Here is a 57671-nt window from a genome sequence, read left to right on the forward strand (position 1 = left end):
TTTCATGTGTATTCTTCTTTTGTATACGCTCCCAATATGAAAATTAAATTTGGTGACATAGTTTGTTAAAAGGTATGATGTATAAGGATTGTCGTTTAATGTCGATAAGTCGATATTCGACATATAATCGCTGATAAATGTTAAGAATCGGTCGATATAATTTGAAAATCGCCGATAAAATGAAAGAATCGCTGATATATTTGAATTATCGCCGAGATAATTTTATGTACTAATTTCAGCTTCTACAAGATTAAAATTGCATGTTACGTTATTCCATATAATTAAACAAAATACGGAGAAAAACAATCATTTTCACTATATTTTGTTATAAATTTGAATAATATTAATTAATACGATCCATTATAAGAGATTTTAGTTGAATACATACTATATGGTGTGTAAAATCTAAGCAAGTAGCAGTTTAAATATAAATTCGAGGTGAATGCATGCTAGATTTTAAGCAGTTAGAAACTTGTTTAAAAGACAAGAGATTTGTAGATGGATTACAGGAAATAAATAATGAAATTGCATATATAAAAGAAACGAATACTTTATCCTATGTGAAGAATTGGCTGGCCAATATTCCTTCGCATAAGGAGCTCGATATATTAATTCGCCTTACTGATGAAGGGCTTATGCACCAATACAGTTCATTCCTCATTCGTTACGCTTATAAAAAATTCCCAAATATGAGAACGCTCTCTTTATATTGTGATGAGTTAATTGATGAGCGGAAAATTCTTGAAGCAGAGCAGTTGTTAAAATCTTCTTTAGAAGAGTTAAGTAAAGAAGAAATAGATGCAGATTTCTTAGCGAAAACATACTTTACGTTAGTACGATGTCTTTTAGAAATGAAACGAAACGAAGAAGCGTTAATGTATATGCAAAAAGCAGAGGAGTACAGTACACGCGCAGTGTTTGATAAATGGGGCTACGTTTATATGCATACAGGTGAATGGGAGAAAGCGGAAGAACAATTTATTGCTGGCATGCAGCATGAAGATTGTGAAGAGTTATCTACCTATTTATTATCACAATTGTATGCGAATAAAGGAGAACAAAAACGCGCGATACAGTTAATCGATGATGCAATTGTAAAATTCCCACAAGTACCATATTTTCATTTTGAGAAGATAAAGTATTTATTAGATTTAGAGCAATATGAAGAGATGTTAGCGGTAATAGATAACATAAATACTCAGCTGCCGTATCATGCCTATAATACTTACTTTGTACATTTACGTGCAGAAGCACTGTACAAAATGAATAAATTTGCAGATTTACAAAAACTATTAAAAGAAGAAAAGAGTTTAAAAGAATCTTTATATCATAATTTAGAAAAAAATCCGGATGGAAAAAAGGTTCACTTGCCGATAGTTCCTATTGTACAAAAGGATAATTATTGTGTTCCGACAAGTTTAGAGATGATGTTGCGTATATGGGGAGAGAAACGTACACAAGATGAAATAGCAGAGTTTATTTTTGATATGACAGGTTCGAAGTTTTCAGATACTGTTTCTTATTTAGAAGAATTAGGTTATGAATATCGTTATTTTAAAGGGAATGAAGAGAATTATAAGAGACTGATTGACGAAGGAATTCCTGTTTTATTAAGTATAGATATTGAGCATGCTTCACACGTACAAGTTCTATCTGGATATGATGATACATTGCGAGCTTTCTATGTTCAAGATCCAAACTTTATAGAACCAGTTCTTGTGGAATATAGTAAATTACAAGAAAAATATCGTTATACAGGCTGTTTAGCAATCACGTTTGTTCCGAAAGAAAAGAAGGAGCAACTAGCGTTTCTAAGTGAAGAAGAAAATCGTTATTTTAAATCTATTTTTTCTCTTACGGATCATTTAGATGAACATGACAAAGAGGGGATTAGTAACTTAGTACAATTTTTAAAAGAAACGAGTGATAATCCAAATACGTGGTTATATACGATAAAGCACTTAGATGTTGAAGTAGATAAAGAATTTATTTTATATTGTATCGATAAGTTAATGGAAAAGTTTCCGAACTCGGACTTTGTTAAATTGCATGGTGCACAGTGTTTTATTCGTCTTCAAGAAGTAGAGAAAGCGGAGCAAATGCTGACAAGCGTTGAGAAGAAAAATAATCGTGCTTTATATCATTTAATAAACGGAAGATATGCTTTTGAACAGGAAAGTTATCTAGAAGCGATTTCAAGCTTTCGTTTATCGTTACAATTAGACGCAGATCAGCCTATTGCTTGGAGTTTTCTCGCTTTATCCTATATGTATATTGATCAATCTGAAAAAGCATTGCAATACTCTCAAGTTGCGTTAGAGCGTAGTCCTGAAAGGTTCACTTTAACAAATCACGGTTTAATATTAATAGATTTAGAAAGATATGAAGAAGCATATGAAATCTTTAATGACTTGTTAAAAGAGTATAAATATGAAGCGCATGTATGGTATGAACGAGCGAGATGTGCACATCAACTAGGGAAATTATATTTAGCAATAAAAGGGCTTAAAGTAGCGATTCATTTGGATAGTAATGCACCTTACATTTATACGAAACTTTCGGAAATATACGAATCTGATTTGAAGGATGAGGAAAGTGCGAAAGAAATTTTATTAAAGGGTATTGAGAATTGTGATGATAAAGCACCTCTTTACGTAAAATTAGGTGATTATCATTTTCAAAATGATAGCTTGGAAGAAGCAGAAGTATTGTATAATCGTGCTTTAGAAGAAAATGATGAGGATGTTTATTCTCACTTCGGATTTACACAAGTTTATATGGCAAGAGAACAATATAAGGAAGCAAAAGAATATATACTTGGTCTTGAGAAGCAAATTGAAAAGAGCCAAGATTTCCTCATGAATGCAGGAATGGTTTTATGGGATGCTGAAATTGAACTTGGTGGAAATGAAGAAGGGTTTAAAGTAGCGCTATCTAAGTTAGAAAATGGTATAAAGAAAAGTGATTATAATGTAGCAAGTGCGTTAGATGAATATGTGAATCGAATTAAAGGAACGGAATTTGTACAACGAGGTATAGCATTTTTAAGAACGTTACACAAAGAAAGAAATGAAGTAAGTGAGTACGGTTGTTATGCAGGTATTTTATATGAATCTATTGGACAGTACGGCCAAGCGATGAAAAGATATAATAAGGCGATAGAACAAATGGAAACGGCATTACCGTATTACCGAATTGGCGAAACACTTATGGCATTAGGGCAATTGACGGAAGCAAAGCAGGCGTATGAAACATGTTTAGAGCTTGATGGGAATTTCGTAGGTGTACATTTACAGCTTGCGGAAATATACGAAAAAGAAGAAAACCGTTCTAAAGAACAAAGTCATATGGTTCAGGCGATGAAAGAAGAGCCGTTGCATATTAATATGGAATATTTGGCACAGCTTTCAGTAGATATGAATCTTCAGGAAGAATTGCTGACTGAACTAGAACAATTAGCGGACGAAGTACCTGAAATATGGCGTTTAGATGCGATTGCATATGTGTACGGAGCGATGAATGAAACAGATAAAGAACAAGCACAGATTGAATACGCGCTACAATTAGATGGTGAGCATATAGAAGTACTATATCATTATGCAAAAGTATTAGTGAAAAAAAGAAATGTAAAAGCAATTGAAGTTGCAATGAAAGTAATACAAAAAGATTTTGATAATGAACGTATATTTGATGTTTATGTAAAAGCAGTAGAGCAACATAAAAAATTGTCTAACATACGAGATTTTCTTCATACATTAAAGGTGAAAAAAGCAGAAAGAAGTACAGCATTCATGTATGCTGCAGCTGCGGTTACGGAAATATGGATTGAACGCCAGCTGCATGAACAGCCGAAACGATCTATCATTACGAGAGCTTTTTATCGTATGAAAAATCGTGCGAAAGAAATTTCAATGGTTACTATGATAATTGATTTATATGAAATCTCTTTAAAGTTAAATCCGAAAAATAGTATGGCAGCACAGCGATTTGCGCTATTTTATGAGAATGTAGAGATGAATAAAGAAGCAATAGAGATTCTACACACGTCACTAGAAAATAAATGGGATTATGACGTAGCGAAGCAACTTGCAAATCTTTTCGTTGAGTGCGAGGAAGAAGATATGTTAAGAGATGCTTTGGAATTAACGAAACAAATGGTTCGAGAACTACCAGATGATTATGATACTCTTCTTCTGCAAGCACAAGTATTCTTTAAAGCAGGGGAAGAAAGAAAAGCAGAAAAGATTATCTTACAATTAACAGAGCAAACACCGTTTGTAAGTAGAGCATTTCTTGCTTTAGGAGAAATATATCAAAGTCAAGAAAGGTTTGAAGAGGCAATTCATGTATTAGAAAATGCTTCTATACATCATCCAAATGAAACAGCAATTCTTCTTTCTTTAGCATCTTCATATCATGGTGCCGGCCAAACGATAAAGGCAGAAAAAATAACTAATGAAGTATTAATAATTGACGCGAGTGATTTGTTAGCAAGATATGATCGAGCTTGTTATTTAGCACAGTTAAATAGAAATGAAGAGGCGAAGGAAGAGCTTGAATTTGTCCTTCGTGAGGATGAATCGGGATTCTTTGCTGAACTTATTGAGTATGATGAAAATTTAGCAGCATTGCGAGAATTTGAAAAGTAATTGTATAAGAATAGGGAAAAAAGATAAGGATATATTTTGAATTAGTTGACAATTAGTTGCTAAATGGCATAAAATAACTTTTAACAAAGTATACAAATCTGAAGACGAGAAAGAGTAAAATAGTGAGCTGTTCTCCAGAGAGCCGGTATATTGCTGAAAGCCGGTGTGCAGACGTTATTTGAAAATCATCTCCGAGGAGCCGAGGCTGAAAGTAAGTAAGCCCGGACGGATGTCTACCGTTACAAAGAACACGTATGATAGTACGTTGCTAAGTGCTATTAGTGAAAAAGCTAATAGAATTAGGGTGGTATCGCGGGTAAACCCGTCCCTACTTTATAGGGACGGGTTTTTTGTGTGCTTTAAAATATTCAAAGGAGTGATTGTATATGGAAAAAGTAGATGTAAAAGAATCAGCTGTAGGAAGAGAAATGCGAATTCGCAAACAGTGGAACGAACAAAATATTTTCGAACAATCAATTCAGAATCGAGAAGGCGCACAGTCTTTCGTATTTTATGAAGGACCACCAACGGCGAACGGACTACCGCATGTAGGTCATGCACTTGGACGAACAATTAAAGACTTAGTAGCAAGATATAAAACGATGGCTGGTTATAAAGTGTTAAGAAAAGCAGGATGGGATACACATGGTTTACCTGTAGAATTAGGCGTTGAGAAGCAACTTGGTATTTCTGGTAAACATGAGATCGAAGAATATGGCATTGAACCATTTATTCAAAAGTGTAAAGAGAGTGTTTTCACATATGAGAAGCAGTGGCGCGAATTCACTGAAAGTATTGGTTATTGGGTAGATATGGATGATCCATATGTAACTTTAAAGAATCCATATATCGAAAGTGTATGGCATATTTTGGGGACAATCCATGAAAAAGGATTGTTATATAAAGGACATAGAGTTTCACCATACTGCCCAAGCTGCCAAACCTCATTGAGCTCACATGAGGTTGCACAAGGGTATAAAACAGTAAAAGATTTAAGTGCAACTGTGAAGTTTAAAGTGAAAGATAGTGAAAATGAGTATTTCTTAGGTTGGACAACGACACCTTGGACACTTCCAGCAAACGTTGCGCTTGCTGTCCATCCAAATATAGAATACGTTAAAGCAAAACAAGAAAGTCATGTATACATTGTTGCGAAAGAACGTGTACAAGAAGTATTAAAAGAGAACTATGAAGTATTATCTGTTCATAAAGGCGAAGAATTATTAAACACATCTTATACAGCGCCATTTCCGATGAAAGAAGTTACAAATGGTTACCGCGTTATTGCAGCAGATTTTGTAACGGGAGATAGTGGTACAGGACTTGTTCATATTGCTCCAGCATATGGAGAGGACGATTATAGAGTTGTCCAAAGTGAAGGATTGTCATTCTTGCACGTTGTAGATGAAAAAGGTGAGTATACAGAGGCAGTACCATTTTTGAAAGGGAAATTTGTAAAAGATTGTGACGTGGATATCGTTCGTTATTTAGCGAAGGAAGGTTTACTGTATCATAAAGAAAAATATGAACATAGCTATCCGCATTGCTGGCGTTGTGATTCACCACTACTTTATTATGCAGGAGAAAGTTGGTTAATCCGAACAACTGCAATTAAAGATACATTTTTACAAAATAATGATTCTGTTACTTGGTATCCGGATCATATGAAACATGGACGTTTTGGTAAGTTTTTAGAAAATATGGTAGATTGGAATATTAGCCGAAATAGATATTGGGGAACGCCATTGAATGTATGGGAATGTGAAAGTTGTGATCATCAGTTCGCACCGAAAAGCATTGCCGAATTAAGAAAGCATAGTACGAAAGAAACACTAGAAGATTTGGAATTGCATAAGCCTTATGTAGATGAAGTGCAAGTCTGCTGCGGGAAATGCGGAGGCACAATGAATCGTACACCAGAAGTGATTGATGTTTGGTTTGATAGTGGTTCTATGCCATTTGCACAATATCATTACCCATTTGAAAATAAAGAGTTATTTGAAGAGCAGTTTCCAGCGGATGTTATTGCCGAAGGAATTGATCAAACACGCGGCTGGTTTTATAGTTTATTAGCAGTATCAGCACTATATACAGGAAAAGTACCGTATAAACGAGTGTTATCACTAGGGCATGTTTTAGATGAAGAAGGGCAGAAAATGTCTAAAAGCAAAGGAAATGCACTAGATCCAGTTGATTTAGTAGATAAATTTGGTGCAGATGCGCTAAGATGGGCTTTACTTGTTGATAGTGCCCCGTGGAATGCGAAGCGTTTTTCTGAAAGAACAGTACTGGAAGCGAAATCTAAATTTGTAGATACATTAGTGAATGTGTATAGCTTCTACGTTTTATATGCAAATTTAGATGAGTATAATCCGAAAGAAACGTATGATGTAAAGCTTACGAAATTAGACGAATGGGTATTATCAAGATTGCATAGTACAACGAAAAAAGTGAGAACTGCACTTGATGATTATCAATTTACGAATGCAGCTCGTGAAATTGCAGCACTTGTAGATGAAGTGAGTAACTGGTATGTAAGACGCTCACGTAATCGTTTCTGGGAATCTGGTATGAACGCTGAGAAAGCAGCTGCGTATGAGACACTTCATGAAGTGCTTGTAACAATTAGTAAATTAATTGCACCATTTACACCGTTTGTTGCGGAAGACATTCATCTGAATTTAGAAGGAAGAAGCGTTCATTTAGCCGATTATCCAGTTGTAAATGAATCACTACTTCAACCGAAATTAGAAGCGGAAATGGATGCTGTTTTACAAGTTGTTGAACTTGGAAGAAGTAACCGTAATCAGCATTCTTTAAAAGTAAAACAGCCGCTAGCAGAACTTGTATTACTTGAGCATAACGAGAATGATATGGATTGGGAATCTTATCGTGATATCGTTATGGATGAGTTAAATGTAAAAGCGTTCCATGTTGAACTCGATGAAACAAAATACACATCATATCAATTGAAGCTTAATTTTAAAACAGCGGGGCCAAAATTCGGTAAAAATGTGAATGCAGTGAATGGTTGGCTAAAACAATTATCACAAGAAGAAGTACAAAACTTTGTATCAACAGGAAGAGCAGTTTACGAAGCAACACTAGGAGAAGAAGTAGTTGTAACTGCTGACGATGTGTTAGTTGAGAAAGTTGCAAAATCAGGATTCTCTAATACGACTAACGGACAATATACAGTTATGTTAGATACGAATGTAACGGAAGAATTGTTACAAGAAGGAGTAGCGCGTGAATTCATTCGTGCGGTTCAAGAATATCGTAAACAGTTGAATTTACCAGTTAATTTACGAGTCGATATTATTCTTGATACAGAAGAAGAACTACAGCGAACGTTAACGAACCATAAAGATTTATTGGAAGAAAACTTACTCGTTAAACAATTTACATTTGGTAACTTAACGAACGAAGACGATGAACTTTCTTTAGGTGAAACAAAACTTAGAATTAAATTAAGTGCAGCTAATTAAAGAAAAAAGGAAGTTGGAATGATTCCAACTTCCTTTTTTGTATGATTAGAATTTATTTGACTATACATTCGATAGGACCACTAGCAATTGTCTTTTTTCATAGCGTACCGAACACAATACCGTAGAAATATATTTCTACAGTATTGTGTTCAATTCATACATAAATATTGAGAAAATTTCACTTACTCTAAATGGAAAGGTAATAGAAGTGTTCATAGAGAATTACTCGTAGATTCAATTTTTATCCATCCGTTTTGCGGGGAATGATTGCCTAGTGGTAATGGGATAAGGTTGAGCTACTTTATTAGGGGGAGTGGTTCTATGTTTAATAAAAAAATGGTGGCAATGGCAATGACTGTGCCGTTAGTAATGGGGACAATTTCTACGGTTTCGGCATTGGAAAAACAACAGCAAGTAAAGTTAGAAGCTTATTCACCGCAGAAAAAAGCAACTGAATATTTAAAAGAAAATGCTGCGCAGTATGGATTGAAAACAGATCTTTCAGACTTGCAATATATTTCTACAACAGAAACATCAGTAGCTTCATATGTTAGGTTCCAACAAGTTGTTAATGGTGCACCTGTATTTTCAAAACAAATAACAGTTACGCTTAACGGAGAGGGAAAGGGAGTACTCGCTGTTTCTGATTATCAGCCTGTTACAGGTGTGAAGGAAGTAACGACAAAAATTAGTGAAAAAGATGCAATACAAAAATCAATGGCGTATGTTGGAGAAGCAAGTGAGCAAAATTTATGGGCTCCTACAGATAAAGAATTCGGATATATTGTTGAAGAAGGAATTGCTCGTCCAGTATATAAAGTTGTAGTCCATTCTAATAATCCATTTGGTGCGTGGGAAACATTTATTGATGCAGAAAATGGAAAGTTAATTAAAAAAGTTGATATAAACCGAAAAGTAGAAGGAACAGGAAAAGTATTTTTACCTAACCCTGTCGTATCAAGCGGGAGTTTAGTGGGATTAAAAGATAATAATGATGCAGATTCTACAGCGCTAACGAACCAATTAAAAACTGTTACTTTAAAAGGCTTAGATGGGACAGGTTTTTTAATTGGAGAGTATGTAACGATTTCTTCAAAAGCGAGAACAAAATCTACAAACTTACAATTCAACTATACACGTGCAAATGATAGCTTTGAAGATGTAATGTCATATTATCATATTGATACATTGCAACGTTATATTCAAAGTCTAGGGTTTAAAAATATTAATAATCGTTCGATTAAAGTGAATGTGAATGGAACAACAGCTGATAACTCATTCTATTCACCGACAACGAAAGCTTTAACATTTGGTACTGGCGGTGTTGATGATGCAGAAGATGCTGGAATTATCGCACATGAATACGGACATTCGATCCAAGATAACCAAGTTCCTGGCTTTGGTAGTTCAACAGAAGGCGGAGCGATGGGAGAAGGATTTGGTGACTTCTTAGGTGCTACGTATGAAGATGCTGTATCGACTACTGGATATGGAAAAGCATGTGTTGGAGAGTGGGATGCGGCAGCTTACTCTAGTTCAGATCCAACGTGCTTACGCCGATTAGATACGAATAAAGTGTATCCGAAAGATATAAAAAATCAAGTACATGCTGACGGTGAAATTTGGTCACAAGGTCAATACGAAATGGCACAAGCTTTTGGCCGTGATGTAGCAACAAAAATCATTTTACAATCACACTGGTCATTAACACCAAACTCTAAATTCAGTGATGGAGCGAAAGCGATTAAGCAAGCGGATGCTCTTTTATATGGCGGACAACATGCTGCTGATATCGATCGCATTTGGGCAGCGAGAGGCATTAGTACGAATTAATATAAAAAGTCGTGGCATTTATAAGCCACGACTTTTTAATTTGCTTAAGAGCTGGTACTAGTAAGTAAAGCTATATCAATGATAGTGTGAATATATCCGTATCCCATTTACTTTTTAGCTTCTTTAAAAACAAAATGCTCTTTAAATTTTCTAGATTCAACTTTTTGACCATTTCGCATCGATCGGAATGGGTGTTCTTGCCATGTAATAATAACATCAACTTCATCTGCTTTTGTAGCAACGGGTAAATTAGCGTGTTCAAATCCAGTTTTTCCACTTGCCAAACGACTTTCCTTTAGGGAAAAGAGTTCATATTTCGTTTTCTTATTTGGTTCGTTGCGGAATACTTCGACATTTACATTATATACTTCACTATTCCCGACATTCTTTACTGAAAAATGATATGTTTGAAATTCCTCTTTTTTAGCTTGAAGCATATTCTTGTTTGTTTTTTTCGGTTTATCAATATTCACTTGCCATTGATCAGAGTTTTGAGAGATTGGTAAAGATTTTGGTGAATAGGCATACGTTTCGTTTACTACAATTAAGCAAAACAAAAGGAGAAAGAAACTAATTGCTTTTTGCATATACACACCTCGCTTTAAAATTTTTATTAATATGCGTAAATGAATTAGTTTTTATGTAAAAATTGGAAAAATATGAAAGGTGTAATTTTGGATTTAATACATAAGAATATGTATTACAAAATTAACTTTTCACACTTTAGAAGAAGTTAGGAGTTATAAAACCAGAATGTTTCAAAAAAAGCTTGCGTTTTATAAGGTAAGGAGTTAGAATACTCTGTAAATATAAAAAGTGATGATCAGGAAAAGTACATGGTGCAAAGGTCTACAGAGAGCAGCCGGTTGCTGGGAAGGTTGCGATACCGCATGATGGAAAGACACCTGTGAGTGTTGCTTTGAACGTGATTATTAGTAAAAGCAAACGGTACCTACCGTTATCAGGGCTAAGATGGTCAGTATGACAATTTGGGTGGTACCGCGGAAAAAATCCGTCCCTATTTATAGGGGCGGATTTTTGTATTCTTTGAAAGGGGGTGAGTGACCGTGGATGATGACGATGACAACAATAACGTAAATAAATATAAAATTACTGGAGGGAAAAATAATGGATTCAATAATGAAGCGTTCACTCACAAAAGAATGTACAAAGCAAAGTGGAAAGGTTGTATTACTTCAAGGATGGGTAAAAAAGATTCGACATCTTGGAAATGTTAGTTTTTTATTATTACGGGACAGAACAGGAGTAATTCAATGTGTATTAGAAAATGAATTGGCTGGATATAAAGTTGATGTAGAAAGTATCGTCCATGTAATTGGTGAAATAGTCGAGACGTCGAAAACAGAATTAGGTGTTGAAGTACTTGCTCATGAAGTGAAAGTAATAAACGGTGCAGAACCACTTCCATTTGAAATAAATAAAAAGAAGTTACAAGTTGGCTTAGATCAATTACTTAATGAGCGGGTACTCTCATTAAGACATGAGCGAACTGCAGCGATTTTTAAAGTAAAATCTACACTCGTTCAGAGCTTTAGTGAAGTTCTAATAGAGAACGATTTCACACGAATATTTACTCCAAAAATTGTTTCGCAAGGGGCAGAAGGAGGAGCGAATGTTTTTAAGCTTCCATACTTCCAAAGAGAAGCTTATTTAGCACAATCACCACAGTTCTATAAGCAAATGATGGTGGCTGGGGGACTAGAACGAGTTTTTGAAATTGCACCTGTATATAGAGCGGAACACCATAATTCTTCCCGTCATTTGAATGAATATATATCGTTAGACGTAGAGCTTGGATTTATTCATGATTTTTATGAAGTGATGCAACTAGAAACGGATGTTTTACGATATATGTTTCAACAAGTAGCAAAAAAATGTGAAAAAGAACTACAACTATTACAAATAGAAGTACCTGTTATTACTGAAATACCGAAAATCACATTGTTAGAAGCACAAGAAATTTTGAAAAGTAAGTATCGTAAAGAATCTCCTGTAGAGGATTTAGATACAGAGGGTGAGAAGTTACTAGGGAAATATGTGAAGGAAATATATAATAGTGAATTTGTTTTCATTACACATTATCCGAAAGAAGCGAGACCGATGTATACGATGCCGAATAAAGAGAATCCATCTATTACTGATTCGTTTGACTTATTATATAAAGGGTTAGAAATAACGTCAGGGGCACAGCGGATTCATAATCATGAAATGTTACTCGCTTCGTTTAAAGAAAAAGGATTACATCCAGAGAAATTTCAATCTTATTTAAATACATTTCGATATGGTTGTCCACCACATGGAGGTTTCGGAATTGGGTTAGAAAGGGTTGTATATAAACTTTTAGAATTAACAAATGTACGAGAGGCTAGTGCTTTTCCGAGAGATTGTACTCGTCTTATACCGTAAAAAGAATCTTCGCGATTGTCGCGAAGATTCTTTTTTTATAGTTCGTTTGAAAAGGTGAAAATATAGACTATTTCTTTTGCTAATAAGCTTAGTAAAAGTCAGTTGAAATATGAACCATTTCGACAAAAAAATCAATATATCCCTTGACAGTTACAAATATAACAGATATACTTCATAGTAATTTCAAAAGAAAATATATTCTAAATATTAAAATGTGTTGAATAGGAGTAGTAAGGTCATGTATTTGTACAGAGAGCTATGGGTTGGTGCGACATAGTCAAATGACATCCTGAACTCGCCTAGGAGCAGTAAGGTGGAACGGAATCACATTCTTAGTAAATCTTAACGGTTAACCTTCGATATTAGGTTTGTAATCAAACGATTACTACTAAGGTGGATTCATAATGGAATCAATAAGGGTGGTACCGCGTTAAGTAAATGGCTTAGCGTCTCTTTATATAGAGATGCTAGGCCATTTTTTTATTATATGGAAGAAGAAATGGAGGGTTTATTTGAATAGGTTTATAAAATTTATTTATTTATATAAAAAGATTTAATTAGGAGGAAAATGAGATGAAACAGACGGAGCAATGGACTTCGAAATTAGGTTTTATAATGGCGGCAGCCGGATCAGCAATTGGACTTGGTGCGATATGGAAGTTCCCTTATATCGCTGGGAAGAGTGGGGGAGGAGCGTTCTTTTTAATATTTATATTATTTACTGTTTTAATTGGACTACCGCTACTTATAGCTGAATTTATGATTGGACGCAGTACGCAGAAACAAGCAGTTGGAGCATTTAAAAGCATCGCACCAAATACAGGATGGCATTGGATTGGACGCCTTGGTGTTGGAACTTGTTTTATACTACTTTCGTTTTATAGTGTTGTAGGTGGATGGGTATTAATTTATTTATTCAGAGGAATAACTGGACAACTGATTACTCCAGGACAAAATTACGGTACATTATTTACTGAAACAATTGGGAATCCTGCTTGGGCTATTATGGGACATTTCGCTTTTATGTTCATTACGATATGGGTTGTATCAAAGGGTGTACAAAACGGAATTGAAAAAGCAAGTAAATATATGTTGCCAGCATTGTTCGTTTTATTTGTCGCTCTTATTATTCGTTCGTTAACACTTGATGATGCAATGAAAGGTGTGAAGTTTTTCTTACAACCAGATTTCTCAAAGATTACTTCGGAAAGTATTTTGTTCGCAATGGGGCAATCATTCTTTGCAATTAGTATCGGGATTTCAATTATGGTTACGTATAGTTCCTATTTAAATAAAAAAGAAAGTTTACCAAAATCAGCAATAACAATTGTTGGATTAAATTTATTTGTTTCATTATTTGCAGGTCTTGCTATTTTTCCAGCCGTATTTTCATTAGGAATGGAGCCAACAGAAGGACCTGGATTACTGTTTATCGTATTACCATCTGTATTTAGTCAAATCCCATTCGGTGGATTTTTCTTAACAGTATTTCTTGCACTATTTACATTTGCGACATTAACATCAGCATTTTCTCTACTAGAAACTGTTGTTTCAGCATTAGCAAATGGTGAACAAGAAAGAAGAACGAAATTATCATGGATAATCGGCTTCTACATTTTCTTAGTAGGTATACCATCTGCGTTATCATTTGGAGTATGGAGTGATATTACGATTTTTGGAAAGAATATTTTTGATGCAGTAGACTTTTTATCTAGTAATATATTAATGCCACTTGGAGCACTATTTATTAGTATTTTCGTTTCATTCAAAATGGAGAAGAAGGTACTAGAAGCAGAGTTTTTTGTAGGTGGAAATTATGGAAAGAAAGTATTTACTTGTTGGGTATTTTTACTTCGATTTGTAGCACCGCTCGCAATCATTATCGTCTTTTTAAATGTAATAGGGATTATTTAACAATAAATGTTATAATATTCAGTAAAAAAGAAGATGGTGATGTTTATGGCGAATTTGATAGAAACAGGAGAGTATATGAATATTAGAGGGAAAAAGCTATACGTTGAAACACATGGAAATCCTAAAAATAAGCCAGTCTTATACTTGCATGGTGGACCAGGAGAGAGTTGTTATGATTTTTCATTTCATCAAGCGGAACGTTTAAAAGATTCTCTATATGTAATTATGATAGATCAAAGAGGTGTTGGTCGTTCAGAAGAAATTACTGAAGACGAAGCTTTTGGATTAAATGATTTGATTGAAGACTGTGAGGAATTAAAAAAAGTATTACAAATTGAGAAGTGGTCTATAATTGGACATTCTTTCGGTGGATATGTAGCATTGCTTTATGCGTCGATATATCCAAGTTCAATAGAGAAAATAATATTTGAAGGACCAACTTTTGATTTTGCATTAACAAGTAGAGCTTTGTTGCAAAAGACAGGGCATTTATTAAAAAAGTATGGAAAAGAAGAAGTAGCAAAAGAGTGCTTTGCTTATTCATCTAGCGATGCTAGTTCAGAAGAGTTGTTAGAAGCTTATATTAGATTAAGCGCTGAATTAGAAGAAAAAAGAATGGAGATTTACAATAATAAGGAAGATAGGACAGATGAGAGTTTATACAGTGATGAAGAGTGGGAAATATTTTCAAATCGCTCCAAAATGCACTTTGATAGATTAAAATTAGAGGGAGCATGTCATACATCATTATTATCAAAAATAAAAGATGTACAAAATCTAATGTTATTAATTGTAGGAAAACATGATGTAGTAACGTGTGAAGAACAAATTAAAACATTTAATAAAGATGCCCGAAACGGCAAGTATATCGTATTTGAAGAGAGCGGCCATTCACCTCATTATGAGGAAGCAGATAGATTTGCAGAAACAGTCATACATTTTTTGAAATGAAGAAAAGGGTGCTTCTATAAATGAGAGGCACCCTTTCTAAATTTCTGAATATGTGATTGTGATGTTAGGCCACTTACTTTGCCAATTCTTTTTTATAACTCTGTTTTTGTACATATGTAATCGTTCTTTCGATTCAAGAAAGTGAGCTGTTGGTTTCACTTGTAAGGAAAGGACATCTTCAATACCACATGGGGCTGTTAAGATAACGTTGTTTAGTTCATCAAGTGTAACTCCTAAAGCCGTTGCTGTTTCAGGGAATTTAGAAATAGCATTAACAGAAGAAGAATATGGTGGCATATTATTCACTACATGCATACGAGCTTGATTTTTTACAGACCAAGGGATAGTAGCATCAATATTCATTAATTTCGTTTCTAATGATTGTTCGTATATCTCATCTTGATGTAGACTATCATAATAAATCACATCAACATCAGGCATAGCCGTTTTCGCTTCATAGTCATGTAAAGTATCCCAAATTTTAGAACGAACAAATCCGGCACAAATCCACCAATCAGGTAGCTCTAGTGATTTTGCCATTTGTAATACATTCATCATCCATTCGTCGTTTTCTATTAAGCGAATTATATCTTTCTCTGTTTTGATCTTCATTGATAAATTCACCTTTCTAGTAAATTAATGCATCAGTTCAATAATCCATAAAATCCAGTAAGCACCTGGTACAAATAGCAGTTGTGCTAATAATGTGCCGAGAAGTCTAGAAATCATTAGCCAACCATACATTTTACTCATAGATTCAGCACCGCTTTCTGATTGTAGAGCACGTTCTGTTAAAAGAGCAATGCGTGGATCGAGTAATACAGTTAATAAAATAGTGGCGAAACCATTTACAAGGCCAGAAGCTGTACTTGCATTTGTTGCATAATCTGGATTTAAAAAAGAAGCGTAAAGGGCTGAAAGTACCCCTGCTGTATAAATAGCAGTAGCAAACATGTTAATAAGCATAATACGCTTTGGAATACCACCGATACGCAGTCTATGAATCATTTCTAACTTTGGAAAGCGGACATATTTTTTTGTGTACTTTAATTTTTGAATGTTATTCGTTTTCATCATTCGAATGAAAGAACCGTCTGTTTCAAAGTTTTGAATGACATATCCAAATAGTTTTGTCAAAGTTGGATACAGTATAATCGCAAGCAATGTACCGATAGAAGCAGATAATAGTACAAGACGTATAATATGCTCTAAATCAATAGAAGGATCTAGTTTTGCTTCGTCCACAATCCCGCCAAGTAAAAAGGCTTGTAGTAAGTTTGACGTTCTTGAAATGAGTAATACGATTCCTACGACGGATAATGCGACAGCAATCTTCTTTAAACGAACCCCCGCTAATCGAATACTATAAGAGCTTGTTTCAACTGCGTGAATCACAATTGTGAAAGCCATTATAAAAATTAACGTAATTGACATTTGTTTCACCAGTTTCTATTAAAATAATTGTAACTTTTTTACTTTATCATATCTATCGTATTTTGTAACTGAAAGTATGTGACATATGGAAATTGATTTTTCGAAAAATAGATAATGATAGTATAATAGGGAGAAGTGGAAGAGATGTTAGCACTTATTTATACCGTAAATTAAGTGGAGGAATGAAGCATGTATAAAACATTTCTATTTGATTTAGATGGAACTTTAACGGATCCGAAAGAAGGGATTGTAAACTCGGTTTTATATGCATTAAAAAAAGTAGGAATTGAAGAAGTACATATAAGTGAGCTAGATTCATTTATAGGTCCTCCTATTCAGCAATCATTCATAGAGAGATATAATATGAGTGAAGGAGAGGTTGAGCGTGCTGTTTTTTACTTCCGTGAGTATTTAAAGCAGCGTGGATTGTTTGAAAATAATGTATACGAGGGGATTCTGAAGCTCTTGCAACAATTAAAAAGTTCAGGGAATCGCATATTCGTAGCAACTTCAAAGCCCACTGTATTTGCGAAACAAGTTATAGAGCATTTTCAATTAACGAATTATTTCGAAGACATCATTGGAAGTAATTTAGATGGTACGAGAATAAAAAAAGAAGAAATAATTGCTCATATTTTACAAACACATGAAGAACTAAATAAAGAAGAAATGATAATGATTGGTGATAGAAAGCACGATATAATAGGTGCAAATCAGAATGGAATTGCTTCAATTGGTGTTTTATATGGCTATGGCTGTGAAAAAGAACTGACTGAAGTTAGTGCGACCTACATAGTGAAAGATGTTGAAGAACTGTATCATTTTTGTGTAGAGAAAAATTTAATACAGCAGTAAATATAGATTCTAGCAATCCCTTTATAACGTATGACGATGAATTCGTTTCTGTTTAAAGGGATTTTTCATATGTAATCGAATAATTATAATTAGACATTTTTAGCATAAAAATTTGTATGAATAAGAGGAGGGATGTCAGAATTAAAAGGTTATTAGAAATTTATCAATAAAATTTAGAATATTCTGTTTAATGGAGGGGTAAAATTGGAGTTAGTTATTATATTATTAGCACTAAGTTTACTTATGTTCGTAGCATACAGAGGTTTTTCTGTTATTTTATTCGCGCCGATATTTGCATTATTTGCAGTATTTTTGACAGAACCTAGTTATGTATTACCTTTCTTTTCTAATATCTTTATGGAGAAAATGGTTGGATTTATAAAATTATATTTTCCTGTGTTTTTATTAGGAGCAATATTTGGAAAAGTAGTGGAAATGTCAGGAATTGCAGATTCTATCGCAAAAACAATTATTGAGTTAGTTGGTGAAAAACGTACTATATTAGCGATTGTATTAATGGGGGCTATTTTAACGTATAGTGGTGTTAGTGTGTATGTAGTAGTGTTTGCTGTTTATCCGTTCGCAGCTAAGTTGTTTCGACAAGCTAATATTCCAAAGCGTTTAATCCCTGGAACGATTGTTCTTGGAGCAGTAACGTTTACAATGGATGCGCTGCCTGGATCACCACAAATTCAAAATGTAATACCTACAACATTTTTTAAAACGGATATTTATGCTGCACCGATACTTGGGATTGTAGGAGCAATTTTTGTTCTTACATTAGGTTTACTATATTTAGAGAGTAGACGTAAGAAGGCAAAAGCAGCAGGTGAAGGATATTTTGGTTTTAATGATGGAAATACTGAAATGGCAGCATCTTTGCAAGTAGAACAAAAAAATATGCCATTAATTAATAACATTGAAATCACAAGAGCACAACAACTTATTGCATTTATACCACTGATTTTAGTAGGTGTAATGAATAAAGTGTTTACTATTATGATACCGAAGTGGTATCCAAGCGGTTTTGATTTTTCTGCAATTGGTATGAAAGCATTTGGAAAAGTAGAATTAAGTGCAGTAGTAGGAATTTGGTCTGTAGAATTGGCACTTATTATAGGGATCTTAACAACGTTATTATTATATTGGAATCGAGTAGTAACAGGTTTCCAAGCTGGATTGAATACAAGTATTGGTGGAGCGCTACTTGCAACGATGAATACAGGAGCTGAGTTTGGATTCGGTGGTGTCATTGCAGCACTTCCAGGCTTCGCAATTATGAGAGATGGAATCTCTGCTACTTTCACAAATCCGTTAGTGAATGGTGCAGTAACGACGAATATTTTAGCTGGAATTACAGGCTCGGCATCAGGAGGAATGGGAATAGTATTAAGCGCAATGGGAGATAAATTTATTGCAGCGGCCAATCAATTTGATATTCCATTAGAAGTTATGCACCGTATCGTATCAATGGCATCAGGAGGAATGGATACACTACCACATAACGGGGCTATTATTACTATTCTTACAGTAACAGGATTAACTCATAAACAGTCATATAAAGATATATTTGCTATTACAATTTTGAAAACGGTTGCTGTATTTTTAGTTATCACATTCTATACTTTAACAGGAATCTATTAAAAATTCGAATCGTAAAGATTCATCAAATTGATAATTTATATTATGAAAAATTAATTTTGGTAAGAAGGGGTGGAGTACTTGCAACAAATTTCTGAGTTTCGTATGCCAAAGTCGGTATTATATGGAAGGAATTCGCTTGAAAAACTGGGAGAACAATCAAAAAAGTTAGGGAAAAGAGCTTTTATAGTTACTGATACAATTATGGAGAAATTAGGATATGTTGAAAAGTGTATGCAACAACTAAATAAGAAAGGTATTACTGTTAGTACATATAATAAAGTGGATGCTGAGCCTACAAATATACACGTATTAGAAGCGTTATCTCTTTGTAAAGAGGAAAAGTGCGATTTTATTATTGGTATTGGTGGTGGAAGTTGTATTGATGCTGCGAAAGCAGTAGCGGTTTTATATACAAATGGTGGAGAAGTTGAGGATTATGTCCAAAAGGATATTGAAATAGAAAACAATCCACTACCACTTATTGCAATTCCAACAACTTCTGGTACTGGTTCGGAAGTTACAAGTGTAGCAGTAATTACGAATAAAAAAACAGATGTAAAAATGATGATGAAGCATCCTAGTTTTATACCGAAAGTAGCAATTATAGATCCAGTTTTGACAAGTTCGTTACCACCACAAATTACGGCAGCAACAGGAATAGATGCGTTATGTCATGCGATTGAAGCTTATATTTCTAAATTTTCACAACCACTTACAGATGTACTTGCTCTTTCAGCTATTGAAAGTATTATGAAATATTTACGTATAGCATATGAAGATGGACATAACATGGAGGCAAGAGAAGCGATGATGATTGCTTCCTTACAAGCTGGAATTGCATTTTCGAATGCATCAGTTACATTAGTTCATGGAATGTCAAGGCCAGTGGGAGCATTATTTCATGTACCGCATGGAATATCAAATGCCATACTATTACCTACAGTGTTAGAGTTTACAAAAACAAGTGCAGTGAAAAGGTTAGCAAAAATTGGGCGTAGTTTAAATAAGGATTTGTATTCGAATTCTGATGAGGAAGTAGCAGACTATACGCTTTGGGAAATAAAAAAGCTTTGCTATGATCTTCGTATTCCAAATTTAAAAGAATACGGAATCGATGAAATTGAATTTGAAAATGCTATCTCTAAAATGGCATCAGATGCAATTGAAAGTGGTAGCCCAGCTAATAACCCACGTGTTCCATCATATGATGAAATCAAAGAGTTGTATCGAGAGTGTTTTAATTATAAGTATAAAGAATTTATAAAAATATCAGATCGTTAATTTCAGAATATTCTATAAAAATTTCCTTGGAAATGAAAGTACAATTATTCTATATTTACGTTAAAACAAGACCTTATATTCCAAACTTAAAGTCTTGTTTTATTGTGTATAATATACATAATAAAATGTTGTTATTAGTTTTATAAAAAAGTTTAGGTAGGTGTTGTTTATATGAAAACGATAGGTCTTATAGGTGGTATGAGTTGGGAATCAACTTCAGAATATTATCGAATTATTAATGAAGAAATAAAAGAGAGATTAGGAGGGCTACATTCAGCAAAATGTTTGATTAATAGTGTGGATTTTGAAGAGATTGAACGATGTCAGTCTAGCGGAGATTGGGATGGTGCTGGAGAAATTCTAGGGAATGCGGCATATTCATTACAAAAGGGAGGAGCAGACTTTATAATTATTTGTACAAATACAATGCATAAGGTAGTTGGAAAAATAAAGGCGAAAATTGATATTCCAGTCTTACATATTGCTGATGCAACTGCAAAAGAAATTAAAAGAAAAGACATTCAAAAGGTTGGTCTGCTTGGAACTAAATATACAATGGAGCAAGATTTCTATAAGTCACGTATGGAAGAAAATAATATAAAAGTAATAGTACCATCAGAAAAAATAGAAAAGAAATAAATAAAGTAATATATACAGAATTATGTTTAGGAAAAATAGTATCTCAATCTAGAGAATATTATAAAAGAGTCATCGAAGAGTTAGTGCAAAAAGGAGCACAGGGAATCATATTAGGTTGTACAGAAATAGGATTATTAATAAAGCAAGAAAACGTATCTGTCCCGATATTTGATACAACTCATATACATGCAATTGAAGCAGTCAAGGTAGCTCTAGATAGAGTATAATTATATTATGTAAACTTGATTCGTATATCTGGAAAACATTCAGAAAATATTTTATAATGTAAGTGGTTACATTTAAGGGGGAATGCGTATGCTTTCAGTTCAACCAATCGCATTTGTACATAATGAAAGAAAGGAAATAAAAGATGATGAGTGGGGAGAAGTAAGATCCTATATTACTTTAACTGAAATGTATGCAGAAGAAAGTATACAAGGGATTGAAGATTTTTCTCATATTGAAGTTGTTTTTTATTTTCATAAAGTAACTGACGAGCAAATTCAGTATTTTGCTAGACATCCTAGAAATAATAAGGATTATCCTGAAGTAGGTATTTTTGCACAGCGCGGGAAAAATCGTCCGAATCGCATAGGTGTAACAATTGTCAAGATGATCAAAAGAGAAGGTAAATCAATTATTGTTGAGGGATTAGATGCTATTGATGGCACTCCTATATTGGATATAAAACCAATAATGAAAGGGTTTATGCCGACAGAAGAAATACACCAGCCTAAATGGGCAACGGATATAATGAGACAGTATTGGAAGGGGAATGGAGTAAAATGAGAATATATGAGGCAACAATTGCAGATTTAGATGGACTAGCATCAGTTTTTAATAACTATCGCATATTTTATAGACAAGATTCTGATTTAGAAGGGGCAAAAGTATTTTTACGAAATCGAATTGAGAGAAAAGAGTCCGTTATTTTCGTAGCAGTTGAAGACGGCGAATATATTGGGTTCACACAACTATATCCATCATTTTCTTCCATTTCAATGAAAGAATTATGGATTTTAAATGATTTATTTGTACAAGCTACTAAGCGCGGGGCAGGAACAGGTAAAAAATTATTAGAAGCTGCTAAAGAATACGCATTAGAAAATGGAGCAAAAGGTGTAAAATTACAAACAGAGATTGATAATTTATCAGCACAACGATTATATGCTGAAAATGGCTATTTGAGAGATAATCGTTATTTCCATTATGAATTAACGTTTTAAATAATAATAGATTAAAAGAGGCGCTTTCATTTTGAAAACGCCTCTTTTAATTTGTATTATAGTTGATTTAAAATCCAGTTTGTTGCATCTTCAAAGTTATCTGCAATGTAGTTTGGTTCAATATGTGCCCATTTGTCTCGGTACGTATGCAAAGCATCATACCCAGCGCCTGTTCGGACTAGAATCGTTGTCGCATTTACTTTTGCCCCTGCAACAATATCAGTCCAGCGATCGCCAACTACAGCACATTGTGTTAAATCAAGTCCATGTTTTTTTGCTGCTTTAAGCAGCATGCCTGTACTTGGTTTACGGCATTCACAACCATCACCGTGTTTATGAGGACATACATAAACATCATCAAAACCGAAGCCTTCTAATTCTTGTACAAAATCGGCTACAGTTGCTATTCCATCTGCGATACCAGGTTGATTTGTGAAAGAGAAAATTTTTATATTTTTAGCTTTTAGTTTTTGCAAGGATGTTTTTGTGAATGGAAATAATGAAAAAGATCCTGGATAATGTATTGTAGTGTCACCACCAATTGTACCGTCACGATCAATGAAAATTGCTTTAATGTTTGTCATAGTTATAGTCCCTTCAATTTATAATTAGTTTAAAAATGTTTTACAAATCGGTAGCCATTTACCTCATAGCCTAATTTTTTGTAAAAAGGATGAGCTTCTACTCTTTTTGTTCCACTAACTAGCCATGTGCCAATGCAATTATGTTTCTTTGCTAATTGTTCTGCATAATCCATCAAAACTTGTCCAATGCCTTTACGTCGTATGTTAGAATCAACGCTAATAATTGAAATCTCTCCATAACGTGTTACATCTTCTAAATTTTCACGTATACGAAATCCAAGTAATCCAAATATAGCTTCTTCTTCCTCGTAAACATATAAAAAATCAAACGGACTCATTTGTACGAATTGTAGGCGGTTGTTCATATCTTCATAGGAAATAGAGGAACCTTTTAATTCTTTCGTTAAAGAACAAAGTGCGTCTATATCATCTATCGTTGCTTCACGAATTTGAAAAGACATATTATCAACTCCAATAAAATGTAATCAAACATTTAATATTCTGTTAAAAAATGTTTTTTCCTGCTATGAAAATAAATATTTTATAATGATATATAGATAGTTATATGTTATTCTTTTCCTTGATTGTATTGGAAACGGAAAGAAGGGGAATGCATGTTAAAAGTAAATATCCGCTCAGCTGGATATGAAATAGGCGAAAAAACAATTCATGATATAGCTTTTTCTATCGAAAAAGGTGAACTAGTTGCTCTTATTGGAGCAAATGGTGCTGGGAAAAGTACGACGATTAAAACGATACTCGGATTACTTGTAAATATGGACGGTGAAATATCATTCGGTGAAAAGAAAAATCCGTATGCATACGTACCAGAACATCCAACATACTATGATTACTTGACGCTCTGGGAACATATTGAATTATTAATGGCAGCTCGTGGAAGTGAAATGGGAAGTTGGGAAGAACGAGCGGAACAATTATTACATACTTTTCGAATGAATAAGCATAAACATGAGTATTTATCAAAGTTTTCAAAAGGCATGAAACAAAAATCTATGCTAATATTGGCGTTTTTAACTGAGCCAGATTTTTATATCATTGACGAACCTTTTATCGGTTTAGATCCAGTAGCTACGAAAGAGTTTTTAAATTATTTATATAAAGAAAAAGAGCGCGGGGCAGGAATTTTACTTTGTACGCACGTATTAGATACTGCTGAAAAAATTTGTGAAAGATTTTTACTCATTTCACAAGGTACATTAGTCGCAGATGGACATTTAGAATCTATTCAAATATTAGCGGAAATGCCGGGTAGTTCATTATTAGACTGCTTTGATGTAATTGTAAGGCGTGAACAACATGATTAAACAACAATTTTATAAGAGATTACGCCATGAACTTGAGCGGAAATGGAAGTCTATACGTTCGGTAACAGATTGGACAGTCGCATTATATATCATTATTCCAGCACTTATATTTATGGGAATCTATTATCGATCGCTATGGATAAATGAATTATCAACGGAAGAGACGATTTATTTCGGATTAGGATTACTCGCATTTTATCTAGTAACATATCCAAGAGGAGTTCGTTCATTTTTTGAGCAAGCGGATAGTTTATTTTTAATTTCGTATGCAACACATATGCGAAAATTAGTCCAGTATGGCATGATGTACACATTTGTTCGAATAGCGATAACGAATATAATAGTAGTCGTTATTATGTTACCGGTGTTGATGAAAAGTATCGGAGTAACAGAGATACAAGTCCTATTATTTTGGGTATTCTTTACTATATTTCGATTTATGTTGTCGTTGTTAACGAGATTTGTTCATGTACATGTGGGGAAACGATGGGTTTTATGGATTGTAAAAAATGTAGTATTTTCTATGAGCGTGTCCTTTTTTGGAATTAGTTTATTTTTTATTTATAAAAATCCGTTGTATTCAATTTTATTTATCGGTCTAGTAATTTTCTTAAGTAGTGTATTAGTAAAAGAGAAAATGAATTATAAAAAGTTCTTTTTTAAAGAAATCGAGAAAGAAAAGGAGGAAAGCATGCGCTGGACGAGCGGAATTATGCAAGTTGGTGGTCATGCGGCTAAACCGAGTAGTTCGAATAAAAAAACGTGGATGTTTCCGCGCTCTAAAAGACTTTTAGGGAAAAAAGCTGATTCTCGTATTGTCGAATCTTTTTTGAAAGAATTTTTCCGTACAAGTACTGCACGAATATTTTATATTCAAATTGTATGTATCAGTACTGCAAGTATAATTATGACTCCAAGGTGGATTGCAGCTATTGTTCTCGTATTTGCTGTAGTTGCAATTTCTCGCTATGCACGTGATTATTGGAATGAATTTACGAATAAGATGTTTCTTCGTTTATATTGTGATGAAGGGAAATTACTATTGTTAAGATGGAAGGCAGATCGTTATTTACTACTACCAGCAATACTTTTATATGGAATAGTTATACTTTCACAGTTTTATTTATTGCCAGCTGTGGTAGGCAGTGTTGTTTTTATTTTATTAATTGTATGGATTGTATTTCTACCATTAAAAAAGAGCCATTGACGGCTCTTTTTCTAGTCTGTAACACATTGATAAATAAAATATACTAAAACGAGTATACTTGCGGCGGAATACATGACATCTAAAGTCATCTGATCGCCTCCTTATTGTTGTTGTATTTTTATTGTATGAAATCTTACAATTTCATATTCAAGTGAAAAATATGTGAACGTTAACAAAATTGTAAAGTGCAAAAATTATAATCATTTTGTATAATAGAAGAAACCACCGTTATATAAAAAATAATGAGTGAAAGGGGAGGGAACATAAATGCCAAATTGGTTTAGAAAAACCTTAGTCACATTAATTACCGTATTTACATTTGGTTTAGTGACGCCTCCTTCCATATTACTTGATAATGCCAAAGCTGCGGACAAGCCTACGAGCACAGCTGGGCAACAAAGTTTGGAGAGCACGTCCTATACATATGAAGAAACGAATGACAGGTTAACCACCGATACTTTTATTACTTATGCAATGCAAGAAGCAGAGAAGCAGTCGATGCAAAAGTTTGGTACTAAAATTGGTCCAGTAATTGAAGATGAATTTAAAGATGTAATATTACCAAAAATTGAAGAGGCAATTGCTGAGCTTGCTAGTGATGTACCAGAAGACTCACTACAATCATTAGCGATTTCTCAAAAACCAGCTGGTGGAAATAATGAAAAGATTTTTCACGTCTACGATACGAAATCAGGAAATGATTTATTGCGTTTCCATGTAAGAAGAGATCATCCACCACAAGATGGTTATTATTTTAATTTCCATTATCACCGTTTTGATGATGGATACTCTGGACATCATGAGTTAGGAAATATTTATTGGAATACAAATGTACCGCCGAAATGGTTGTCTTAAAAAGAACAAGAGAAAATCTTGTTCTTTTTTATTTTTATAGAAGGGACAGACAACTATGTTGTTGAATAACATAGGTTTAGAAAAAAGAAGCAAAAGGAGTATGGAGATGCAAAAATATATTGTTTTTGACTTTGATGGCACATTAGTAGATTCACAAAATATATTTGTACGGATTTATAATCAACTTGCTGAAAAACATGGGTATAAAGCAGTAAAGGAAGAAGAAATTGAGCATTTACGTAAATTAACGATGCCAGAGAGATGTAAACAACTTGATGTACCACTGTATAAATTACCGATATTAGCGTTGGAATTTTATAAATTATATCAGCCTGCTATAAAAAATCTCGTTTTGTTCCATGGAATGAAAGATGTATTAGATAAACTACATAAAAAAGGCTACGGAATTGCAGTCATATCATCGAACTCAGAAGAGCATATTCGGGCTTTTTTACACAAGAATGGTATCGAAAATATTCAAGAAGTGTATTGTTCTAAAAATTTGTTTGGTAAAGATAAAATGATAAAAAGGTTTTTAAAATCGAAAAAAATAACAGAGAAAGATATGTTATACGTTGGTGATGAACAGCGAGATGTAGCAGCGTGTAAAAAGGCTGAAGTGAACGTAATTTGGGTATCTTGGGGATATGATGTTATTGAAACAGTGAAAAAAGATGCACCAGATTATATGGTTCATAAGCCGATGGAAATTGTGGAAGTAGTACAAGGAGCGTATTCTTAATATGAATACACTTCGAGCAGGCATTCATCATATTGAATTTTGGGTAGCGAATTTGGAGGAGTCCATTTGTTTTTATAATAAGTTGTTTTCCATAATTGGATGGAGAAAGTTAAATGAAGTAGCATATAGCACAGGAGAAAGTGAAATATATTTTAAAGAAGTAGATGAGGAAATCGTAAGGACGTTAGGGCCTAGACATATTTGTTATCAAGCTATTCATAGAGAGGTAGTTGATGAAGTAGCAGATTTTCTTTCTAGTACGAAAGTGAAGGTAATACGTGGTCCAATTGAAATGAATCATTATTCGGAAGGTTACTATACGATTGATTTTTACGATCCAAATGGATTTATTGTAGAAGTTGCCTATACACCAAATGCAGAAATGTAAGGGGAATAGATATGAAGATAATTACAGCACGGCAAAACAATATACAAATTGTAAAAGATGCAGTGGATATTAAAGAAATTTCTAAAGGTTTTTCGCCTGATAAGAAATATATAATTACGAGTGCGAATAATGAAAAATATTTATTGCGGACAGGCGATATAAAAGAGTATGAAAGAAAGAAAATAGAGTTTCAAATTTTAAATGAAATGCAAAACCGTAGTGTGCAAGCACAAAAACCAATTGAAATGGGTTTGTTGGCAGAAGAAGGTTTATGCTATGGTATCTTTTCATATTTAGAAGGGGAGGAGGCGAAGAAGCTATTGCCTACGTATTCACCAAAAGAACAATATGATATTGGTATAGAGGCAGGAAAAGATTTAGCAAAAATGCATACATATGAAGCTCCTAATGATATACTTCCATGGTATGAAAGAGCAATGAAGAAACATAGTAAATATGTAGAGGCATACAAAACATGTGGAATAAAAATAAAAAATGATGATAAAATCATAAAGTTTATAGAAGAAAATGAAAAATATTTAAAGAACCGCCCGAATCGATTTCAACACGATGATTTTCACTTAGAAAATATAATTGTACGGGATGGAAAATATGTAGGTGTTGTTGATTTTAATGGCTACGACTGGGGCGATCCACTTCATGATTTTGTAAAAATTGCACTGTTTGCAAGGGACATTAGTATTCCGTATTCAATCGGACAAATAGAAGGATACTTTAATAGGAAAATACCAGAGGAGTTCTGGAAATTATACACGGTGTATGTTGGCATGACAGTTTTCTCCTCGATTGTCTGGACATTACGAGCAGCGCCGCATATGTTAGATGATATGTTAGAGCGTCTTACTATAGTTTTAGAGGATCATAATAACTTTGAGTTATCGAAGCCAATTTGGTTTCAACTAGATAAGATTGATAAGGAATAGAAAAGGTAGGTGTAATTCGCACCTACCTTTATTTTTTACCATCAAAATACTTATTTAATTTTCTTAAATGTAAGCGGCTGAGTACTTAATGTAGCTGGTACATATAACTGAAGGGATGGGAATTCACCACTTACATTCATTTCATAAGCGAATAATAAGCTCATTTTCATTTGGAATAAGTCAACTTTTGCAGAGAAGATGTCGTAATGATGATGCCCTAATTGAATATCCATTTCCATAAATTGTACATATAACGAATCATCTCGTTTGTATACTTGTAATGTTCTGTATGCAGGATGTTCAAAAGTACCAGTATAATCCTCTAACTTGTGCGAAGGTGTAGTCCCTTTAATTTGTTCAGGGAGGGATTCAGTTGCTTCTTTCATCATTTCCTTCATTTTTTTAGTATCTTCTACAGCACGTTTATGCCAATCAATGGATTCTAATTCAAGTAGTTCGTCATAAATTTGATTAGCCAGATAAGTAGGAAGTAATGTTCCTCCAGCATTCGTTAAAATGACAAGGCCTATGTTTTCTGTTGGTATGAATGAAACAAGCGCTGAAAATCCATCGATATTACCGCCATGATGAATCACTTTTTTACCACGATAAGCGCTAATAAACCAACCAAGACCGTAACTATTTAATGGAGATTCAGGGAGTGATAAAACCGGTTGATCTGGAATTGAATTGTGTGGTGTATACATTTGTTGTAATAATTCAGAGGAGATTAATTCATGATCTCCAAATTTTCCTTCATTTAAGTGGAGAAGTACCCAATTTGCCATATCTTCAATTGTAGAATTAATACACCCAGCAGCGCCAACTGTATCGATGTTATGGAATGGAACTTCTTTTATTTCACCTTCATTTTCAACGTAAGGTAAAGCATAATCATCTGTAGTTTGTGAATCTGTAACAGAGAAGTTTGTTTGATTCATATTTAAAGGCTCTAAAATATGTTCTGTAGTGTATTGCTCCCACGTTTGATTTGTAATGTTTTCAACAATGTAGCTAATTGTTGCATACATTAAGTTGTTATATAGAAATGCAGTCCGGAACGGTGCATCAAGTGGTAAATGTTTTATTTTTTCAACGAGATCTTTTCGAGATAAGGAAGAACTGTACCAAAGGGCCTCATGACGACTCACTCCAGTTCGATGAGAAGCTAAATCCAGTCCTGTAACTTGTGAGCTAGCAAGTAGTTCAGATAAAGTAAAGTTAGGTATATAAGACTGGATAGGGGTATCCCAATTAAACTTTTTTTGCTGTGCTAACAAACTTAATGAAAGTGTGCCAAATGCTTTCGTTGAGGAACCGATTGCGAATCGAGTATTCGGTGTAACAGCCTCTTTTGTTACTATATTACGATAGCCAAAACCTTCTGAAATAATAACGTCACCGTCTTTTATAACAGCGACAGCAGCACCAGGAACATTTAAATCCTTCATCATTTTTTCAACCGTTGTTTGTAAAGAAGTCATAACAGGCGTTCCAAGTTTAGACATACTTCTAACCTCCAAATATAAATTTTGTTCTACCGCACTATACTTTCGGTAATAGAAAATGAAAACCTTTTAAAATATGGAAAGTTAATAATTTTGTAAGAATTAATGTAAGAAATTTTATTAATTAAGATTATTAAATTTACCATTTTTCATGTTATGATAAATTGCATATACGATTGAAAGAAGGTTTTCCTACATATGAAACATGCTGAAAATGAATACTTAAATTTATGCCGCCATGTAATGGAACATGGTACGAAGAAAGAAGACCGTACAGGGACAGGCACTGTATCTGTATTTGGATATCAAATGCGTTTTGATCTAAGTAAAGGTTTTCCTTTATTAACAACAAAGAGAGTACCGTTTCGCCTTGTAGCAAGTGAACTGCTTTGGTTTATGAAAGGTGATACAAATATTCGCTATTTATTGCAGCATAATAATAACATTTGGAATGAATGGGCGTTTAAGAGCTGGGTAGAAAGTGATGAGTATACTGGTCCTGACATGACTGATTTTGGTCTTCGCTCACAACAAGATGAAGAATTTAAAGTACAGTACGATGAGCAAATGGAATTGTTTAAAAAGAACGTTTTAGAAGATGATGAGTTCTCAAATAAATATGGTTATTTAGGAGACGTTTACGGTAAACAGTGGCGTGCTTGGAAAACGACAGCTGGTGAGACACTTGATCAATTAAAAGATGTAATTGAAATGATTAAAAAAACACCAGACTCACGTCGTTTAATCGTTTCTGCTTGGAATCCTGAAGACGTACCAAATATGGCATTACCCCCTTGTCATACATTATTCCAATTTTATGTAGCGGACGGAAAACTTTCTTGTCAGCTATATCAAAGAAGTGGTGACATATTCCTTGGAATTCCATTTAACATCGCAAGTTATTCACTACTAACACATTTAATTGCACATGAATGTGGTCTTGAAGTAGGAGAATTTGTTCATACAATTGGAGATGCACACATTTATACGAATCATTTTGAACAAGTAGAAAAGCAATTGGCACGTGAACCACGTCCATTCCCGAAACTTACATTAAATCCAGATGTGAAATCTGTTTTCGATTTTGAAATGGAAGATTTAACGATTGAAGGATACGATCCGCATCCAGCAATTAAAGCACCGGTTGCAGTATAATTGTAGAGGAGATGAAAAAATGATTGTTTCATTTATGGTCGCTATGGACGAAAATAGAGTAATTGGTAAAGATAATAATTTACCTTGGCGTTTACCGAGTGAATTACAATACGTGAAGAAAACAACGATGGGTCACCCGCTTGTTATGGGAAGAAAGAACTATGAAGCGATTGGTAGACCACTGCCTGGAAGACGTAATATTATTGTAACTCGTAATGAAGGGTATCATGTTGAAGGCTGTGAAGTTGTTCATTCTGTAGAAGAAGTGTTCGAACTATGTAAAAATGAAGAAGAGATTTTTATTTTTGGCGGAGCGCAAATTTACGATCTCTTTTTACCTTATGTAGACAAGTTGTATATAACAAAAATCCATCATGCATTTGAAGGAGATACATTCTTCCCAGAAATGGATATGACAAATTGGAAAGAGATTTTTGTAGAAAAAGGTTTAACGGATGAAAAAAACCCGTATACGTATTATTACCATGTATATGAGAAACAACAATAATAATAAAGATTGATGTGAGAATTCACGTCAATCTTTTTATTTATATTCACCAATATAAGTTTATAGATGAGATTCGATAGTGCTATAATGAGAGGTAGCATGTAAAAATGCTAAAATTTTCAAAAGTACTAATATAGAAAGAGGAGGAGAATCGATTGAGAAAGATATGGGGGATTCTTTTTCTTTGCTTAACATTCATGTTAGTTGGATGTGGTAAAGAAGAAAAACCACAAGAAGTGTTTGATACATATGTAAAAGCGTGGAATAAACAAAAATTTGCAGATATGTATGATCAACTATCAAAAAATGCAAAAAAAGATATTTCAAAGAAAGAGTTTACTGAAAAATATGAGAAAATTTATTCTGGTATCGAAGTGAAAGACTTAAAGGTAGAAACAGGGGAAGTAAAAGAAGATAAAAAAGATGAAGGCCCTGTTCCTTTTAAAGTAAGCATGGATACAGTTGGTGGTAAAATTACATTTGGTCATGAAGCAAAAATGGTGAAAGAAAAAGATGGAGATAAAGAATCTTGGAAAATAGATTGGACTCCTGATTTTATTTTCCCTGGCATGACGAAAGATAGTAAAGTGCGTATGCAGACAACACAGCCAAAACGTGGTGAAATATACGATCGTAATGGAAAAGGTCTTGCAAAGAATGGGAAAGCTTCTGAAATCGGATTGATTCCTGAAAAGTTAGGCGATACTGCTCCGCAAACGAAAGAAACAGTAGCGAAGTTGTTAAATATGTCTGTAGAAGAAATTGATCAAAAATTAGCTGCTAAATGGGTAAAACCAGGGTATCTCGTACCAATTGGAATTTTGCCTGAAGGGGCAACACAAAATACGTACATTGATTTACCAGGTGTTTCAACAAAACCTGTAAATGTTCGTACATATCCGTTAGGGGAAGCGGCAGCTCATCTGACTGGTTATATTGGAAAGGTAAATGCTGAAGATTTAAAAACGCTACAAAAGAAAGGCTATCAAGCTGATGATCCAGTTGGTAAAGCTGGTTTAGAGCAAGTATTAGAGGAAAAGCTACGCGGTAAAAAAGGTGGCCGTGTCTTTGTAGAAGATGCGCAAGGAAAAGAAATTAAAAACTTGGCAAAAACAGATGCTGTTGATGGAGAAAATGTAACTTTAACTATTGATAGTGTTGTTCAAGAAAAAACGTATAATGAAATGAAGGGCGAAGCTGGTTCAAGTGCAGCAATTAATCCGAAAAGTGGAGAAACAATTGCACTAGTAAGTAGTCCAGCATATGATCCTAATATAATTGCACGAGGGACATCAAAGGCACAACGCGAAGCGTGGAATAATGATCCGAAAAAACCAATGACAAATCGCTTTACACAATTGTCGGTACCAGGTTCTGTATTTAAACCTATTACAGCTGCAATTGGTCTTGAAACGAAAACGATTGATTCAAAAGAAGAGTTGAAAATTGAAGGATTAAAATGGACAAAAGATTCTTCTTGGGGTAATTACTATGTAACGCGTGTGAAAGATGCAAATCCGATTGATCTTGATAAGGCGATGAAATACTCGGATAATATTTACTTCGCACAAGAAGCTTTAAAAATCGGAAAAGACAAGTTTATGAGTGAAGCAAAAAAATTCGGATTCGATGAGAAACTACCAATTGAATATGGATTCCCTGCTTCTAAAATTGCAAATGACGGTATTAAAAATGATATTCAAATGGCAGATACAGGATATGGACAAGGACAAGTATTAATGACTCCTCTTCATTTAGCTTTAACGTATGCGCCAATTGTAAATGATGGAGCGATTCCGTCACCGTATATTATTAAAACAGATAAACAACCAAAAGCTTGGAAAGAAAATGTAATTTCTAAAGGAAATCAGGATATATTAAAAACTGCAATGACGAAAGTAATTAATGATCCAGATGGTACAGGGAAAATTGCTAAAATTGATGGCATGACTCTTGCTGGAAAAACAGGTACAGCGGAATTAAAAGTATCAAAAGAGGCCGAAGGAAAAGAACTAGGTTGGTTCGCTGCATTTGATTTAAATTCACCAGATGTGGTCATTACAATGATGATTGAAGATGTAAAAGGTAGAGGTGGAAGTAACATTCCAGCTGAAAAAGTAAAACATGTTTTTCAAAAATAATATGTAATAAAAGACTATCTCTATAATTTATAGAGATAGCCTTTTTGTGTGAGAAGTCTTAATATCTGTATACTAAATTTTAAAGAAACAAAATAAATCATTAACTTACGAAAAAAAAGTAGCTATTTTTTATTGACATCGATTGAAACTTTTTGTATCATACTTACATAAGGTAAGTTATTAACTTTCGAAAAATAAATCTTGAATTAAAGATAAAGAGAAAAAAGGGAGAGAATACAATGACAAAAGTACTATTTATTACAGCAAATCCAAATTCAGCAGAAGGTTCTTTCGGAATGGCAGTAGGGGAAGCTTTCATCGAAGCTTATAAAAACGAACATCCACAAGACGAAGTTGTAACAATTGATTTATTCAACACTACAGTACCAGCAATTGATGCAGATGTATTTGCTGCTTGGGGTAAATTTGCAGCAGGTGAAGGCTTTGAAGCTTTAACTGAAGTTCAACAACAAAAAGTAGCAGCAATGAACACAAACTTAGAAACATTTATGAATGCAGATCGTTATGTATTCGTAACTCCAATGTGGAACTTTAGCTATCCACCAGTAGTAAAAGCATACTTAGATAACGTAGCAATCGCAGGTAAAACATTCAAATATACTGAAAATGGTCCAGTCGGCTTATTAGAAGGTAAAAAAGCACTTCACATTCAAGCAACAGGTGGTGTATATTCTGAAGGAGCATACGCAGCTGTAGACTTCGGTCGCAATCATTTAAAAACTGTATTAGGATTTGTTGGTGTAAATGATACTGAATATATTGCAGTTGAAGGTATGAATGCAAACCCTGAAAAAGCACAAGAAATTAAAGAAGCCGCAATTGCTAATGCTCGTGAATTAGCAAAACGTTTCTAATATAGAATGCTTAAAAAGTCCAAACACTTGCTGTTTGGACTTTTTTTCTTCTTTTTCCTTCGTTTGTCTAGTATAATGAAGGTCGGAATGATAATAGGTGGGGGTTCTGTATGATTCAAACGTTTTTTAAAATCTTTTATTTAATTTTAATTGTAATTGCGATTACACCAAGAATGTGGCGTCTTAAAAGACAAGTAAATATGATGGCGCCAAAAGAAAAAGATAATGCTGTGTACAAAACGACAAATTGGTTTGGTAAGAAAATGGTACGTGTAGCTGGAGGGACAGTAGAAGTTAAAGGACTTGAAAATGTTCCGAAAGACAAGCCGGTACTAGTTGTAAGTAATCACCAAAGTAATATGGATATCCCTGTTTTACTAGGTTACTTAAATAAACCAATTGGATTCGTGTCAAAAGCAGAGATTAAAAAGTTCCCAGTTGTACCAACTTGGATGGAACTGATGAATTGTGTATTTATGGATCGTAGCGATCGTCGTCAATCTCTTAAAGCAATTAAAGATGGAATCGAACTATTAAAGAATGGACATTCTATCGTAATTTTCCCAGAAGGAACGAGAAGTAAGGGTGGGGAAGTTGGAGAGTTTAAGGCTGGTAGTTTCCATCTTGCAGTAAAGTCAGGTGTAGCAATTTTACCTGTAACGTTAGATGGTACATATAAGATGTTTGAAGCGAATGGAAATCGTATGAAGCCAGCTCATGCAATAGTAACAATTTCTAAGCCGATTACACCTGAAGATTATGCGAATATGGATATTAAAGAATTAACGAAGCATACACAGGAAGTTATCGCATCACAATTACATAAGTAATAAAAAAGGTTTCAGCTTATAGTAAGCTGAAACCTTTTTTATTATGCTGTAGGTAAGACATAAAAGAGTACACAGAAGAACATCATCGCACTACCACCTAAAACGAAAAGATGCCATATGGCATGGTTGAAAGGTAGCTTTTCCCAAAGGAAGAATATAGCTCCGACAGAATATAAAATTCCTCCTGCTAAAAGTAGTGAAAAACCATGTCCAGTTAGATTTTCATAAAGTGGTTTAATGGCAACGATTATGAGCCAGCCCATAATGATGTAACATAAAGTTGATGCCTTTATAAAGCGACGTACAAAGAAAATTTTGAAGATGATACCTCCGATTGCAAGTGTCCATATAATAGCAAGCAACGTCCATCCTAATGGCCCACGAAGTGTAATAAGTAGAAAAGGAGTATACGTGCCAGCAATTAATAAGTAAATGGCTGAATGATCTAAAATAGTAAATACTTTTTCTACTCTAGGATGATGAATGCTATGTAGCAACGTTGAAAACAAGTACAGTAAGAACATGCTTACACCATAAACAGTAAATGCAACTACAGCTGATGCGGTACCATGCTTTGAAGCATGAATAATCAATATGATTAAGGCAGGGATGCTTAAAATGGCACCGATACCATGTGTAATTGCATTTGCAATTTCTTCTTTTACAAATTGGGTCATTCGTGTCATTTTTTCAGTCATAATGCAAATCCTTTCTACTATCATAAAGTGAAACTTTAATCAGTGGGGGGCATCCCCCACTGATTATTAGTTGAACCAATCGGGCTTTTACGGGCAGTTGAGCCCCCACGTAACTTCTTGGCTTGCATTGAATTTTGAGGTGGTGGTTCTTACTGCCCGTTAAAGCGGGATAAAATAATATGTCATTTCCCTTACCATATCATACACAAGAGCAATAGAAAATGAAATTTGTATAATTGATTATATTTTTGAATTTTTTTGACAAAAGACAATGGATTTGTTGACGTTTTCAAACTTTTTTGACAAAATAAAATTATGTAATAGTAGGACAAGGAAACTACTAATAAAGGGGATGGGGAAATGTTTTCAAATATTGGCTTTCCAGGGTTAATTTTAATTTTAGTAGCAGTACTCATTTTATTTGGACCTAAAAAATTGCCGGAAATCGGGAAGGCTTTAGGGGAAACGTTAAAAGAGTTCAAAAAATCAACGAAAGAATTGACAGATGACGCATTTCAAGAAAAGGAAAAGAAAGAAAAAATGTAGTGTATTTTCCTTGTAATGGATAAATAAAGTGTGGTGAACGAGATGGAAGATCGGGAAATGAGCGTAGTAGAACATATTGTTGAGCTTCGAAAAAGAGTAATATATACGGTGTTATCCTTTGTACTATTTTTAATTATTGGATTTACTTTTACAAAGGATATTTATTTTTGGCTTGTAAAAGATTTACCAATGAAATTAACTGTTCTCGGTCCAAGTGATGTATTGTGGATTTTTTTCTCGATTGCTACAGTATTTGCTATCGTTTGTACAATTCCTTTTGCTGCTATACAAATTTGGTTATTTGTAAAACCAGGTTTACATCCAAATGAACAAAAGTTGACAATAATGTATATACCGGTATTGTCTATATTATTTATTGCAGGTTTATGCTTTGGATATTTCGTTGTAATGCCGTTTTTATTTCATTTTTTAACTACGATAGGTAATGAAATGTTTAATACGATGTTTACGACAGAAAAGTATTTTCATTTTGTTCTTAATTTAACAGTTCCATTTGCTGTAATTTTTGAATTGCCTGTAGTAGTAATGTTTTTAACGAGTATTGGACTATTGACGGCGGAACTTCTAATAAAAATAAGAAGGTATGCTTACGTAGCATTGATTATCATTGCGTCGTGTATATCACCGCCAGATTTTTTATCTCATAGTTTAGTTGCGGTACCGCTTATTTGTATTTATGAAATTAGTATTGCTTTATCAAAGATTGTTAGTAAGCGAAAAAAGAAAAGAGAAGAAGAAATTCAGTCGAAAAGTGCCTCGTTATAAAGGCACTTTTTTTATTTATTTGTTATACTCTAGCTATAAACGTATACAATATAGAGAAGAAAAAAAATATAGAATCTCCAAAATTTAGACAAACTTTGCGCTTTTATAAGTTTATACTAAATATATTAAGCAATATACGGATAACGAGTCCTCGTCTTATTAGAAATTTAGGATGAGGGATGGATTAGGTGGAGATGAATAGAGTATAAATCTTCTAACCATAAGGACTACAGAGATTGTCTAAGGATACTTTTGTATTCATGGGAGTCGCCACTTTAAACAACGTGTTACAAGCGTAAAGTAGAAGTTCAAAAATCCAATGAAAAAGAGGATTGATATTGTGATTACGAAAAGTTTTTATTTCACTCATTCAACAGGGGATTGTATTAAAATATTTGAAATCCCTGTCCTACAGGCACAGCATCCATTATCGTTTCTAATTCAGTCTCGTCTTCAATTATTTATTGCAAAAATTCAAAAACAAAAACACCCAAGATTTTCATATTCTTTCCGTGAATATTTACAAAAATGTTTGAAGTGGAATGATTATTTAAATGTATATAAAACAAATACCCTTGAAAAAAATGCATGATACGAAGTACGGACAGGGTTAGTAAACTCTGTCTTTTTCATTTTAGGTATGAAAATATAATTAATTTGATGAAATTTCGTTCCAAATTGTTGAAAGCAATGGGAATACTAGTATAATAACAAGGAGAGCGTATTGGAAAGGGAAGAAGTATAGTATGCAAAAAATTAAAATTGTAACAGATTCAACGGCAGATTTATCACAAGACGTAATCGAAAAATATGACATTCATGTTTTACCATTATCAATCTCTGTAAATGGACAAACATATTTAGATCGCGTTGATTTACAACCTGACGAATTTATTGAAGAAATGATTAAATCAGAGGAATTACCAAAAACATCACAACCAGCTATGGGTACATTTGTAGAAATGTATGACAAGCTAGGGGAAGATGGAAGCGAAGTCCTTTCTATCCATATGACAAGTGGAATGAGCGGTACTGTAGCAACTGCAAATAGCGCTGCATCAATGACCGATACAAAAGTAACAGTTGTTGATTCTCAATTTATTACACATGCTTTAGCATATCAAGTAATTGAAGCTGCAAAAATGGCAAATGACGGACGCTCACTAGAAGAAATTTTAAAACGTGTAGATGAAGTAAGAAAGAATACTCGTTTATATGTAGTAGTGGATACATTAGAAAACTTAGTGAAGGGTGGACGTATCGGTAAAGGAAAAGCGTTTATCGGTTCGCTACTTAATATAAAGCCAATTGCTAGTCTTGAAGACGGTGTTTATAATCCTGTAACGAAAGTTCGTAGCCAAGGCCAAATTGTAAAAACATTAGCTAAGTTATTTGAGCAAGATACGGCTGGAAAAGTTGTAAAAGCTGTTGCAATTCCGCATGCGAAAGCAATTCCTTTAGCTGAAAGTATGAAAGCGGCGGTTGAAAAAGTGAGTGGATTTGCTCAATCAGAAATTTTCTATACAACGCCTATTATTAGTACTCATACAGGTCCGGGCGCAATCGGATTTATGTATTTAGCAGAGTAATAAAAAAGCTACTTGAAAATATATTTCAAGTAGCTTTTTTATGTAAATAGAAAGTAAGAAATAAGAAGAGCTACACAGGCACTACCGCTAATGATATAGCGAGTCTGTAAATATTCATTCATAGAAAACACCCTTTATCCCGCTATTTGCGGACAGTAAAACTCTCTACCTCAAAATTAGCTGGAGCAAAGAGGTAAGGTAGCGGGCTGCCCGTAAAAGCTTGATTATTTGCCTTCACTATAGGATTTTCTATATTATATGTTGGATATAGAAAATCAGTCATTACGTTACACATGTAAAGTTTCAATTTTTTCGTTTATTTGCTTATCATTTGTTGCGTTACTATAAATAAAAGTTTGGCCTAAAAAGAGTACATGCAGTTGTTCCCATGGTAACATGCGCAAATTCCAATTATTTCGAAGTCTAGTTATTGCCTCGCGGGGTGTTTCATCGGCGAGTGCAAAAGCTCCGTAATGCATCGGTATAAAATGCGTAGCGTTTAAATCTAAATAAGCTTGCACGGCCTCTTCAGGTGAAACATGAGATACTTTCATAAACCATTCTGGTTCATAAGCGCCAATGGGCATAAGAGCAATATCAATTAAAAAGCGTTCACCAATTTCTTTGAAACCTTGGAAATAGCCACTGTCGCCACAAAAATATATGGTTTCCATATTCGTTTCATTATCAATAATCCATCCGCCCCAGTGAGACGTATTCATATCAAATAAGAATCTTCTTGTCCAGTGCTGAGCAGGTACGAAGTGAAAAGAAACTTCGTTAATTATCGTACTTTCCCACCATTTATACTCTTCTACATGTTTAAATTTCTTACGAGTAAATAATTTTTTTAATCCAATAGGTACAAGATATAGAACATCATCATTCAACTGACGAAGAGTTGAAAAATCTAAATGATCATAATGACCATGTGAAATAAGGACAATATCAATTTTAGGTAGTTCTTCTATAGAGAGTCCAGGTTCGGTAAGTCTTGGAACTAGCTTTAATTTATTAGCCCATACTGGATCTGTTAATATATTAAGTCCATTCGTTTGAATAAGAAAAGTGGAATGCCCAATCCATGTGACAGTCGTTTTTTCAACATTGCTTTGCAAAAATGCACTTTGTTTAACGGGTGATTGTTCTACTAAGAAAGAAAAATCTTTTTTGTTTTGCTTTCGTTCTTTACGCCAGCGTAAAAAAGAGCGAATTGATTTTTTTGTACTAACATTATCCATATTTTCATAGCGCTTTGCCATGAACATCACCTCATTTAAAATCGTTGTATTTGTATTGTACCGAAATGTTGTTAAGGAATACAGTGTAAAACATGGATTAATGTTTAAGGAATTGTTAAAAAATAGGGAGAGGTATTTACAAAAGTAACAATAAAATTAGTTTTATCAATTCTATTTAGAGAAATAATAGTAAAAAAATATATTTTGTCTAGTAATTCGCTTGAAATAAAGAAGTAACATGCGTAAAATCGTACGATTTCGTGAACAAATGTAGTAAACAATTTTCTCGTAGTGTTAACTTTTGTTATTATAAACATAACCTATTTAAATTTAGGATAGAGAAAAGAGGTTTATAAATGAAGCGTTATCAAAAAATAATTGGTCTTATGGTTGTATTTTGTCTCTTTGTACTTGCCGGATGTAGTGAATCAGGTTCAAAGCTTCGTAAACCATTAAATTGGGATTTAGAAACTTTCCAATTTACAAATCAAGATGGAAAGCAATTCGGTACAAAAGATTTAAAAGGGAAAGTTTGGGTTGCAGATTTTATGTTCACAAATTGTCAGACAGTTTGTCCGCCAATGACTGCAAATATGGCCAAGCTGCAAAAGATGGCAAAAGAAGAGAAATTAGACGTTCAGTTTGTTTCATTTAGTGTAGATCCAGACCTTGATAAGCCAGAAAATCTGAAAGCTTTTATTCAGAAGTTTACAGAGGATACTAGTAACTGGAATTTATTAACAGGGTATTCGTTAGAAGATATTACAAAGTTTTCAAAAGATAATTTCCAATCACTTGTAGATAAGCCGGAGAACGGTCAGGTCATACATGGTACATCATTTTATTTAATTGATCAAAACGGAAAAGTAATGAAAAAGTATAGTGGCATTAGTAATACGCCATATGAAGACATTATACGTGATATGAAGCGATTAGTGGATTAAAAATAAGGGTGCATAGCACCCTTATTTTTTTGCATTAGTCTATGGATAAAATGTCATGTTGCTGGGGAAGTTTCGGCGCTCGAATTTCTAATACGCCGTTTTGATAAGAAGCTTTTGCCGCTTTTTTATTAATTGAATACGGTAACTTAATCAATCTTGATGCTTCTGAAATGGAACGTTCTCGGCGATAATAGTTATGGGATGTTTGTTCTTCTTCCTCTTCAAGTATCTCTTCTTTTACAGAGACTTTTAAGTATTCACTTTGTATTTCAATTTGAATTTGTTCTTTTTGTATACCTGGTAGTTCAGCTGTAACAACGAGTTCTTCACCAACTTCATATAAATCTACAGGGAATGTTAATAAACGGTTTCCTTTTTGGAAAAAATGATTTAAATCAGCGATTACATTGCGAAGAGGTGTTTGCTCGAAGAAATCATCAATTTGCTTTAAGTAATTACGAACCGGTGGGCGAGAAGAATCTTTTTTTTCTTCACTCATGGTATTCCCTCCTAGAAATCAATTTGCAATATCATATGACAAAAGCGGAGAAAGGTGAGTGCCTAGTTTTCATGTTTTCATAAAAAATTGTTAAAAATGTGAAATGGAGTGATTTTTTTATAGTTTTTGGTCGCCATATTCAGTTGATTATGCTAGTATAAATAGGGTTGATATAGTAGTATAGAGACAGAATGAAAACTGAAAGAGGGTAAGAAGTATGTGTGGTTTTGTAGGATGTTTATGTGAAAACCCTAGAGAGTTTTCAGAAACAGAAAAACATCAATTTGAAAATATGAACACGATGATTTTCCACCGTGGTCCAGATGACGAAGGATATTTTCGTGATGAACATGTACAATTTGGCTTCCGCCGTTTAAGTATCATTGACTTAGAGGCAGGACATCAGCCGCTAACTTATGAAAATGATCGATATGTAATTATTTTTAATGGTGAAATTTACAACTATGTAGAATTACGTGAAATGTTACTTGAAAAAGGTGCAACGTTTGCAACACAATCTGATACAGAAGTTATCATTGCATTGTATGCACATATGAAAGAAAAATGTGTAGACTACCTTCGTGGTATGTTTGCATTTATGATTTGGGATCGTGAAGAAAAGAAACTTTTCGGTGCACGTGACCACTTCGGTATTAAACCTTTATACATCGCACAACAAGGTGATACTACATTCTTCGCATCTGAGAAGAAAAGTATTATGCATGTGATGGAAGATAAAGGAGTTAATCCAACGTCACTACAACATTACTTTACGTACCAATATGGTCCAGAGCCAGAAACGTTAACAATTGATGTTAATAAAATCGAGCCTGGTCATTATTTCGTAAAAGAAATCGGTAAAGAGATGGAAATCCATCGCTACTGGAAACCTTATTTCAATGCTTCAAGTGCAACGAAAGAGGAGCATATCCAAGCGATTCGTGATGTGTTATATGATTCAGTAAAAGTGCATATGCGTAGTGATGTACCAGTAGGTTCATTCTTATCTGGTGGTATCGATTCATCTATCATCGCTTCTATCGCAAGAGAAATGAATCCAAATCTTTTAACATTCTCTGTTGGTTTTGAGCAACGTGGTTTCAGTGAAGTTGATGTTGCGAAAGAAACTGCTGAGAAATTAGGCGTTAAAAACCATAACGTATTCATTTCAGCGAAAGAATTTATGGATGAGTTCCCAAAAATCATTTGGCATATGGATGATCCTTTAGCTGATCCAGCAGCTGTACCATTGTACTTCGTTGCGAAAGAAGCACGTAAACATGTAACAGTTGTTCTTTCAGGTGAAGGCGCAGACGAGCTATTTGGTGGTTATAACATTTACCGTGAGCCAAACTCACTAAAAATGTTCTCTTACATTCCTAGCCCAGGTAAGAGCGTTCTAAAAGCATTAAGTGGTGCTCTTAAAGAAGGGTTTAAAGGTAAGAGCTTCCTAGAGCGTGGATGTACACCAATTGAAGAGCGTTACTATGGGAATGCTAAAATCTTCCGTGAAGAAGAAAAAGCTGAATTAATGAAGTATTACAATGAAAGTGTTAACTATATGGATATCACGAAACCATTGTATAATGAGATTAAAGATTATGATGATGTAAGTAAAATGCAGTACATTGACATGTTCACATGGTTACGCGGTGACATTTTATTAAAAGCTGATAAAATGACAATGGCAAACTCATTAGAACTTCGTGTACCGTTCTTAGATAAAGAAGTATTCGATGTTGCATCTAAAATTCCAACTGAATTTAAGATTGCTAACGGAACTACGAAAGCTATTTTACGTGAAGCAGCACGCGGAATCGTTCCAGATCACGTATTAGATCGTAAAAAACTTGGATTCCCAGTACCAATTCGTCACTGGTTAAAAGACGAAATGCATGATTGGGCTATAAATATTATAAACGAAAGTAAGACAGAGCATTTAATCGACAAACAGTATGTATTAAACTTACTGGAAGCACATTGTGCAGATAAAGGCGATTATAGCCGTAAAATTTGGACTGTACTTGCGTTTATGGTATGGCACCAAATTTATGTTGAGCATAAATACGATACGAATAAGTTCCATGAAGAAACAAAACGTGCGTATAGCTTAGTTTAAATAGAAAAACCTTAAGATCGCATACGGTCTTAAGGTTTTTTTCATAAATAGGAAGTATTATTGATACAATAATAGTAAAAGGATGGACAACATATGATTACGTTTGAGAAAGTTACTGTAGAAAATGAAAGCGTTGTTAAAGAAATGTTTAAATCGCATAGTTTAGGTGAGAAAAAGGTACAGTACTGTGTAAAAGTTGATGATACATATATTGGTGTAATAGATTATAGTGTACAAGAGGAACAGGCTGTTTTATCACAGCTAATTATTCATTTTGATTACCAAGGTTACGGTTATGGTACAAATACGTATTTTACATTTGAAGAAATGATGAAACAAAGAAATGTGAAAGAAATAAAAGTGCTACAAGAGAAATTAACAGAAAAGGCGAAGTCTTTCATAGAGAGTTTTGGTTTTGCTTCAGAAGATGAAGAGTATGTAAAGAAAATATAACGATGATTATTTATGCGATACAATAAACATAAGGCAGGTGGATGTATGACGATGACTTCTGGTCTTGTATTAATTGGAGGGTGCTTTATAGTAGCAGAATTATGTCATATAATCATTCGGAAAAGAATGAGTAAGAAAAAAAAGCCGTATGAATTACAATACGTCTCTGTCTTTTTCATTATGTTTTGTATGCTTAGTACATTACAAAATCTAATGAACTTTCCACCACTTTTAAATGTTTTTTTAAAGTTCGGTTTACTTTATAGTGGTGTTGGAATAGCACTTTTATTTATTTTATTTTGCATACGTTATGTTCACTATCAATCGTATATATTTATTTTAAATTGGTTAAAGCAAGATGATAGAAACCGCCTTACATAAGGCGGTTTTTTTATTTGCAATTGTAACAGAACTTGTACATTTCACATAAAATAGGACGAGTAGAAATGCAAACATATTACAAGAAAGGGGCGGGGCAATAAAATGAAACTTGTTATAGACGCAGGGCACGGTGGATATGATTCTGGTGCTGTTGGTAATGGTTTAGTAGAAAAAAACTTAACACTTCAAATTGCTAGACGCGTTCGAGACATTTTAACGGTAAATTACCCAATTACAATTAAAATGACACGTGATAGTGATGTGTTTATTTCTTTATCGGAACGTGCTAATATTGCTAATGCTTTCAGTGCGGATTATTTTATTTCATTTCATATTAATAGCGGCGGGGGTACAGGTTTTGAAAGTTATATTTATAATGCGTTATCCAATACCAGCACTGCATATGCAAAGCAACAAAAAATGCATACAGCTGTCAATCCTGTATTAACAAAATACGGTCTTCGTGATCGAGGAGCAAAAAAAGAAAATTATGCGGTATTAAGAGAAACCACAATGGATGCAATTTTAACTGAGACTGCTTTTATTGATACAGCGTTTGATGCAAATTTATTAAAAAATCCACAATTTATTGAAGATCTAAGTCAAGCGTATGCAAATGGAATAGCAGCTATTTTTGGAGTAGATCCAAATCCACAACCGACACCTCAAACGAAGGGAATCGCTTATATTCTTGGGAAAAATGTAAATTTAAGAAGTGGTCCATCAACTACATCTGCAGTTATCCGCAAATTAAATTCTCCAGAATCTTATTTAGTATATATAAATGAAAATGGTTGGTTAAACCTTGGTGGAAATCAGTGGGTATATAATGACCCAGCATATATTAAATATACTCAATATTAGGAATTAAAATGATAATGCAATATGGATGCGTATTCTTGTTATGTATAACAAGAATACGCATTTTAATAACAACATTTATTTTCATACTTATGCACTATGTTTTAAAAAGAAACATTAGAAAAGCGGATAGAATCTAAATAGTATATATTAAAAAAGTTTTCTGATATACATTGACAATGTATGTAACATCCATTAATCTTTAATTGTTAATGATAATCGATTTCATCTAGGGAGGACATATGATACATACTAAAAAACTAATTATGTTCTGCATTACGATACTCATGGTTGTAATTGCAGGATGTAGTAAAGAAGAGAAAAAAGAAAATAATATATCAGCGAAAGCAAAAGATTCATATACGATAAAGCATGCAATGGGTGAAACGATAGTAAATGGTACACCTAAAAAAGTTGTTGTTTTAACAAATGAAGGCGCAGAGGCTCTCCTAGCTGTGGGCGTAACGCCAGTGGGGACTACGAAACCACGTGCTGGTGATGAATGGTATCCTCATATAGCGAAAGAGTTAAAAAACACGGAAGTTGTAGGAACTGAACGTGATATTAATTTAGAGGCTGTAATGAAGCTTAAGCCAGATTTAATTATCGGAAATAAAATGCGTCATGAAAAAATATATGATCAGCTAAAAGAAATCGCACCAACTGTTTATGCAGAAACATTACGCGGTGATTGGAAAGAAAACTTTACACTTTATACAAAAGCTGTAAATAAAGAAAAAGAAGGGCAGAAAGCTCTTGATGATTATAAAAAACGTATTGAAGGAATGAAAGAGAAGTTAGGCGATAATTTGAATTCTAAAGTTTCTATTATTCGTTTCGTACCAGGTGACGTTCGTATTTATCAAAAAAACTCATTCTCGGGCGTTGTTTTAAATGATATTGGATTTAAACGACCACCATTACAAGATAAAGATGATTTTGCGATAAAAGGAATTACAAAAGAGCAAATTCCAAATATGGACGGAGACTACTTATTCTATTTCACGTCTGATAAAGATGCAGATAAGAATAATGAAGGAAATTCGTTAGCAAAGGAATGGATAGAAGATCCACTCTTTAAGCAACTACAGGCTTCTAAAAATAATAAAGTATTCCAAGTAGACGAGGTAATCTGGAATACAGCAGGCGGTATTAAAGCTGCGAACCTTATGTTAGATGATATTGAAAAATATTTCCTTAAATAAATGATAAAATACATCACTTTTACGAAGTGATGTATTTTTTGTTTGTGAAAATACAGAAAATTCCTTCTTTCAGGGTGTCATAAGTTGTACAATAAAATCAATCATGTGATAAAGGAGTGGGGAAGAATGAAAGCTACTCATAAAGATTGGATCTTGTTTAATGGGAGAATGATTAATACGAAGGAAGAACAGCCGATGGTCGCATTAGAAGAGCGAGGCTTCCAATTTGGTGATGGGATTTATGAAGTATTTAGACTATACGACGGCAAGCCTCATTTATTAGATTTACATTTGAAAAGATTCTTTAACTCTATGGCAGAAATAAAACTAATTCCACCATTTACGAAGGAAGAATTAGTAGAAGAGTTATATCAAATGATTGAAAAAAATCAATTTCAAGAAGATGGGAATGTATATTTACAAATATCAAGAGGTGCACAACCGCGCAATCATGTATATGAATCAGATTTACAACCGACATATTTTGCAAATCTTGTTTCGTTCCCAAGACCAGTTGCTTCAATGGAGGCAGGGATTAAGGTGACAGTAGAAGAGGACATCAGGTGGAAGTTTTGCCATATTAAATCTTTAAATTTGCTTCCTAATATCATGATCAAAAACAAAATAAATGAACAAGGTTATCAAGAAGCAATATTAGTACGAGATGGTATTGTGACTGAAGGATGTCATTCCAATTTCTTTATCGTGAAGAATAATAAGTTAATTACACATCCAGCGGATCATTTCATTTTACATGGTATTACACGTCACTACGTAATTACATTAGCGAAAGAGTTACATATCGATGTAGAGGAACGAGAGTTTTCATTACAAGAAGTATATGACGCTGAGGAGTGCTTCTTTACAGCGACGCCACTTGAAATATTCCCAGTCGTTCAAATTGGTGATGAACAGTTCGAGGCTGGTGAAAGAGGACCAATTACGAAAAAACTACAAGCTGCATACGAAGAGAGTATTCGTTTGTTTAAAGTGACAAATTAATCATGAAGAAAAAAGCTGGTATTCTTCCGGCTTTTTTTCATGATATAATTCAAGCATAGGACAAGTTTTGAAAACGCTGTAAAAAGGGGATTTAATATATGAATTATGAAGATTTTAAAGAAGTAATTCACGGAAGACGAAGTGTTAGAAAGTTTACAGATCAAGAAGTATCTACTAATGATATAAAAGAAATAATTGATTGTGCTCGTTACGCACCGAGTGATACCAATTCACAAACGTGGGAATTCTTAGTTATCATGAATCGAGAGAAGATTAAAGAAATTGAACAAATGACATGGGATGCATTACATAAACTTGCGGCAAAAGCAGCAGAAAATGGAGAAGAGAAAGCAGGGAAATTACTTACACGTTCTTTCGGACCATATGCAACAGCTTTCTCGGAGGCACCAGTATTAATCGTATGTTTGGCAACACCATATGAATCAAAGTTCCGTGAAAAGATATTTGATCCAATTGCTTTTGTTCCAAATTCAGTTTGGGAAGAAGAAGGCATTAAGAGTAGTTGTTTAGCGGCACAAAACTTAATGTTAGCTGCACATGCAAAGGGGCTTGGTACTTGTCCAATGACAGGGCCAGTATTGCTAGCTCAAGATGAACTGCGCCAATATTTACAAATTGAGCTTGAAAAACAAATAAATATGGTTATTTCACTCGGATTTCCGAAAGATAAACCGAAGAAACTTCCAAGAAAAGAAGTAGATGAGATTACAACGTTTGTTTTTTAATTGCTGTATAGAAAAGACATTGAACTAACAATGTCTTTTTATTTTTGAGGGTATGTAATTCATATGTTGGGCTAAAATGATAGATAAGAGGAAATTACTATTTATTTCATAAAAAAAATTAATGTTCTATTAAGGAAAGTATGATACATTAATCGTGAGCAAGATTCTATTTGTTCATGAAAGTGTTGAAAGTAGTCTCAAAATTTAAAAGTTATTTTTGTATAATAAATTATAATGAAGTTACAGGGGGGATGAATTTTGAAAAAATTCATAATCACTGGATTGTCTGTATTGTTATTAGTTGGTTGCGGTGCTCCACAGGAAAAAGAGGACGCGCAATCAAAACAGGAAGAACAAGTTGTAAACGCAAGTGATGAGAATATGGTTGAATTTCCTGAAGGAGCAATGTCAATTGGAGAAGGGAAAGTAAAAGTTATTACTCCAGATGGTACTTCAGAAAACGGCAATATACCGACTGTATTCATCAAAAAGGATACGTTAATTCAGCAAGTTGAATTAGAACTTTCTAATTTTCAAAGTGATAAAGAAACATTCGTATTTGTAGATCAAATGTATACGGATAAACATCAAGTAACTAGTACAACGCAGACAACAGTGCAGTTAAAAGAAAAAACGCTGGAAACAGGTAGTCATACAATTACTGCAGTTCAGTATGAAAACAATGACCCGAAAGGAAAGGTTATTAGTTTTAATCAAGCAACATTTGAGACAAAACCAGCGTCTTAATATGAATAAAAAGTACATTACTCAAAAAGTAGTGTGCTTTTTTGTTTGGACTAGAGTGTGCAAGAGTGAATAACTTATTTCATTTTCTAATACGATTAAATAGGAAGTAATCACTTGTTACTACTATGACAGAGAAAGAGGTTGAAGATGTGAATCGGTGTATTCGTATCATTTTGATTAGCCTAATGATGGCAGTAATTTGGTTTACGATACAAGAGATGATTCAAGCTACGCTCAATTATCAAATTCATGACTTGTTAATAGGAGCTATTTGTTTTACCATTGTTTATCTATTATATGATAAACTCGGACTAAGGTAAGTTTCAGAAGAAAAATGTAGGTATTTCATTTAAAATGTCGAATAGTACACATGATGTCGTAATAACAAATTTTCTATTGTTTACTGTGAAACAGAAGAAGGAGAGATGGTGGTTATGAAACGAGCTCTTATTAATATTGATTATACATATGATTTTGTAGCGAAAAAAGGTGCTTTAACTTGCGGAAAACCAGGACAGGAAATTGAGAAGGAAATTGTACATATAACGAAGCAATATATTGAAAATGGAGATTACGTTGTCTTTGCTATTGATAAACATGAAGAAAATGATGTATATCATCCAGAATCAAAGTTATTCCCGTCTCATAATATAGCTGGTACAAGTGGAAGAGATTTGTTTGGTGAATTACAAGATGTGTACGAAACATATAAAAATGCAGAGAATGTATATTACATGGATAAAACACGGTATAGTGCATTTGCTGGAACGGATTTAGAGATGAAGCTAAGAGAAAGAGGAATTGAAGAGGTTCATCTTGTAGGGGTATGTACTGATATTTGTGTTCTTCATACAGCAGTAGATGCGTATAATAAAGGGTTTAAAATTGTTGTTTATGAAAAGGCAGTTGCATCTTTTAATGCGCAAGGACATGAATTTGCACTTGGACATTTTAAATCTTGTTTACATGCAGAAGTGAAATAAAAAAAAGGCCTTTAAAAAGGTCTCTTTTATTTGTCCTTGTTCATTGAAAACAGCTACCGCAACGCCTAATAAATTGAGTGGTCTTGATCCGACAACTTTTCTAAGTTCTTCAATATATCCCATTGTATGTAACCTCCGTAAGAAAAAATAAGAGCAAATAAACTATTCGTTATTATGTAAATATATTCCTCTTTATAAGGGGAGAGATGACATATAACTTATTTGTGTTATTTGGTAAAATATACATCAAAAAAGGTCAAACAAAATCTTTGACCTTTTTTGACCAAGTGTTATAATAAAGGCAGAAAGAGATAATCTTTCATTCATAAATAATAAGGAGGAAAAAATATGCGTAATTTATTTCCAGAGATAACAAAACGTCAAAATGGTATTTTTGATTTTGGGCCTTCTTTATTAGAAGGGATGACAGATGCTTTCTTTAAGCCACTGAACATGGATACTTTTAAAGTAGATGTTCATGAGCAATCTGATAAATATACTGTGAAAGCAGATTTACCAGGTTTTCAAAAAGAAAACATTCAAGTTGATTTTGAACAAGATGTATTAACGATTCAAGCAACTAACCATAATGAAGTAGAAGAAAAAAATGAGAATGGCACATATATTCGTAAAGAACGTTCTATAGGTTCTGTAACTCGACGCTTTAGTTTTAAACAAGTTGAGGCAGAAAATGTTAGAGCAAATTATAAAGATGGCGTATTGACAATTGAATTACCAAAATTGAAAGAAGAAAAAAACAGTAAGACAACAATTAATATCGAATAAAAGAGCTGATGAGTTCAGCTCTTTTTTGTACTTAGTTAATAAATAAATTAATTGAAATCTTAATGAGTAGAATAAAGTTGTAATATTAAAAAAAATCACTATTAGCTCCCTTTAGATTATTAAAAAGGGTATATTTAAAGGGAAAGGAAAAAGAACAGCTAGACATACTGTTTAAAGTGAATTAGTAATAGAGTCAAAATACATAGTAAGGGTAGTGGCATTTAAGATTAGGATAATAGATTTTTCTAGAACAAACTTAGGCGATTACGAATTTTTTAATTAGTAAGGAAGTGGTTAAATGAGCTTATTAACGCATACTGAAGAATTTTTTAATTATGTAAGAGAGTTTTTACTTTTAAGATTTTTACTATTTGCTTTAGTTTTAATCATTATTTCTTTTGTAATAAACCGTATTATTGATTGGTTTTTTAGGAAATCAAGCTTTTTTGATGAAGAGGTAGAGCAGACGATTCAAAGTGTAATTCGATCTATTTTTAGATATATCATTATCATCAGTCTTATCATATATTTAATTAGCCAATTTGTAGATATAAAAAGTATTATTGCAGGTGCAGGGATAGCTGGAGTTGTCATCGGTTTTGCTGCACAACAGATGCTAAAAGATGTTATATTAGGCTTTGCAAGATTAGCGGACAAAGAGTTTCGGGTTGGTGATTTTGTAACTTTTAACGGAACAAATTCAGGAACTATTGAAGAGATTAGTATTCGTTTTATGCAAATTCGTGAATGGTCAGGAAAACTACTTACCATCCCGCACGGAGAGATTAGAACGATACAAAATTTTAATAAAGGATGGATGCGTGTAATTGAACGCATCACGGTAAGTTATCAGGAAGATCCAACAAGAGTGAAGGAATTATTAGAAGAAGTATGTGTTATATGCAATGAAAAATTGAATCAAACTCTTTATAGAGTAGAGGATGAGGCTGTTGAACCATTTAAATACGTCGGTGTTACAGACTTAAATCCTAACTTGAAATATGTTGGGTATGAATTTTGTATTACAGGTTTAATAAAGCCAGAAGATTATTTTGAAACTTCTAGACAAGTAAGATTTGAATTAATGTCTATGTTCCATAAAAATCAAGTGCAAATGCCAGCAGCGAATATGGTTGTTACTACTGAAGGCTTACAGCATATCCATGGTGGACAATCTTTATCGGACAGCTAAAGTAGAATCATTTGTTAACAAAAATTTTGCTTCCAACATTGGATAGAATAACAATAATAAAATGATTGATATAAAGAAAGGGCTGAAGGAATTCGGTTCTTTTTTTATTTATAGAATTTAGAAATTTCTTAATGTTATAATTGTAGTTGGTGATGAGAATGAGCTTTGAAGAAAAAGAGATGCATCGTTTAGAAGCATTAAAAGAAATTGCTGAATTATTAAATGAAGCAACAAACTTACAGGATATGTTAGAAAAAGTGTTGCATACATTGTTACAAGTTATGAATTTACAAACAGGGTGGATATTCTTTATTGATGAAAGTGGAAAGCACAGCATGCTTGTAGACGAAAATTTACCAGAGGCTCTTACGTGGCAAGAGAAGAAGCCGATGTGTGAAGGAAACTGTTGGTGTGTAGAACGTTTTGTGAATGGGAGATTGGAAAAAGCGACTAATATTATTGAATGTAAGCGAATAGAAGATGCAATTGAATGTAATTGGGGAGAGACAGAAGATGTTACACATCATGCGACAATTCCGCTTAGGTCTGGATTGGAAAAATTTGGTCTACTAAATGTGGCTGCACCTCACAAGACTCATTTTTCAGAGGAAGAGTTAGCGTTATTAGAATCAATTGCATTTCAAATTGGAACGACAATACAACGTATTCAATTAGTTGAGAAAGAACGTAAATATGTAGTGGTAGCGGAAAGAAATCGACTTGCACGTGATTTACATGATTCAGTAAAACAATTGTTATTTTCTATTATGCTAACAGCGAAAGGTACTCTGAATATGACGCAAGATAGAGAATTGCAAGAGATGTTAAGTTATATTGGAGAATTATCACAAGAAGCATTACAAGAGATGACGCTATTAATTTGGCAATTAAGACCTGAAGGATTAGAGAAAGGATTAGCAGAAGCAATTCAAAATTACGGGAAGTTATTAGGAGTTCAAGTGGAAGTTCGAATTGATGGGATGGTTTTAATTGGGGATGAAATAGAAGAAGTTTTATGGCGTATTAGCCAAGAGGCGTTACATAATTGTAAAAAGCATGCTTCGTGTGAAAAGGTACATGTTCTTTTAAAAATAGAAAATAACCAGTTACATTTTTACATAGAAGACAATGGAATAGGATTTATACAAGAACAAGTAAGGGAATCAGCACTTGGTCTGAAAAGTATGAAGGAACGTATTCAGTTAATGAAGGGATCGTTTCAAATTACAACAGAGCTGAAAAAGGGTACAAAAATAGAAATTCAATTGCCGATTTGAAGGGGAGAATAAGGTTGAAGATTAAACTGCTACTAGTTGAGGATCATCATATCGTTCGAAGAGGACTTGTATTCTTTTTGAAAACGAGAGAAGAATTTGAAATTATTGGGGAAGCGGAAAATGGCGAAGAGGCATTACATTTCGTGCAAAAAGAAAAACCGGATGTCGTACTAATGGATGTATCGATGCCGAAAATGGATGGAATTGAGGCAACAAAACGTCTAAAGCAATACGATGAGACAATAAAGGTACTTATATTAAGTAGTTTTTCAGAGCAAGATTATGTTATACCAGCACTTGAAGCTGGAGCAGATGGTTATCAATTAAAAGAAGTACAACCTGAACAACTTGTCGCTTCTATTATTGCAGTATATCAAGGAAATGCGAATTTTCACCCGAAAGTAACACCTGCATTAATAGGGCGTTCCGCAGTAAAGAAGGAAATAGAAAATCCTTTTTCAATGTTAACGAAAAGAGAGCAAGAGGTACTTCGCGAAATTGCGAAAGGAAGAAGCAACAAGGAGATTGCAGCAGAACTTTATATTACAGAACAAACTGTGAAAACACACGTTTCAAACGTTTTAGCTAAATTGGAAGTGGACGATCGTACGCAAGCCGCATTATACGCAGTTAAACATGGGGAGAATTATTCATAAGTATGAATAATTCTATTATATCGTATGACAGAATACATAGGAGCAATTAAATTTATAGTAATCCCTAATATAGGTTTTTCTTCTTTCAATAATTAGGTACAATAAAGTGAAACTCTAATCAGTGGGGGACCATCCCCACTGATGATTAGTTTAACTAATCGGTTTTTACAGGATAAAGCTACGATGGAAGGGGAGGATATGCTATGCCTGATACAAGAAGTGGGATTGGAAAGATTCAGGCTTCGTTAAATGGTTTATCACCGAAATTGCGAAGTATTGCCGAACATATTTTGAAACATCCACAAGATGTTGTACATAAATCTATTACAGAATTAGCTGAAGTTACGAGTAGTTCCGAAGCTACGATATTCCGCTTATGTAAACACCTTGGTTTGCAAGGTTTTCAAGATTTAAAGATTACATTAGCTCGTGAAATTGTACATACACCGATGCAAAATATTCATGAAGAGGTATCAGCAGAAGATAGTATGGTAACTGTTGCTAAAAAAGTTTTTCATTCGCATATTACAGGACTGCAAGATACTTTACATTTGCTAAATGAAACGGCACTTGAGCAGGCTGTACGAGCCTTGCAAGAAGCAAGTCGAATTGAGTTTTATGGAAATGGTGGCTCTGGTATTATTGCAATGGATGCGTATCATAAGTTTATGAGAACGGGTATTTCTTGTATCGCTCATACTGATTCGCATTTTCAAATTATGGGAGCAGGTTTACTCTCAAAAAACTCAGTTGTTATTGGTATTTCTCATTCTGGTAGCAATAAAGGATTACTTGAAGCATTAGAAGTAGCGAAAGCAAGAGGGGCCAAAATTATTGCGATTACGAGCTATAAGAAATCAGCATTAAGTCAACTTGCTGATATAACGTTATATACATCAACACGTGAGACTGAATTCCGCACAGAAGCAAGTTCATCCAGATTAGCACAGTTAAGCTTATTAGATACTTTGTATGTAGGGTTGTCGTTGCAGCGACAAGAGGAAACTCTAAAAAATTTACAAAGTATACGTGAAACGATTTCGATGAAGCGAATATAAAAAAGCTCTTCAAATGAAGAGCTTTCAGACTGTAGACAAACTATTTTTGGAGAGTTCAAATGCTAAAAGTAGTTTGTCTCTTAATCTATAGATAATTTATCCAATGGCATTTATATGTAGTGCTTTCTATACTACAATTTACTATAAGTGAGGAAGGTGTCTTATGAAAATATCTGTTTATGTTGCAAGTGCATTTAGCAAGGATCATAAAGGCGGAAATAAAGCAGGAGTGGTATTTATTGAGGATACATTGACCACTACTCAAAAAATGGAAATAGCCAAACAACTGGGCTATGCGGAAACCGCATTTATATCAGAATCTGAACTTGCTGATTATAAATTTGAGTATTTTACACCGAAAGAAGAAGTTGATTTATGTGGTCATGCCACAATTGGCTCTTTCGCGATACTAATGCATTTAAATAAACTTTTCAGGAATCGCTATACGATTGAAACGAACAGCGGTGTTCTTACTATTACTATAAAAGATAACATTATATTCATGGAACAAAATAAACCGATATTCTATGATGTTGTATCTCCAAACGAGTTCACCGACTGTTTTGATAGTAAAGATATAGACAATAAATACCCAATTCAAATTGTCTCCACGGGCTTAAAAGATATTTTAATTCCTATAAAAAGCGAAACACAATTACATGCACTGCAACCTAATTTTGAAAAAATTAAAGAAATCAGCAAGTATTATAATGTTGTCGGGATGCATCTATATAATTTTAATGACAATCGAATTATATGCAGAAATTTTGCTCCGCTATACGACATCAATGAAGAAGCAGCGACTGGAACTTCGAACGGTGCATTAGCTTGCTATCTTTATGAACAGGACTACTTGAAAAAAGAAGTCTATGTATTTGAACAAGGGTATTCTTTACACTCGCCTTCTGAAATATTAGTTAAATTAGCAACCAATAGCAAAAATAAAATAGAAAAAGTTTATGTTGGTGGCAAAGGATATTACTGTGAAACTAAGTGTTTACATGTAGAAAATATTGAGTGAAGAGCTTTTTTATCGGTGAGAAGTTTGTTAATTTATTTTGTTTTAGAAATATGTGACTTACTTATAGTCAATGATAAACTCTCATTTTTAAAAATTTAAAATAAAGACCGATTTGTGTAATAATTCAAATATTGTTCATAATTTCACAAGCTGTTTATGAAGTGTCATGTTATGATGAAGATGTAATGATGATTGAACACTTAAATTTGGTACAATAACTAGCCAAAGTAGTGAAGAAAGTAGTTGTGAGATAAACTCATTAAAATGCTAAAACACTAAAGGGGAGATCACATATGAAAGCAGTAGTGGTTAATAAAAACAGCAAAGCAAACATCGAAGTGATTGAAAAAGAATTACGTCCGTTACACTCAGGTGAAGCGTTAGTAGATGTAGAGTATTGTGGAGTTTGCCACACTGATTTACACGTTGCAAATCATGATTTTGGTAACACTGATGGCCGTATTCTTGGTCATGAGGGTGTAGGTATTGTTACGAAAATAGCTGATGATGTTACTTCACTAAAGATAGGTGACCGTGTAAGCATTGCATGGATGTTCCAATCTTGTGGACGTTGTGAATATTGCGTAACTGGTAGAGAAACATTTTGCCGTGAAGTTAAAAATGCTGGTTATTCAGTGGATGGTGGTATGGCTGAACAATGTATCGTTACAGCTGATTATACGGTAAAAGTACCAGAAGGATTAGATCCTGCTCAAGCATCATCAATTACTTGTGCTGGTGTAACTACATATAAAGCTATTAAAGTATCAGATATTAAACCTAGTCAACCTATTGTAATCTATGGCTGCGGTGGATTAGGTAACTTAGCTATCCAATATGCTAAAAATGTATTTGGTGCAAAGGTAATCGCAGTAGACATTAATGATGACAAATTAGCCTTAGCAAAAGAAGTTGGTGCTGATATGACTATCAATCCAATTTCTCAAGGTCCTGCTGATAAAATTGTGCAAGAGGAGTTTGGTGGCGCTTATGCTGCGGTAGTAACAGCAGTCTCTAAAGTAGCCTTTAACTCAGCAGTTGATGCAGTACGTGCTTGCGGTAAAGTAGTTGCAGTAGGGCTACCAGTAGAAACAATGGACTTAAACATCCCACGACTTGTACTGGATGGAATTGAAGTAGTTGGTTCTCTAGTTGGTACTCGTAAAGATTTGGAAGAGGCGTTTATGTTCGGGGCAGAAGGAAAAGTAGTGCCGGTTGTTCAAACTTGTTCTCTAGATAAAGTACAAAATGTATTCGAAGAAATGGAACAAGGTAGAATTCAAGGGCGTATGGTAATTGATTTTAAAAAACATAATAATTGTGATTGCAAATAATTCACTTTAAATATAAAAAGCATGAGTCTAGCAAATACATGTAAAAAAGTTAGACAGCATAAGAAGATGATCCCTGTATTTAATAGGAATCATCTTCTTTATTTTCTAATAATATCAATGCAAATTCATACTTGATTAATGAGA

The 57671-nt window shown here is 33.8% G+C and carries 53 protein-coding genes, 3 pseudogenes and 3 other annotated features (1 of these 59 running past the window's edge); of the genes and pseudogenes, 46 read left to right on the plus strand and 10 right to left on the minus strand.

The window, feature by feature from the left end:
- The 4 genes and pseudogenes from BAQ53_RS10285 to BAQ53_RS10300 form a co-directional block, all read left to right on the plus strand.
- A pseudogene (locus BAQ53_RS10285) lies at positions 1-69 on the plus strand (methyltransferase) (its annotated part extends 417 nt beyond the left edge of the window); the annotation flags it as partial.
- Positions 70-446: 377 nt separating this feature from the next.
- Positions 447-4649, plus strand: coding sequence for a bacteriocin-processing peptidase family protein (locus tag BAQ53_RS10290; protein WP_208906830.1), 4203 nt, complete (start codon positions 447-449; stop codon positions 4647-4649).
- Between the two features lie 92 nt (positions 4650-4741).
- Positions 4742-4982: a binding site (T-box leader), on the plus strand.
- Positions 4983-5035: 53 nt separating this feature from the next.
- A complete protein-coding gene (gene ileS / locus BAQ53_RS10295) occupies positions 5036-8137 on the plus strand; it encodes an isoleucine--tRNA ligase (RefSeq protein WP_151522086.1) in 3102 nt (1033 codons plus the stop codon).
- Between the two features lie 321 nt (positions 8138-8458).
- A complete protein-coding gene (locus tag BAQ53_RS10300) occupies positions 8459-9970 on the plus strand; it encodes a M36 family metallopeptidase (RefSeq protein WP_000482279.1) in 1512 nt (503 codons plus the stop codon).
- 107 nt (positions 9971-10077) lie between these two features.
- On the opposite strand, the gene BAQ53_RS10305 is transcribed toward BAQ53_RS10300, so the two are convergent.
- Positions 10078-10557 (minus strand): YozF family protein, encoded by a 480-nt coding sequence (locus BAQ53_RS10305; protein ID WP_001167917.1) that lies wholly within the window; start codon positions 10555-10557, stop codon positions 10078-10080.
- A gap of 223 nt (positions 10558-10780) precedes the next feature.
- Positions 10781-10993: a binding site (T-box leader), on the plus strand.
- Positions 10994-11098: 105 nt separating this feature from the next.
- Between BAQ53_RS10305 and aspS the strand changes: the two genes are divergently transcribed.
- The 3 genes from aspS to BAQ53_RS10320 all read left to right on the plus strand — a co-directional run bounded on the left by aspS (position 11099) and on the right by BAQ53_RS10320 (position 15262).
- Positions 11099-12397 (plus strand): aspartate--tRNA(Asn) ligase, encoded by a 1299-nt coding sequence (gene aspS / locus BAQ53_RS10310; RefSeq protein ID WP_000377337.1) that lies wholly within the window; start codon positions 11099-11101, stop codon positions 12395-12397.
- A 208-nt stretch (positions 12398-12605) separates the two neighbouring features.
- Positions 12606-12854 (plus strand) — a binding site (T-box leader).
- Positions 12855-12970: 116 nt separating this feature from the next.
- Positions 12971-14311 (plus strand): sodium-dependent transporter, encoded by a 1341-nt coding sequence (locus BAQ53_RS10315; RefSeq protein WP_208906831.1) that lies wholly within the window; start codon positions 12971-12973, stop codon positions 14309-14311.
- 45 nt (positions 14312-14356) lie between these two features.
- On the plus strand, positions 14357-15262 hold the full coding sequence (locus BAQ53_RS10320) for an alpha/beta fold hydrolase (protein ID WP_074594794.1): 906 nt from the start codon (positions 14357-14359) through the stop codon (positions 15260-15262).
- 36 nt (positions 15263-15298) lie between these two features.
- On the opposite strand, the gene BAQ53_RS10325 is transcribed toward BAQ53_RS10320, so the two are convergent.
- The gene (locus BAQ53_RS10325) at positions 15299-15874 is read right to left on the minus strand and encodes a nucleotidyltransferase family protein (RefSeq protein WP_151522085.1); all 576 of its coding nucleotides are present in this window, start codon (positions 15872-15874) and stop codon (positions 15299-15301) included.
- A 24-nt stretch (positions 15875-15898) separates the two neighbouring features.
- Positions 15899-16696, minus strand: coding sequence for a lipid II flippase Amj family protein (locus BAQ53_RS10330; RefSeq protein ID WP_000028912.1), 798 nt, complete (start codon positions 16694-16696; stop codon positions 15899-15901).
- Positions 16697-16885: 189 nt separating this feature from the next.
- Between BAQ53_RS10330 and BAQ53_RS10335 the strand changes: the two genes are divergently transcribed.
- The 6 genes and pseudogenes from BAQ53_RS10335 (at position 16886) to BAQ53_RS10360 (ending at position 22341) form a co-directional block, all read left to right on the plus strand.
- Complete coding sequence (locus tag BAQ53_RS10335) at positions 16886-17551, plus strand: HAD family hydrolase (RefSeq protein WP_000278478.1); 666 nt, start codon at positions 16886-16888, stop codon at positions 17549-17551.
- Between the two features lie 204 nt (positions 17552-17755).
- On the plus strand, positions 17756-19195 hold the full coding sequence (locus tag BAQ53_RS10340) for a GntP family permease (protein WP_151522084.1): 1440 nt from the start codon (positions 17756-17758) through the stop codon (positions 19193-19195).
- 78 nt (positions 19196-19273) lie between these two features.
- On the plus strand, positions 19274-20476 hold the full coding sequence (locus BAQ53_RS10345; RefSeq protein WP_208906832.1) for an iron-containing alcohol dehydrogenase: 1203 nt from the start codon (positions 19274-19276) through the stop codon (positions 20474-20476).
- Between the two features lie 171 nt (positions 20477-20647).
- Positions 20648-21342 (plus strand): annotated as a pseudogene (locus BAQ53_RS10350) (aspartate/glutamate racemase family protein).
- A gap of 88 nt (positions 21343-21430) precedes the next feature.
- Complete coding sequence (locus BAQ53_RS10355; protein WP_151522082.1) at positions 21431-21904, plus strand: SAM-dependent methyltransferase; 474 nt, start codon at positions 21431-21433, stop codon at positions 21902-21904.
- On the plus strand, positions 21901-22341 hold the full coding sequence (locus BAQ53_RS10360) for a GNAT family N-acetyltransferase (RefSeq protein WP_046946353.1): 441 nt from the start codon (positions 21901-21903) through the stop codon (positions 22339-22341). The genes BAQ53_RS10355 and BAQ53_RS10360 overlap by 4 nt, the downstream gene beginning before the upstream one ends.
- 56 nt (positions 22342-22397) lie before the next feature.
- On the opposite strand, the gene BAQ53_RS10365 is transcribed toward BAQ53_RS10360, so the two are convergent.
- A complete protein-coding gene (locus BAQ53_RS10365; protein WP_000181773.1) occupies positions 22398-22925 on the minus strand; it encodes an HAD-IIIA family hydrolase in 528 nt (175 codons plus the stop codon).
- A gap of 29 nt (positions 22926-22954) precedes the next feature.
- Positions 22955-23386, minus strand: a complete 432-nt coding sequence (locus BAQ53_RS10370) for a GNAT family N-acetyltransferase (RefSeq protein WP_000009776.1) — start codon at positions 23384-23386, stop codon at positions 22955-22957.
- Positions 23387-23539: 153 nt separating this feature from the next.
- Here BAQ53_RS10370 and BAQ53_RS10375 point away from each other — a divergent pair, with 153 nt between their 5' ends.
- The 6 genes from BAQ53_RS10375 (at position 23540) to BAQ53_RS10400 (ending at position 28386) form a co-directional block, all read left to right on the plus strand.
- On the plus strand, positions 23540-24250 hold the full coding sequence (locus BAQ53_RS10375; RefSeq protein ID WP_017674125.1) for an ABC transporter ATP-binding protein: 711 nt from the start codon (positions 23540-23542) through the stop codon (positions 24248-24250).
- Positions 24243-25457: an ABC transporter permease gene (locus tag BAQ53_RS10380; protein WP_208906833.1), complete on the plus strand. Its 1215-nt coding sequence runs from the start codon at positions 24243-24245 to the stop codon at positions 25455-25457. The genes BAQ53_RS10375 and BAQ53_RS10380 overlap by 8 nt, the downstream gene beginning before the upstream one ends.
- 267 nt (positions 25458-25724) lie before the next feature.
- On the plus strand, positions 25725-26312 hold the full coding sequence (locus tag BAQ53_RS10385; protein WP_208906834.1) for a YpjP family protein: 588 nt from the start codon (positions 25725-25727) through the stop codon (positions 26310-26312).
- A 106-nt stretch (positions 26313-26418) separates the two neighbouring features.
- Positions 26419-27054 carry an HAD family hydrolase gene (locus BAQ53_RS10390; RefSeq protein ID WP_001175004.1) on the plus strand — a complete coding sequence of 212 codons (636 nt, stop codon included), beginning with the start codon at positions 26419-26421 and terminating at the stop codon, positions 27052-27054.
- Position 27055: 1 nt separating this feature from the next.
- Positions 27056-27442, plus strand: coding sequence for a VOC family protein (locus BAQ53_RS10395; RefSeq protein ID WP_001094649.1), 387 nt, complete (start codon positions 27056-27058; stop codon positions 27440-27442).
- An 11-nt stretch (positions 27443-27453) separates the two neighbouring features.
- Positions 27454-28386 carry an aminoglycoside phosphotransferase family protein gene (locus tag BAQ53_RS10400; RefSeq protein ID WP_000692076.1) on the plus strand — a complete coding sequence of 311 codons (933 nt, stop codon included), beginning with the start codon at positions 27454-27456 and terminating at the stop codon, positions 28384-28386.
- Between the two features lie 50 nt (positions 28387-28436).
- Here the strand turns inward: BAQ53_RS10400 and BAQ53_RS10405 are convergent, their stop codons facing one another.
- Positions 28437-29894 (minus strand): serine hydrolase, encoded by a 1458-nt coding sequence (locus tag BAQ53_RS10405; RefSeq protein WP_208906835.1) that lies wholly within the window; start codon positions 29892-29894, stop codon positions 28437-28439.
- A gap of 198 nt (positions 29895-30092) precedes the next feature.
- Here BAQ53_RS10405 and BAQ53_RS10410 point away from each other — a divergent pair, with 198 nt between their 5' ends.
- From BAQ53_RS10410 to BAQ53_RS10430, 5 genes are all read left to right on the plus strand, one after another.
- The gene (locus BAQ53_RS10410) at positions 30093-31049 is read left to right on the plus strand and encodes a thymidylate synthase (protein ID WP_000679607.1); all 957 of its coding nucleotides are present in this window, start codon (positions 30093-30095) and stop codon (positions 31047-31049) included.
- 19 nt (positions 31050-31068) lie between these two features.
- Positions 31069-31557, plus strand: a complete 489-nt coding sequence (locus tag BAQ53_RS10415; protein ID WP_000637212.1) for a dihydrofolate reductase — start codon at positions 31069-31071, stop codon at positions 31555-31557.
- A 155-nt stretch (positions 31558-31712) separates the two neighbouring features.
- A complete protein-coding gene (pbpC, locus tag BAQ53_RS10420; protein ID WP_208906836.1) occupies positions 31713-33698 on the plus strand; it encodes a penicillin-binding protein 3 in 1986 nt (661 codons plus the stop codon).
- Between the two features lie 239 nt (positions 33699-33937).
- Positions 33938-34573: an FMN-dependent NADH-azoreductase gene (locus BAQ53_RS10425; RefSeq protein WP_000170025.1), complete on the plus strand. Its 636-nt coding sequence runs from the start codon at positions 33938-33940 to the stop codon at positions 34571-34573.
- Between the two features lie 110 nt (positions 34574-34683).
- Positions 34684-35403 (plus strand): lysophospholipid acyltransferase family protein, encoded by a 720-nt coding sequence (locus BAQ53_RS10430; RefSeq protein WP_000616574.1) that lies wholly within the window; start codon positions 34684-34686, stop codon positions 35401-35403.
- Positions 35404-35444: 41 nt separating this feature from the next.
- Here BAQ53_RS10430 and trhA read toward each other — a convergent pair whose 3' ends face one another.
- A complete protein-coding gene (trhA, locus tag BAQ53_RS10435; protein WP_002163996.1) occupies positions 35445-36101 on the minus strand; it encodes a PAQR family membrane homeostasis protein TrhA in 657 nt (218 codons plus the stop codon).
- A 360-nt stretch (positions 36102-36461) separates the two neighbouring features.
- Here trhA and BAQ53_RS10440 point away from each other — a divergent pair, with 360 nt between their 5' ends.
- The 4 genes from BAQ53_RS10440 to BAQ53_RS10455 all read left to right on the plus strand — a co-directional run bounded on the left by BAQ53_RS10440 (position 36462) and on the right by BAQ53_RS10455 (position 39022).
- Positions 36462-36647 (plus strand): twin-arginine translocase TatA/TatE family subunit, encoded by a 186-nt coding sequence (locus tag BAQ53_RS10440; RefSeq protein ID WP_000492443.1) that lies wholly within the window; start codon positions 36462-36464, stop codon positions 36645-36647.
- A gap of 42 nt (positions 36648-36689) precedes the next feature.
- Positions 36690-37433, plus strand: coding sequence for a twin-arginine translocase subunit TatC (gene tatC, locus BAQ53_RS10445; RefSeq protein ID WP_000390118.1), 744 nt, complete (start codon positions 36690-36692; stop codon positions 37431-37433).
- A 340-nt stretch (positions 37434-37773) separates the two neighbouring features.
- Positions 37774-38025, plus strand: coding sequence for a DUF2535 family protein (locus BAQ53_RS10450; protein WP_000629011.1), 252 nt, complete (start codon positions 37774-37776; stop codon positions 38023-38025).
- 154 nt (positions 38026-38179) lie between these two features.
- Positions 38180-39022, plus strand: a complete 843-nt coding sequence (locus tag BAQ53_RS10455) for a DegV family protein (RefSeq protein WP_001169470.1) — start codon at positions 38180-38182, stop codon at positions 39020-39022.
- Positions 39023-39309: 287 nt separating this feature from the next.
- Here the strand turns inward: BAQ53_RS10455 and BAQ53_RS10460 are convergent, their stop codons facing one another.
- The gene (locus BAQ53_RS10460; protein WP_001129635.1) at positions 39310-40284 is read right to left on the minus strand and encodes an MBL fold metallo-hydrolase; all 975 of its coding nucleotides are present in this window, start codon (positions 40282-40284) and stop codon (positions 39310-39312) included.
- A gap of 335 nt (positions 40285-40619) precedes the next feature.
- Between BAQ53_RS10460 and BAQ53_RS10465 the strand changes: the two genes are divergently transcribed.
- A complete protein-coding gene (locus BAQ53_RS10465) occupies positions 40620-41207 on the plus strand; it encodes an SCO family protein (RefSeq protein WP_000833333.1) in 588 nt (195 codons plus the stop codon).
- A 34-nt stretch (positions 41208-41241) separates the two neighbouring features.
- Here BAQ53_RS10465 and BAQ53_RS10470 read toward each other — a convergent pair whose 3' ends face one another.
- A complete protein-coding gene (locus BAQ53_RS10470; RefSeq protein WP_001288085.1) occupies positions 41242-41706 on the minus strand; it encodes an Hsp20/alpha crystallin family protein in 465 nt (154 codons plus the stop codon).
- 217 nt (positions 41707-41923) lie between these two features.
- Here BAQ53_RS10470 and asnB point away from each other — a divergent pair, with 217 nt between their 5' ends.
- The 10 genes and pseudogenes from asnB to BAQ53_RS10520 all read left to right on the plus strand — a co-directional run bounded on the left by asnB (position 41924) and on the right by BAQ53_RS10520 (position 50203).
- Positions 41924-43825, plus strand: coding sequence for an asparagine synthase (glutamine-hydrolyzing) (gene asnB, locus BAQ53_RS10475; RefSeq protein WP_000333816.1), 1902 nt, complete (start codon positions 41924-41926; stop codon positions 43823-43825).
- A 93-nt stretch (positions 43826-43918) separates the two neighbouring features.
- A complete protein-coding gene (locus BAQ53_RS10480) occupies positions 43919-44278 on the plus strand; it encodes a GNAT family N-acetyltransferase (RefSeq protein ID WP_000627518.1) in 360 nt (119 codons plus the stop codon).
- Between the two features lie 51 nt (positions 44279-44329).
- On the plus strand, positions 44330-44659 hold the full coding sequence (locus tag BAQ53_RS10485; RefSeq protein WP_000200462.1) for a hypothetical protein: 330 nt from the start codon (positions 44330-44332) through the stop codon (positions 44657-44659).
- A gap of 102 nt (positions 44660-44761) precedes the next feature.
- Positions 44762-45517, plus strand: a pseudogene (locus BAQ53_RS10490) (N-acetylmuramoyl-L-alanine amidase); the annotation flags it as partial.
- 245 nt (positions 45518-45762) lie between these two features.
- Positions 45763-46725, plus strand: a complete 963-nt coding sequence (locus BAQ53_RS10495) for an ABC transporter substrate-binding protein (protein WP_000581996.1) — start codon at positions 45763-45765, stop codon at positions 46723-46725.
- Positions 46726-46851: 126 nt separating this feature from the next.
- Positions 46852-47727 carry a D-amino-acid transaminase gene (gene dat / locus BAQ53_RS10500; RefSeq protein WP_000648388.1) on the plus strand — a complete coding sequence of 292 codons (876 nt, stop codon included), beginning with the start codon at positions 46852-46854 and terminating at the stop codon, positions 47725-47727.
- A 98-nt stretch (positions 47728-47825) separates the two neighbouring features.
- The gene (locus BAQ53_RS10505) at positions 47826-48473 is read left to right on the plus strand and encodes a nitroreductase family protein (RefSeq protein WP_001105286.1); all 648 of its coding nucleotides are present in this window, start codon (positions 47826-47828) and stop codon (positions 48471-48473) included.
- Between the two features lie 258 nt (positions 48474-48731).
- The gene (locus BAQ53_RS10510) at positions 48732-49220 is read left to right on the plus strand and encodes a putative periplasmic lipoprotein (protein ID WP_000713492.1); all 489 of its coding nucleotides are present in this window, start codon (positions 48732-48734) and stop codon (positions 49218-49220) included.
- A 125-nt stretch (positions 49221-49345) separates the two neighbouring features.
- Positions 49346-49540 (plus strand): hypothetical protein, encoded by a 195-nt coding sequence (locus tag BAQ53_RS10515; RefSeq protein ID WP_000136532.1) that lies wholly within the window; start codon positions 49346-49348, stop codon positions 49538-49540.
- Between the two features lie 114 nt (positions 49541-49654).
- Positions 49655-50203: a cysteine hydrolase family protein gene (locus BAQ53_RS10520; protein ID WP_000816794.1), complete on the plus strand. Its 549-nt coding sequence runs from the start codon at positions 49655-49657 to the stop codon at positions 50201-50203.
- On the opposite strand, the gene BAQ53_RS10525 is transcribed toward BAQ53_RS10520, so the two are convergent.
- The gene (locus BAQ53_RS10525; protein ID WP_002163998.1) at positions 50183-50326 is read right to left on the minus strand and encodes a hypothetical protein; all 144 of its coding nucleotides are present in this window, start codon (positions 50324-50326) and stop codon (positions 50183-50185) included. The two genes, BAQ53_RS10520 and BAQ53_RS10525, sit on opposite strands and share 21 nt — an antisense overlap.
- A 225-nt stretch (positions 50327-50551) precedes the next feature.
- Between BAQ53_RS10525 and BAQ53_RS10530 the strand changes: the two genes are divergently transcribed.
- The 7 genes from BAQ53_RS10530 to adhP all read left to right on the plus strand — a co-directional run bounded on the left by BAQ53_RS10530 (position 50552) and on the right by adhP (position 57527).
- Positions 50552-50989 carry an Hsp20/alpha crystallin family protein gene (locus tag BAQ53_RS10530; RefSeq protein ID WP_001245051.1) on the plus strand — a complete coding sequence of 146 codons (438 nt, stop codon included), beginning with the start codon at positions 50552-50554 and terminating at the stop codon, positions 50987-50989.
- Between the two features lie 298 nt (positions 50990-51287).
- Positions 51288-52181 (plus strand): mechanosensitive ion channel family protein, encoded by an 894-nt coding sequence (locus BAQ53_RS10535; RefSeq protein WP_000055370.1) that lies wholly within the window; start codon positions 51288-51290, stop codon positions 52179-52181.
- 158 nt (positions 52182-52339) lie between these two features.
- Positions 52340-53458, plus strand: coding sequence for a two-component system sensor histidine kinase CasK (casK, locus tag BAQ53_RS10540; RefSeq protein WP_000007231.1), 1119 nt, complete (start codon positions 52340-52342; stop codon positions 53456-53458).
- Positions 53459-53472: 14 nt separating this feature from the next.
- Positions 53473-54114, plus strand: coding sequence for a two-component system response regulator CasR (gene casR / locus BAQ53_RS10545; RefSeq protein WP_000694627.1), 642 nt, complete (start codon positions 53473-53475; stop codon positions 54112-54114).
- A 203-nt stretch (positions 54115-54317) separates the two neighbouring features.
- Positions 54318-55172 (plus strand): MurR/RpiR family transcriptional regulator, encoded by an 855-nt coding sequence (locus BAQ53_RS10550; protein ID WP_001113484.1) that lies wholly within the window; start codon positions 54318-54320, stop codon positions 55170-55172.
- A 163-nt stretch (positions 55173-55335) separates the two neighbouring features.
- Complete coding sequence (locus BAQ53_RS10555; protein ID WP_208906838.1) at positions 55336-56193, plus strand: PhzF family phenazine biosynthesis protein; 858 nt, start codon at positions 55336-55338, stop codon at positions 56191-56193.
- A 293-nt stretch (positions 56194-56486) separates the two neighbouring features.
- Entirely contained in the window at positions 56487-57527 is a 1041-nt protein-coding gene (gene adhP / locus BAQ53_RS10560) for an alcohol dehydrogenase AdhP (RefSeq protein ID WP_046946346.1), read from the plus strand.
- The last annotated feature ends 144 nt before the right edge of the window (positions 57528-57671 follow it).

This window comes from Bacillus sp. B25(2016b) (genome assembly GCF_001679765.1).
In the GTDB taxonomy this organism is placed as follows: Bacteria; Bacillota; Bacilli; order Bacillales; family Bacillaceae_G; genus Bacillus_A; species Bacillus_A thuringiensis_K.

Coding starts and splice junctions, on each gene's coding strand:
- BAQ53_RS10430 (WP_000616574.1), top strand. CDS start 34,684: ATGATTCAAACGTTTTTTAAAATCTTTTATTTAATTTTAATTGTAATT.
- BAQ53_RS10415 (WP_000637212.1), top strand. CDS start 31,069: ATGATTGTTTCATTTATGGTCGCTATGGACGAAAATAGAGTAATTGGT.
- BAQ53_RS10360 (WP_046946353.1), top strand. CDS start 21,901: ATGAGAATATATGAGGCAACAATTGCAGATTTAGATGGACTAGCATCA.
- BAQ53_RS10335 (WP_000278478.1), top strand. CDS start 16,886: ATGTATAAAACATTTCTATTTGATTTAGATGGAACTTTAACGGATCCG.
- BAQ53_RS10305 (WP_001167917.1), bottom strand. CDS start 10,557: ATGCAAAAAGCAATTAGTTTCTTTCTCCTTTTGTTTTGCTTAATTGTA.
- BAQ53_RS10405 (WP_208906835.1), bottom strand. CDS start 29,894: ATGTCTAAACTTGGAACGCCTGTTATGACTTCTTTACAAACAACGGTT.
- BAQ53_RS10485 (WP_000200462.1), top strand. CDS start 44,330: ATGACTTCTGGTCTTGTATTAATTGGAGGGTGCTTTATAGTAGCAGAA.
- tatC (WP_000390118.1), top strand. CDS start 36,690: ATGGAAGATCGGGAAATGAGCGTAGTAGAACATATTGTTGAGCTTCGA.
- BAQ53_RS10425 (WP_000170025.1), top strand. CDS start 33,938: ATGACAAAAGTACTATTTATTACAGCAAATCCAAATTCAGCAGAAGGT.
- BAQ53_RS10320 (WP_074594794.1), top strand. CDS start 14,357: ATGGCGAATTTGATAGAAACAGGAGAGTATATGAATATTAGAGGGAAA.
- BAQ53_RS10515 (WP_000136532.1), top strand. CDS start 49,346: ATGACAGAGAAAGAGGTTGAAGATGTGAATCGGTGTATTCGTATCATT.
- aspS (WP_000377337.1), top strand. CDS start 11,099: ATGGATTCAATAATGAAGCGTTCACTCACAAAAGAATGTACAAAGCAA.
- BAQ53_RS10375 (WP_017674125.1), top strand. CDS start 23,540: ATGTTAAAAGTAAATATCCGCTCAGCTGGATATGAAATAGGCGAAAAA.
- dat (WP_000648388.1), top strand. CDS start 46,852: ATGAAAGCTACTCATAAAGATTGGATCTTGTTTAATGGGAGAATGATT.
- BAQ53_RS10370 (WP_000009776.1), bottom strand. CDS start 23,386: ATGTCTTTTCAAATTCGTGAAGCAACGATAGATGATATAGACGCACTT.
- BAQ53_RS10470 (WP_001288085.1), bottom strand. CDS start 41,706: ATGAGTGAAGAAAAAAAAGATTCTTCTCGCCCACCGGTTCGTAATTAC.
- BAQ53_RS10440 (WP_000492443.1), top strand. CDS start 36,462: ATGTTTTCAAATATTGGCTTTCCAGGGTTAATTTTAATTTTAGTAGCA.
- BAQ53_RS10530 (WP_001245051.1), top strand. CDS start 50,552: ATGCGTAATTTATTTCCAGAGATAACAAAACGTCAAAATGGTATTTTT.
- BAQ53_RS10400 (WP_000692076.1), top strand. CDS start 27,454: ATGAAGATAATTACAGCACGGCAAAACAATATACAAATTGTAAAAGAT.
- BAQ53_RS10315 (WP_208906831.1), top strand. CDS start 12,971: ATGAAACAGACGGAGCAATGGACTTCGAAATTAGGTTTTATAATGGCG.
- BAQ53_RS10290 (WP_208906830.1), top strand. CDS start 447: ATGCTAGATTTTAAGCAGTTAGAAACTTGTTTAAAAGACAAGAGATTT.
- trhA (WP_002163996.1), bottom strand. CDS start 36,101: ATGACTGAAAAAATGACACGAATGACCCAATTTGTAAAAGAAGAAATT.
- BAQ53_RS10525 (WP_002163998.1), bottom strand. CDS start 50,326: ATGGGATATATTGAAGAACTTAGAAAAGTTGTCGGATCAAGACCACTC.
- BAQ53_RS10380 (WP_208906833.1), top strand. CDS start 24,243: ATGATTAAACAACAATTTTATAAGAGATTACGCCATGAACTTGAGCGG.
- BAQ53_RS10355 (WP_151522082.1), top strand. CDS start 21,431: ATGCTTTCAGTTCAACCAATCGCATTTGTACATAATGAAAGAAAGGAA.
- BAQ53_RS10410 (WP_000679607.1), top strand. CDS start 30,093: ATGAAACATGCTGAAAATGAATACTTAAATTTATGCCGCCATGTAATG.
- BAQ53_RS10520 (WP_000816794.1), top strand. CDS start 49,655: ATGAAACGAGCTCTTATTAATATTGATTATACATATGATTTTGTAGCG.
- casK (WP_000007231.1), top strand. CDS start 52,340: ATGAGCTTTGAAGAAAAAGAGATGCATCGTTTAGAAGCATTAAAAGAA.
- adhP (WP_046946346.1), top strand. CDS start 56,487: ATGAAAGCAGTAGTGGTTAATAAAAACAGCAAAGCAAACATCGAAGTG.
- BAQ53_RS10495 (WP_000581996.1), top strand. CDS start 45,763: ATGATACATACTAAAAAACTAATTATGTTCTGCATTACGATACTCATG.
- BAQ53_RS10395 (WP_001094649.1), top strand. CDS start 27,056: ATGAATACACTTCGAGCAGGCATTCATCATATTGAATTTTGGGTAGCG.
- BAQ53_RS10390 (WP_001175004.1), top strand. CDS start 26,419: ATGCAAAAATATATTGTTTTTGACTTTGATGGCACATTAGTAGATTCA.
- BAQ53_RS10460 (WP_001129635.1), bottom strand. CDS start 40,284: ATGGCAAAGCGCTATGAAAATATGGATAATGTTAGTACAAAAAAATCA.
- BAQ53_RS10480 (WP_000627518.1), top strand. CDS start 43,919: ATGATTACGTTTGAGAAAGTTACTGTAGAAAATGAAAGCGTTGTTAAA.
- BAQ53_RS10455 (WP_001169470.1), top strand. CDS start 38,180: ATGCAAAAAATTAAAATTGTAACAGATTCAACGGCAGATTTATCACAA.
- BAQ53_RS10325 (WP_151522085.1), bottom strand. CDS start 15,874: ATGAAGATCAAAACAGAGAAAGATATAATTCGCTTAATAGAAAACGAC.
- BAQ53_RS10535 (WP_000055370.1), top strand. CDS start 51,288: ATGAGCTTATTAACGCATACTGAAGAATTTTTTAATTATGTAAGAGAG.
- ileS (WP_151522086.1), top strand. CDS start 5,036: ATGGAAAAAGTAGATGTAAAAGAATCAGCTGTAGGAAGAGAAATGCGA.
- BAQ53_RS10330 (WP_000028912.1), bottom strand. CDS start 16,696: ATGTCAATTACGTTAATTTTTATAATGGCTTTCACAATTGTGATTCAC.
- BAQ53_RS10385 (WP_208906834.1), top strand. CDS start 25,725: ATGCCAAATTGGTTTAGAAAAACCTTAGTCACATTAATTACCGTATTT.
- asnB (WP_000333816.1), top strand. CDS start 41,924: ATGTGTGGTTTTGTAGGATGTTTATGTGAAAACCCTAGAGAGTTTTCA.
- BAQ53_RS10365 (WP_000181773.1), bottom strand. CDS start 22,925: ATGACAAACATTAAAGCAATTTTCATTGATCGTGACGGTACAATTGGT.
- BAQ53_RS10555 (WP_208906838.1), top strand. CDS start 55,336: ATGAAAATATCTGTTTATGTTGCAAGTGCATTTAGCAAGGATCATAAA.
- BAQ53_RS10300 (WP_000482279.1), top strand. CDS start 8,459: ATGTTTAATAAAAAAATGGTGGCAATGGCAATGACTGTGCCGTTAGTA.
- BAQ53_RS10505 (WP_001105286.1), top strand. CDS start 47,826: ATGAATTATGAAGATTTTAAAGAAGTAATTCACGGAAGACGAAGTGTT.
- BAQ53_RS10550 (WP_001113484.1), top strand. CDS start 54,318: ATGCCTGATACAAGAAGTGGGATTGGAAAGATTCAGGCTTCGTTAAAT.
- BAQ53_RS10465 (WP_000833333.1), top strand. CDS start 40,620: ATGAAGCGTTATCAAAAAATAATTGGTCTTATGGTTGTATTTTGTCTC.